Source organism: Neobacillus sp. NPDC093127 (genome assembly GCF_044754175.1).
Lineage (GTDB): Bacteria > Bacillota > Bacilli > Bacillales > Cytobacillaceae > Neobacillus.
The window spans coordinates 1-57,671 of record NZ_JBIVOP010000021.1; the positions used below are offsets into that span (position 1 = coordinate 1).

The window sequence follows — 57,671 nt, forward strand, 5'->3', positions numbered from 1 at the left end:
CACCCGTTCCCATACCGAACACGGAAGTTAAGCTTCTCAGCGCCGATGGTAGTTGGGGCAGGCGCCCCTGTGAGAGTAGGACGCTGCCAGGCAAACAAAAGACAACCTTAAATGGTTGTCTTTTTTTCATGCTTCCTTGCCGTTGTATAAACTAAATACCTCCTCCCAGCTCCACTTTGAATAATACGCACTTGCTACTGTAAGATTTTTTATCCACGCTATTTCCTTCATATTATCTGTTCGAGAAACGAATATATTGGCAGTCTGTGTATCCGTTCTAACCCAAAGAAGCTGACCCTGAAAAAATTGCGGTGCAAAGTCACCTTCATGTTTTGCTGGATGGGTTATTTGCTTATTCGTAAACGTGGAGATATCACTCTCATAAAGGCTTGGTAAAGGTCTTTTATCCAGGGCGGCTTGTTTGATTTCCTTAGAACGGGAAACGAAGATTGTCCTGTCATTTTTCCAAAATAAATCTCGGTCGACGTATCCTTTTGGTGTGAAAAGTTCATTGTGAAAGGAAGGAACTCGAACCAGCTTTACTTGTTTATTTATATTTGCTTCCCTCCCAAATCCACGGATATATCCGAGAAAGCTTTTGGTTGGCGCCCATTGAAGCCATTCCTGATAATCTAACATTTCATCCACGTGTTGAAAATTTTGTCCATCAGCTGAGACCAAACAAAGTGTATTGCTATCAGCAGATAATGATGCAGATGGGTTTAAAATAAAACTAATCCACTGTTGATCGTGGGACCATTTAAACTGGCTGGTGCCTACTACGATTTCATTTTCACCGACTGGAACTGTGTAAAAATGCTTAAAAACTGGTTTTTGCCGATCCGATCTTAGCAGTATTTTTGATAAAATGATATCGGAATTTAGTTGTTTATTTTCCTTTGCAGAAGTTAAAAAGCCGCTGCCATTGGGAAGCCAGGAAAAATTAGCGATATTTTTTGTTAATTGCGTTACAAGGAAATGCTTAGATGGCTCGGTATTTAAGATAAATAATTCTTGATTAACAAGGAAACCCATTTTATTTTGCCCGGGTGCCCATTGAAAATTGTTATTTACCCCTTCTTTTACCATGAAATGTTTCTCCATATTCAAATTGTAAAGCCAGAGTTCGCCATTGTGAAAACTACTATTTCTACTTTTAAGGTAAGCAATCCAATTTCCATCATGAGACCATTTAGGATACCTTATATATTCTCCATTTGTAATTCTGTGTTCTTTATTGCCAGTTTTGATCCACAAGTCATCGTTTCTAATAAAAGCTGCCTTCATTTTTGGTAGTGGATCTGCTTGAGCGACTGATTGAACGGGTATAAATAGTATGATAAGGGAAATGGAAAGGAATATTTTTTTAAACAAATAAAGCACCTCACTTATTTACGTCTTTATATTATTTTGTACAAATAAAAAAAATTTAGGGGTTTTAAAATAATAATGTGCTAAAGTGTAGGAAGCTAAATCAATTAGGGGGATCATTATGTTAGAAAATAGTTTTATCATGGTTGCAATTATCCTGATCATTAATATCGTCTATGTTTCTTTTTTTACAATACGAATGATTTTGACTTTAAAGGGTCAGCGCTATCTGGCAGCGTCCCTTAGTATGATTGAAGTGGTTATTTATGTTCTTGGCCTCGGGCTTGTCTTAAATAACCTTAATCAAATTCAAAATTTAGTTGCTTATGCGGTTGGCTATGGCATCGGGGTCATTGTCGGAATGAAAATTGAGGAAAAGCTGGCATTAGGGTATATTACGGTCAATGTGATTACATCAGAAAACGATAAGGATCTGCCAAAATTATTGAGGGAGAAAGGCTATGGTGTTACCGATTGGTCTGCACATGGGCTGGAAGGGAATCGAATGGCGATGCAAATCCTTACACCGCGGAAATTTGAGTTAAAACTATACGAAACGATTAAAACGTTAGACCCGAAGGCATTCATTATTTCCTATGAACCAAAATCGATTCACGGTGGCTTCTGGGTGAAATCAGTGAAAAGAGGGAAGTTATTTTCATGAGTAAAAAGAAAATGCAGTTTGAGGTTGCGGAAAATGAAAGTATTGAGGAATGCCTGAATAGAATGAAGCAAGAAGGTTATCTCCCTGTCCGCCGGATAGAAAAGCCGATTTTTCAAGAAGTAAAAAAGGGCAATGAAACTATTTACGAGCCAGTTGGCCGCCAAATTGTCTTTGAAGCCAAGCTAATTGAGTAAAACACGAACATTACTTATTTTTCTCTAGTTAATGTTCGATTTATTTGTTGACAGTTTACTGAATTGATTGGTATGATAAGGCTAGTTGATAAAACAATTTACCTTTACCCTTGTATATCCATGGGAATATGGCCCATAAGTTTCTACCCAATAACCGTAAATTATTGGACTATGAGGGAAAGTCAATATGTTCGGCACAATAAGGGGCATTCCCTTATTTCATGTTGGAATAATCATCATTATGCCCGGACAAATGGCTTTCTCTTCGCGGAGATGCTGTTTGTTACGGGTATTTTTGGTTTTTTAAGGGGGATATGAGATGCCAGCTATTGTTGGAGTTATTATGGGAAGTAAATCGGATTGGGAAACGATGAAGCATACTTGCGCTGTTTTGGAGCAATTAGAAATAGCGTATGAGAAAAAAGTTATTTCGGCCCATCGTACACCCGAGTTGATGTTTACATATGCAGAGGAAGCCAGAGGCAATGGGATAAAGGTGATTATTGCCGGTGCGGGCGGCGCCGCCCATCTTCCTGGGATGGTTGCAGCGGAAACAATCTTACCGGTGATTGGCGTTCCTGTTCAATCTCAGGCCTTAAATGGATTAGACTCGTTGCTGTCAATTGTGCAAATGCCTGGCGGAGTGCCGGTGGCGACCGTGGCAATTGGAAAAGCAGGGGCGATAAATGCCGGTCTTTTGGCTGCGCAAATTTTAGCAACAGAGGATGCTGAGTTAGCGGGAAAACTGGAAGTAAGAAGAGAAACGACTAGAGCAGAGGTTCTGGAAAGTAGTGATGAACTTGTTTAACAAGACGATTTTACCTGGTGCAACCATCGGCATTATCGGCGGCGGCCAGCTTGGACGGATGATGGCTTTGGCGGCCAAGGCAATGGGTTTTCGGATTGCGGTGTTAGAACCGGCAGCTGATTCCCCATGCGGCCAGGTGGCTGATGTGGAAGTGATAGGTGCCTATCATGACCGCGTGGCCATTAGCCGCTTAGCTGAGATAAGTGATGTCATTACCTATGAGTTCGAAAACATTGATGCCGAGACATTAGGATGGATTTGCGAACAGGCCTATGTGCCTCAAGGGAAAGAGTTGTTGACGATCACACAGGATCGGATTAAAGAAAAAAAAGCGATTCAGCAGGCAGGTATTGAGGTCGCCCCATATGAAGTCGTCGGCAGCTGTGAGGAATTATTTTTAAAAATAGAGGCGATTGGGTTTCCGGCCGTGTTGAAAACGTCAAGAGGCGGTTATGATGGAAAAGGTCAGCTTGTCGTTAAAAGTAAGGAGGATTTAGGGAAAGCAGAGGAGCTTCTAAACCACGGAATGTGTGTATTGGAAAAATGGATTCCATTTGAAAAGGAAATTTCCGTTATTGTGACTCGAGGGCTGAATGGGGAGACTGCTATTTTTCCAGTAGCCGAAAATATTCATGAAGAAAACATTTTACATAAAACAATTGTTCCGGCGCGGATTTCGGAAGATTTACAGGCAAAGGCCATTCAAAAGTCGGAGCAGCTGGCTGATTCGCTTGGAGTAGTCGGGACATTGGCGGTGGAGATGTTTGTAACCAGTGATGGGACGATTTATATCAATGAATTAGCGCCAAGACCGCATAATTCGGGGCATTTTTCGATTGAAGCCTGTATGACATCACAGTTCGAACAGCATATCCGCGCTATTTGCAATTGGCCATTAGGAAGGACGGAGCTATTAAAACCGGCTGTTATGGTCAACCTATTAGGAGAGCATCTTGAGAATCTATATACGGAAATTCCGACGGTGAAAGACTGGAAGATTCATTTATATGGGAAGAATGTGCCGAAAACGAAGCGGAAAATGGGCCATGTCACGATATTGCGTGATAATGTAGAAGAGGCACTAGGCGAGATTGAAGGGTGCAGCATTTGGAAGACAGTGAAGGAAAAGATCGGAGGATAAAACATGATTGATCGTTATACAAGACCTGAAATGGGAGCCATTTGGACGGAGGAGAACCGCTTTAATGCCTGGCTTGAGGTGGAAATCCTTGCTTGTGAAGCATGGGCTGAATTAGGGGAAATCCCTAAAGAGGATGTTCGCAAGCTTCGTGAAAATGCTTCTTTTAACATTGAGCGGATTAAAGAAATAGAGGAAGAAACAAGGCATGATGTCGTTGCTTTTACCCGTGCGGTTTCAGAGACATTGGGCGAGGAGCGGAAGTGGGTACATTACGGCTTAACTTCAACAGATGTGGTTGACACAGCGCTTTCATATGTTTTAAAGCAGGCAAATGTGATTTTATTGAAGGACTTAGAAAATTTTATTGAGATTTTAAAAAATAAAGCAATTGAACACAAATTTACCGTGATGATGGGGCGGACACATGGGGTACATGCGGAACCGACGACTTTCGGCTTGAAGCTTGCTCTTTGGTATGAAGAAATGAAACGCAACTTGGAGCGTTTTAAGCAGGCCGCAGCAGGTGTAGAATTTGGGAAAATATCAGGAGCGGTTGGAACCTACGCCAATATTGACCCATTCGTGGAACAGTATGTTTGTGAAAAATTAGGCCTTGGCCGAGCGCCAATTTCCACCCAGACATTACAGCGCGATCGCCATGCACACTATTTGTCCGTGCTTGCATTAGTTGCCACTTCGATTGAAAAATTTGCCGTTGAAGTCCGTGGGCTGCAAAAGAGCGAAACACGTGAAGTAGAGGAGTTTTTTGCCAAAGGACAAAAGGGTTCGTCGGCGATGCCGCATAAACGCAATCCAATTGGATCGGAAAATATGACGGGGCTTGCCCGCGTAATCCGCGGCTATATGATGACCGCTTATGAAAATGTGCCGCTTTGGCACGAACGCGATATTTCCCATTCCTCAGCGGAACGAATTATTTTGCCGGATGCGACGATTGCTTTGAATTATATGTTAAATCGCTTCGGTGGAATTGTGAAAAAGTTAACTGTCTATCCGGAGAATATGAAGCGCAACATGGACCGTACGCTTGGGTTAATTTACTCCCAGCGCGTGCTGCTGGCGCTGATTGATAAGGGGTTGTCCCGGGAAGAGGCCTATGACACGGTACAGCCAAAAGCGATGGAGGCATGGGAGCAGCAAGTTCAATTCCGCGGCTTAATCGAGGCAGAAGGGAAAATTACCTCATTGCTCTCTGACGAGGAAATTGCCGATTGTTTTGATTATCATTACCATCTGCAGCATGTGGATACCATTTTTGATCGATTAGGGTTGAATGGTTAAGTGGGGGTTCCCGAGTCATAAAAACAATTAATTGTGCCCGTTGACCGGGAAAAAGAGGGTTCACGGTCGCAAAAAGAAATAATTGTGCCCGTTGACCGGGAAAAAGAAGGTTGAGGGTCACAAAAAAAGGTAATTGTGCCCGTTGACCGGGAAAAAGAGGGTTGGCGGTCACAAAAAGAAATAATTGTGCCCGTTGAGCGAAAAATAGAGAGTTCACAGTCACAAAAATCGTTTTAGAGCTTGGAATAAGAACGAAACCAGAGAAGCAAGGCTACATATTGAACGTGTAGCCACTTCTATCCTGAAAATTCCCAATATTGCAAATTAAGGAGTGTCCCACGATGAAGGAACTGCTTTATGAAGGAAAAGCTAAGCGGATTTACAAGACAGATGAGGAGAACACCGTTTTAGTTGAATACAAAGATTCAGCGACCGCATTCAACGGCCAAAAAAAGGAAATAATCACGGGTAAAGGCCGTTTAAATAACGAGATTACTAGTTTGTTATTTTTAAAGCTACAAGAACACGGAATCCCTTCACACTTTATCAAAAAAATTTCCGCCACCGAGCAGCTGGTTAAGAAAGTTACCATTATTCCGCTTGAAGTAGTCGTTCGCAATGTCGCGGCGGGAAGCCTCTCCAAGCGATTGGGAATCGTAGAGGGTAAACGGCTAGCAGCCCCTCTCGTTGAATTTTATCTAAAAAATGACGAGCTTGGAGATCCGCTCGTAACAGTTGATCACATCCTTGAGCTCAACGTAGCAACCGTCCAAGAAACAGCAGTTTTACGAGAAAAAGCACTCGAAATCAATACAGCTTTATCAAGCTTTTTCAATGAACTTGGTATTCGTCTGATCGACTTTAAGCTCGAGTTTGGCAAAGACGAAAAAGGGCAAATTTTACTGGCAGACGAAATATCCCCTGATACCTGCCGGCTGTGGGATCAACAGACAAATGAAAAGCTTGATAAGGATGTATTCCGCCGCGATTTAGGAAGCTTAACCGAAGCCTACGAAACGATTTTAACAAGACTTGGAGGTCATCAGCATGTATAAGGTAAAGGTATTTGTCACGTTAAGGGAAAGTGTATTAGACCCGCAAGGAAAGGCCGTAACTCATTCCCTACATGCTTTAAACTACAAAGAAGTAACCGATGTCCGCATCGGCAAATATATGGAATTAACCGTGGAAAAATCAGAGCGCAACATCGATGAGGTCATTAATGAAATTTGCACGGGCCTCCTCGCAAATCCAGTGATTGAGGACTACCGTTACGAAGTAGAGGAGTGTGTCTTCCTGTGAAGTTTGCGGTAATTGTTTTTCCAGGCTCGAACTGTGATGTCGATATGTTTCATGCGATTGGCGATGAACTTGGTGAAGAAGTTGAATATGTCTGGCACGATACGGAAAGCTTAGCTGAATATGACGGAATTCTTCTGCCTGGCGGGTTTTCTTATGGAGATTACCTCCGGACAGGTGCCATTGCCCGCTTTAGCAAAGTGATGAAAGAAGTAGTCAAAGCGGCCGAAGCCGGCAGGCCAGTCCTTGGCGTGTGCAACGGATTTCAAATCCTCTTAGAAGCAGGCCTGCTGCCGGGTGCGATGAGACGGAATGAGACTCTTTCCTTTATTTGCAAACCTGTCCAACTAAAGGTGGAAAACAACAGAACGATCTTTACCGCTGAATACGAACAAGGGAAAACCATCACAATCCCTGTCGCCCATGGTGAAGGAAATTATTATTGCGACGAGGAAACACTTGCACAATTAAAAGCGAATAATCAAATCGTGTTTACCTATCAGCATAATCCAAACGGGAGCTTGGAAGATATCGCGGGCATTACGAATGAAAAGGGCAATGTCCTCGGGATGATGCCTCACCCAGAAAGAGCTGTCGATGAGCTGCTCGGCAGCGCCGATGGACTTAAATTGTTTCAATCGATTGTGAAAACTTGGAGGGAAGCACATGTTGTTAACGCTTGAACCAAATCCGACTCAAATTAAAGCAGACAAACTATATCAGCAAATGGGTTTGTCAGATGATGAATTTACAATGGTTGAAACCATCCTTGGCCGCACGCCGAATTATACCGAAACAGGCCTTTTTTCCGTGATGTGGTCAGAACACTGCAGCTATAAGAATTCAAAACCAGTCCTTAAAAAATTCCCGACGACCGGCGAAAGAGTCCTGCAAGGTCCTGGTGAGGGCGCGGGGATTGTCGATATCGGCGATGGCCAGGCGGTTGTTTTTAAAATAGAAAGCCACAACCATCCATCGGCGATTGAACCATACCAAGGTGCGGCAACCGGTGTCGGCGGCATAATCCGCGATGTCTTTTCGATGGGAGCCCGTCCTATTGCTCTATTAAACTCGCTTCGCTTTGGCGAGCTTGATTCCGCGAGGGTGCGCTATTTATTTAAAGAAGTCGTTGCCGGCATCGCAGGGTACGGCAATTGTATTGGCATCCCGACTGTTGGCGGCGAAATTCAATTTGACCCTTGCTACGAGGGGAATCCGCTTGTGAATGCGATGTGCGTCGGCCTTATCGATCATAAGGATATTCAAAAAGGCCAAGCGCACGGCTTAGGCAATACGGTTATGTATGTAGGGGCGAAGACAGGCCGCGATGGGATTCATGGCGCCACCTTTGCCTCAGAAGAATTAACCGAGCAATCCGATGAGAAACGGCCGGCTGTTCAAGTGGGTGACCCATTCATGGAGAAATTACTCCTCGAGGCCTGCTTAGAGCTGATTCAATCTGATGCGCTTGTCGGAATCCAGGACATGGGCGCTGCCGGCCTGACAAGCTCCTCCGCGGAAATGGCAAGCAAGGCAGGAATGGGCATCGAGATGAATTTGGACCTTGTCCCGCAGCGGGAAACCGGAATGACCGCCTATGAAATGATGCTGTCAGAATCGCAGGAGCGGATGCTGATTGTGGTTAAGAAGGGCCGCGAACCGGAAATCGCCGAGCTTTTTGAAAAATACGATTTAGAAGCAGTGGCCATTGGAACGGTAACCGATGATAAAAACCTGCGTTTAATCCATAAAGGCGAAACGGTAGCAGATGTACCGGTGGATGCCTTAGCAGAGGATGCACCTGTATACCTTAAGCCTTCACAAGAGCCATCCTATTTTCAAGAATTCCAAGCAATGGAACAGGAAATCCCGCAAGTCGATGATTTAAAAGAAACTTTAGTACAACTATTAAGCCAGCCGACCGTGGCGAGCAAGGAATGGGTATATGAGCAATATGACCATATGGTCCGCACCAATACCGTTGTCTCTCCAGGTTCAGATGCGGCGGTCCTCCGGATTCGCGGCACCCGGAAAGCACTCGCGATGACCACAGACTGTAACTCCCGCTATGTATATTTGGATCCGGAAACCGGCGGAAAAATTGCCGTCGCTGAGGCAGCCCGCAACATTATCTGTTCGGGTGCCGAGCCGTTAGCGATTACCGATAACCTGAACTTCGGAAATCCCGAAAAGCCAGAGGTATTCTGGCAAATTGAAAAAGCAGCCGACGGGATTAGTGAAGCATGCCGAGTACTCGAGACACCTGTCATCGGCGGTAACGTGTCATTGTATAACGAAACAAGCGGCACAGCGATTTATCCAACACCTGTCATTGGCATGGTTGGCCTTGTAACTGACATCGACCATATTACAACACAATATTTTAAAAATAGCGGTGACCTGATTTATCTGGTTGGAGAAACAAAACCGGAATTTGGCGGCAGCGAGCTGCAAAAGCTGTTAAACGGCAGCATTTCCGGAAAAGCACCGGAATTAACGATTGAATTGGAAAAAGAAACGCAAGAACAGGTTCTAGCTGCGATTCGTTCAGGCGTAGTTCAATCTGCTCATGACCTGTCAGAAGGCGGCTTAGCAGTAGCCTTGGCAGAATGCCTATTCGGCAGTGAAACATTAGGTGCGAAAGTGACGATTACGGGAAATCATGTAACGGCATTATTCAGTGAAAGCCAATCTCGTTTTCTTTTATCCGTAAAGAAAGAACACCAAGCGGAGTTTGAAAGCTTAGTAGAAGCAGCCCTTATCGGTGAAGTGAATAATTCGGCAACATTACGAGTTCTAACAAAAAGTGAACCTATACTTGAGGGTTCAATAAATGAATTAAAAGCTGCCTGGAAAGGGGCGATCCCATGCTTGCTGAAATCAAAGGATTAAACGAAGAGTGCGGCATCTTTGGTGTCTTTGGACATCCGGATGCCGCGCAATTAACCTATTACGGGCTCCATAGCCTGCAGCACCGCGGCCAGGAAGGAACTGGTATCGTCGTTTCTGATGGAAAAACGCTTAAAGGCGTTAAAGGTGAAGGGCTAGTGGCGGAGATTTTTACGGCAGAAGCGGTGGCGGAATTAACCGGATCTGCCGCTATCGGCCATGTTCGTTATGCAACGGCAGGGGGCGGCGGCTATGAGAACGTCCAGCCGCTCTTGTTCCATTCGCAAAGCGGCAGCCTGGCACTTGCTCATAATGGCAACCTTGTTAATGCGAATTCCTTAAAGCATCAGCTTGAAACGCAGGGGAGTATTTTTCAAACAAGCTCTGATACAGAGGTTTTGGCCCATTTAATTAGAAGAAGCGGCTTTCCTCATATGAACGACCGCGTGAAAAATGCCCTTTCAATGTTAAAAGGGGCCTATGCCTATTTAATCATGACCGAAACGGAGTTAATGGTGGCACTCGATCCCCATGGATTAAGGCCGCTTTCACTTGGCTGCCTCGGTGATGCGTATGTTGTCGCATCGGAAACATGTGCCTTTGATGTCATCGGAGCGGAATATATCCGTGATATTCAGCCAGGTGAGCTGTTAATCATTAACGAAAATGGCCTAACGTCAGAGCGATTTGCAATGAGTACGACAAAAGCAATCTGCATGATGGAGTATGTTTATTTTTCAAGACCTGATAGTAATATCCAAGGCATTAATGTTCATACTGCCCGCAAAAACTTAGGAAAAAGATTGGCTGTTGAAGCTCCAATTGATGCGGATGTCGTGACCGGAGTGCCGGATTCCAGTATTTCGGCAGCGATTGGTTATGCTGAGGCAGCGGGGATTCCTTATGAAATGGGCTTAATTAAAAACAAATATGTCGGCAGAACGTTTATCCAGCCGTCACAATCCCTCAGGGAGCAAGGGGTAAAAATGAAGCTGTCACCTGTTCGTGGTGTTGTGGAAGGAAAACGCGTCATCATGGTTGATGATTCGATTGTCCGCGGCACGACGAGCAGAAGAATTGTCAAAATGCTGAAAGATGCAGGAGCGACAGAGGTGCATGTGGTCATCAGTTCTCCTCCGATTAAAAATCCGTGTTTTTACGGGATTGATACATCTTCGAAGGAAGAATTGATTGCTTCTGATAAATCAGTAGAGGAAATCCGCGACCTCATTGGTGCCGATTCATTAACGTTTTTAAGCGCAGGCGGCATGGTCGAAGCGCTTGGGCAGGACAGCGGCTACTGCCTTGGCTGCTTTACCGGAAATTATCCAACAGAAATTTATCCCGATACACTTCAATACTATTATCAAAGGGGTTGATGACCGTGGCGAATGCGTATAAACAAGCAGGTGTGAACATTGAGGCGGGTTATGAAGCGGTTGAGAGAATGGAAAAGCATGTACAGCGAACAGCGAGGACCGGCGTCTTAGGTAGCCTCGGCGGCTTTGGCGGCATGTTTGACCTATCTGTGCTCGGGTTAAAAGAGCCGGTTTTGGTGTCAGGCACCGATGGCGTGGGCACGAAGCTAATGATCGCCTTCATGATGGACCGCCATGACACGATTGGCATTGATGCGGTCGCGATGTGTGTCAATGATATCGTTGTACAAGGTGCAGAGCCGCTTTACTTTTTAGATTATATTGCATGCGGCAAGGCGGTTCCTGAAAAAATCGAGGCGATTGTCAAGGGGATTGCTGATGGCTGCGAGCAGGCTGGCTGCGCCTTAATTGGCGGCGAAACAGCAGAGATGCCGGGGCTTTATCGGGAGGATGAGTACGATCTTGCCGGATTTTCGGTAGGTGCGTGTGAAAAGCCGGCGTTAATTACCGGCGAAACCATCGCACCAGGTGACGTACTAATCGGCCTCGCCTCAAGCGGTATTCACAGCAATGGCTACTCGCTTGTCAGAAAAGTGTTTAATAACTGGTCGTTAATCGAGTTTGTTGATGTACTCGGCTGTACATTAGGCGAAGAATTACTTAAGCCCACAAAAATCTATGTGAAGCCGATTCTGTCTGCATTAAAAAAATTCCAAATTAAAGGCATGGCCCATATTACTGGCGGCGGTTTTATTGAAAATATACCGCGGATGCTGCCTGCTGGACTCGGGGCAGAATTAAATGAGAAAAACTGGCATATTCCGTCCGTGTTTAAGTTGATTTCTGAAGTGGGACAAATCGATTATCGAGAAATGTATAATATTTTTAACATGGGTATCGGTATGGTCATTGCCGTTAACAAGGAAGATGCGCCTGACTTGCTTGAGCATTTCCACCAGGTTGGTGAAACGGCGTATGAACTGGGCATCGTGACGGATCAAGCGGGATTGAACATCAAAGGCTTTGGTGGGCGGCGATGAAAAATATTGCTGTGTTTGCATCAGGAAGCGGTAGTAATTTTCAGGCGATCCTCGAAGTGGTTCAAGAGGGAAAGCTTGAGGCGAATATTTCATTGCTGGTTTGCGACAAACCAGGGGCGTACGTCATTGAACGAGCCAATGTGGCAAGCATCCCTGCTTTTGTTTTTTTTCCGAAAGACTATCCAAGTAAAACAGACTACGAAACGGAAATTGCTTTGCTGCTGAAGGAAAAGAACGTTGATTTAATTGTGCTGGCCGGGTATATGCGCTTAATTGGGTCAACACTGCTTAAGGAGTATGAAGGGCGAATCGTGAATATTCATCCTTCGTTGCTTCCGGCGTTTCCAGGCAAAGATGCGATTGGCCAAGCGCTCGCGGCAAAAGCAAATTGGAGTGGTGTCACCATCCATTTTGTCGACGAAGGCATGGACACGGGGCCGATTATTGTCCAGGAGCGGGTCCGGATTGCTGAAAATGAGACCCATGAAAGCCTGCAACGGAAAATACAGGTGATTGAACACAAACTGTATCCTGAGATACTACAAATGCTGATGACAAGAGAAGAGGTTGAAACAAGATGAAAAAACGTGCGCTTATTAGTGTTTCTGATAAAAGTGGAGTGAGCGAGTTTGCGAAAGAGCTCGTCAGCCTTGGCTTTGAAATCATCTCTACCGGAGGAACGAAAAAAATGCTGCAAGAGCAGGGATTACCGGTGCTGGGGGTTAGTGATGTTACTGGCTTTCCGGAAATTCTCGAAGGGCGGGTTAAGACGTTAAACCCATTGATTCATGGCGGCTTACTGGCAAAACAGGACGACGAGGAACATCAAAAACAGCTAGAAGAACACGGAATCGAGCCGATTCAGCTTGTTTGTGTCAATTTGTACCCTTTCCAGCAAACCATTGAAAATCCGGATGTAAGTGTTGCTGAGGCAATTGAAAATATCGATATCGGTGGTCCAACGATGCTCCGTGCCTCTGCTAAGAATCATCAATATGTAACTGTTGTGGTTGACTCGTCCGATTATGAAACGGTAGTAGCAGAGTTGAAAGCTGAAGGTAAAACAAAGCTGGAAACGAGGGTAAGGCTTGCCGCTAAAGTGTTCCGCCATACTGCAGCTTATGACGCACTCATTGCGGATTACATGACAAATCTTGCCGAGGAAGCAACTCCGGAAAAATTAACGGTTACATATGAATTAAAGCAGACACTCCGTTACGGGGAAAATCCGCATCAGCAGGCAGCCTTTTATCAAAAGCCATTGGGCTCATCGTTCTCGATTGCCTATGCTGAGCAGCTTCACGGCAAAGAACTTTCTTACAATAATATTAATGATGCCGATGCGGCACTGCAAATTGTTAAGGAGTTTACGGAACCAGCGGCAGTGGCAGTAAAACATATGAACCCATGTGGTGTCGGTACTGGTAAAACAGGGTTTGAAGCATTTACAAAGGCGTTTGCAGCCGATCCTGTTTCCATTTTTGGCGGCATCATTGCCTTTAACCGTGAAGTGGATGCAGAAACGGCAGCAAAGCTCCATGAAATATTCCTTGAGATTATTATTGCACCATCGTACTCAGAAGAGGCGTTAGCGATTTTAACAGGCAAAAAGAATCTTCGACTGTTAACGATTCCGTTTTCTGGTGTGAAAAAATCTGAGCTGAAATTGACCTCAATTAAGGGAGGATTACTTGTTCAGGAGCAAGACCTGTTCACATTGGATGATGCCGAAATCAAGGTTCCGACGAAAAGACAGCCGACTCCTGCCGAGTGGGACGCATTAAAGTTGGGCTGGAAGGTTGTAAAACATGTGAAGTCGAATGCAATTGTTGTCGCTAATGGAGACATGACGATTGGAATTGGCGCCGGGCAAATGAACCGCGTTGGCTCCGCTGAAATTGCTCTAAAGCAGGCCGGTAAAAAAGCAGAAGGTGCTGCACTCGCTTCCGATGCCTTTTTTCCAATGGATGATACCGTCGAAGCGGCGGCAAAGGCTGGAATTACCGCGATTATTCAGCCGGGTGGTTCGATTCGTGACGAAGATTCTATTAAAAAAGCAGATGAATATGGGATCGCAATGGTATTTACGGGGGTAAGGCATTTTAAACATTAGGCTGTTTTAGGAAAGCCGGCTCCAACTGTCGTGAACCGGGGACCAACTGTCGAAAAACGTGCTACAACTGTCATAAACCAGGGTCCAACTGTCGTAAAACTGTCTTCAACTGTCGTAAAACGTGCTCTAACTGTCGAAAAGGTAGTTTTTACCTTAACTTACCCCTTAAAAAGTTAAAATGGTGTAAAATTACACCTTTTCATTGGATTTTTGGATGCTTTTAGCGAGATCAAATCATATATCGGCGATTTTTATAGGTTTATCAGCGATTCTGACCTATTTATCAGCGAATTTTTAGATTTATCAGCGAATCTGGGCTATTTATCAGCGAATCATAAAAGTATCAATCTTTTAGAAAAGAGCGAAACATTATAAAGAGGTGAGTTGGGTGAACATACTAATCATTGGCCGCGGCGGAAGAGAGCATGTCATCTGTCAAAAGGTAAGCGAGAGCTCGCTTGTAGAAAAGGTATTTGTTGCACCAGGTAATGACGGGATGACAGATGTCGCGGAGCTGGTTCCAATCGAGGAGTCACAGCACAAACTGCTCATTCAATTTGCCCAAGACCAAGCAGTTGGCCTAACGATTATCGGTCCGGAAGTCCCTCTCCTAGAAGGTCTTGCCGACAAATTCGAAGCGGCGGGCTTGAAGGTATTCGGACCGCGAAAAGCAGCGGCAGAGATTGAAGGAAGCAAGTCTTTTGCCAAAGAAATAATGAAGAAATACCAAATTCCCACTGGCGATTATGCTGTTTTTACTTCTTATGAAGAAGCACGTAAATATGTCGAAGAAAAAGGGGCACCGATTGTCATTAAAGCTGACGGATTGGCGGCGGGCAAAGGTGTTACAGTTGCCTTAACAAAAGAGGAAGCGCTCGAAAGCCTTGAAGAAATGCTAATCGAGGCGAAGTTTGGCGGGGCCTCTTCACGGGTCGTGATTGAGGAATTTTTAAGTGGCGAGGAATTTTCTCTCATGGCATTTGTAAATGGGGAAATCGTTGTGCCGCTGGAAATTGCTCAGGATCATAAACGGGCATATGATGGCGACCTAGGACCGAATACCGGTGGGATGGGGGCTTATTCACCGGTTCCTCAAATTGGCGCGGTTACGGTGCAGACCGCCATCGACACCGTCCTAAAACCCGCTGCAAAAGCAATGGTGCAAGAAAACCGCAGCTTTTGCGGGATTTTATATGCAGGGTTGATTGATACTGCCGATGGACCAAAAGTCATCGAGTTTAACGCCCGCTTTGGCGATCCGGAAACACAGGTAGTTTTACCAAGACTGAAATCTGATTTGGTTCAAGTGATTTTAGAGCTACTGGATGGAAAGCACCCTGAATTAATCTGGGATGACCAAATGATGGTCGGCGTTGTGGTGGCAGCAAAAGGGTATCCGGAGGTTTATCAAAAGGGTGCCGTGCTTTCAGGATTAGCTGACATTAATAATGTAAAAGTAGTCACTTTTCATGCTGGAACGGTTAAAAATGAATTGGGTGAATTTGTTACCGCCGGGGGCAGGGTGCTGCTAGTTGGGGCAAAGGCAGAATCCTTGGTTGAGGCACAGGAAAGAGTTTATCGCGAACTAGGGAAATTAACTTGTGATGAAGTTTTTTATCGAAAAGACATTGGTATTAAAGCGATTCAACCTGTTATAGGCTAAGTAAGCACATAGGAATTATTGTAAAACCATTGCAAAAGGTAGGTATTACTTTTCAAGAATACATCATATGCTTAATTTAGAAATGAAGGTGTATTGAAGGGAGTCATACCGTTATGCAGTGGATAAAATTTATGATTAAACAATTCCTAAAAGAGCCTTTGTGGTTTAAAATACTAATTTCTACAACTTTGCTTACTTCAATTATTTTTAGCAGCTCTTTTTTTTCGAATAATGCTTATTTTCAAAGCTCTTCCAAATTAGCTGCGGCAATCTTTTTTTGTGCATATGCTATTAAATTTAGGAGAAATCTTGTAACTTCTGTTATCTTATTTACTTCAGCAATTATATGTATTTTTCTATCCATCCTGGCAATATATAAGTGATTAACGTGGTGTTAGTTCAATGAGAAAATTTTTCAGTAGTAATGTCCTCATGAGCCAATCATGAGGACATTTTTTAAATATTATCTTCATGGAATCTAATCTTGAGTATTTACCCTCAAGTCGGATTGTAAGGCACACCCTGATCCCCATCCAAATTCGTCAATCCCTCCATACCATCCATCGAATCGACAACCGCTGATTTTTCCGGCATCATTTCCTGGCATCTTTCATATAATGCCGTTATTGGGCAATAGCGGACGATTCCCTCTGCTACCTTCATCGCGCCGCATAGGGCTACAAACAGATAGGAATCCCGCCAAGGGTGTTTTACAAGTTTTGCCGTACACCAGGATAACATGGTTAGTCCAATTGTAATCCGGATTAATGCGTTTAATAGGCCAATATTGGGTTTGATATTCATTTTGCTCACTCCTTCACAAATTCTTTACAATATTTATCAATTCTTTACTGCGTTAAACGGTAAAATATGATAGTATAATAATAAAAGAAGTTTTGTAAGGGCTTTCTTTGTTATTAAATCAAGATTTTATTATATAGATAGTATAAATAAAGGGAGGGGATATCATATGCTGGAACAACGTTACCGTTGGAAAAACAAACACCTGCGTATGCACATATCCGTGTTGGATGGGAAAACGTCTCCCACCATATTATTGAAAAACGCCTTATATTTAAATCAGTCATTTCGAAAGTGGATGAGGGCAAATATTTGGATTTATGAAGATCGGATTGTTTATGTTGGCGAGAATCTGCCAACACATATCGAAAACTGTGAAGTCATTGACTGCACAAATGAAATTCTTGTACCAGGATACATCGAGCCGCATGCTCATCCCTTTCAATTATATAATCCCCAAACGCTTGCAGCCTATGCATCCCAGTTTGGGACGACAACATTAATAAATGACAACATGGCATTAATGTTAAATTTGAAAAAAAGGGAAGCCTTTTCATTATTAAAAGACCTGCGTTCAATTCCGACGACGATGTATTGGTGGAGCCGCTTTGATTCACAAACGGAAATTCTTCATGAAGAAGAGATATTTTCGAACAGTAATATTAAGTCATGGCTTGAACATGATGCAGTCCTCCAGGGCGGAGAGCTAACAGGCTGGCCCAGACTGCTTAATGGTGATGATATGATGCTTCACTGGATTCAAGAAGCAAAACGGATGCGTAAGAAAATTGAGGGTCATTTTCCTGGAGCATCTGAAAAAACTTTAGCAAAAATGATGCTCCTCGGGACGGACTGTGACCATGAAGCGATGACAGGTGAAGAGGTTTATAAGCGTTTAATGCAAGGGTATATGGTGTCATTAAGATATTCTTCCATCCGGCCCGATTTGCCGCAAATTTTGGACGATATGAAGAGACTTGGCATCGAGGCATATGATCGATTAATCTTTAATACCGACGGATCATCCTCCGCCTTTTACGAACAAGGGATGAACGACTTGATGATCCGAATTGCCATTGAAAAAGGGGTTCCGATTATCGATGCCTATAATATGGCAACTGTCAATATCGCTAGATACTACAATATCGACCATTTACATGGGCAAATTGCCACTGGACGCATCGCCAATATTAACTTTTTATCGAGTATTGAAAACCCTGCACCTGTTTCGGTCCTGGCGAAAGGAAAATGGGTAAAACGGGACGGAGTGAAAACAGAAGTTACTTATCCGCCATTGAAATGGAAGGAATATGGCTTGAAAGAGATGGAACTGGATTGGGAATTAACGATGGATGATTTACAATTCTCAATGCCTTTTGGGATCAAAATGGAAAACTCGGTAATCACCAAGCCCTACTCGATTGCGATTGATGTATCAGGGGATGAATTGTCGCACGATCATGATGAATGTTATTTTACCTTAATTGATCGTAACGGGAAATGGCGGATTAATACGCTGTTAAAAGGCTTCGCATCAAAGTTGTCGGCGTTAGCCAGCTCGTTTTCCAATACCGGTGATATTATTTTAATCGGGAAAAATAAACAAGATTTGCTTCTGGCTTTTAATAGAATGAAAGAATTAGGCGGCGGGATTGTCATGGTCGAGGATGATCAGGTGGTTTGCGAGCTGCCGCTTCATTTAAATGGAATTATGTCAGACCTTCCTATGGAAGACTTAATGGTCCAAGAAAAAAGGTTGTCTGAAGAGCTGCGAGCTAGGGGCTATTCTTTTTCAGACCCAATTTATAGTCTGCTGTTCTTTTCATCAACCCATTTACCTTATATTCGGATTACCCAGCAGGGGATGTATGATGTGATGAATAAAACAGTACTCTTTCCGTCAATAATGCGTTAAACTGTAAATAATTAATGAGTTAAAGCGTGAAAGTGATTTTGAGCCTTGGAGGAAATAGGGGTGTTCGTTGAATGAAGAAATGGGCTGCCGCCTTTGCAGCAATCTTGTTATTACTTTCTGGATGTAGTCATAAGGAGAAAGTAAAAGAACCAGTAAAGAAGGAAAAAACAGTCAATAAGGCTGAGGAAAAAGCGGAAGAGAAACAGGGTGCCCCGTATTTTTATCCGTTAACAGGCATAGGCTCTGAGACACAAACAAAGGGAAGGGCTGTTGCCGTCATGATTAATAATCATCCAAAGGCAAGGCCGCAATCGGGCTTGAACAAGGCTGACATTGTTTATGAGGTATTGGCAGAGGGTGATATTACCCGCTTTCTAGCTGTGTTTCAAAGTGAAAAACCGGCGAATATCGGTCCAGTCCGCAGTGCCCGCGATTATTATATCGACCTGGCTAAAGGACTAAATGCGCTTTATATTGCTCATGGCTGGAGTGAAGAAGCTAAGAAAATGCTCGAGGGCAATTATATCGACAATCTTAATGGCATGGTTTATGATGGTACACTATTTAAACGGTCCAGTACCCGGAAGGCACCACATAATTCCTATATAACGTATGATAATATTTTAAAGGGTTCCGAACAAAAGAAGTATTCGCTGGAAAAAAGTCCGCCGGCCTTCAAGTTTTTATCGGAGGAAGACAGTAAAAACGTGACCGGTGACGAGGCACAGTCAGTGAAAATTACCTATTCATCAGGCGGGATCTCTGATTCCAGCTTCGAATTTGATGCTGCCCTTGGTAAATTTAAACGGTTTTCTGGCGGCGAGCAATCAGTCGATTTAGATACAAATGAACCCGTTTTACTTAATAATATTTTTATAATTGAAACAAACCATCAAGTAATCGATTCAGTTGGACGACGCGATATTGATTTCAAGTCAGGCGGCAAGGCTTATTTGCTGCAAATGGGCAAGGTTAACGAAGTGGAATGGGCAAACAAGGACGGCCAGATTGTGGCTGTTAAAGATGGTAAAGAAGTGCCATTCGTTCCAGGCAAAACATGGGTGAATGTGGTACCGACTAATCCTGGACTGGAAAAAAGCGTTTCATTTAACGCAAAATAAACATTTCATCAATTAAGGGGTAAACAATATGCAAATTAATAAATTACGCGGTAAAGAATTAGATCAATTATTTCAAGCCGTTCTCTCACTAAAGGATCTCGAAGAATGTTATCGCTTTTTTGACGATTTGTGCACGATTAATGAAATTCAATCATTATCACAGCGTCTTGACGTAGCACGTATGCTTCGGGACGGAAACACGTACCATAAAATTGAAACAGAAACAGGGGCCAGCACCGCAACGATTTCCCGTGTCAAACGCTGTTTAAACTTTGGCAACGATACGTATGAAATGGTCCTTGAGCGAATTAAAGATGAAAACAGCAAGCCTGAAGAAGAATAACTAAGCCGAAGAGAATGCCTCTTCGGCTTTTCTTTTTACGTTGGTTAACATTTCTATAAATAGAATCAGTGTTTTCTTTTTTTATCGAATCGTCAAATGCTATAATGGTGTAATGGAATGATGAATGGGGGATCTTTGGATGTATGACTATCGCGAGTGGAGGCATGTGTTTAAACTCGACCCAAATAAAGAAATATCCGATGATAAATTAGAAAAAATCTGCGAATCGGGCACAGATGCCGTGATTGTTGGCGGAACTGACGGAGTGACACTTGAAAACGTCCTCGACTTAATGGCGCGAGTTCGCCGCTTTACGGTTCCATGTGTCCTTGAAGTTTCAAGTATTGAGACCGTTACACCGGGCTTTGACTTATACTTTATTCCGACCATTTTAAATAGCCGTGATCCGAAATGGATTACCGGGCTGCACCATCAAGCGGTTAAGGAATTTGGAGAAATCATTAATTGGGAAGAATTCGCGATGGAAGGCTACTGTATCTTGAATGAGGATTGCAAGGCCGCGAAACTGACGAACGCCAATACAAACATCACCATTGATGATGTGAAGGCCTATGCGATGATGGCTGAAAAGATGTTTCAACTCCCAATCTTCTACTTGGAATATAGCGGAAAATACGGGGACCCCACAGTGGTAGCCGAAGTGAAAAAGGTGCTTGAAAACACAACCCTCTTTTATGGCGGCGGGATTTCTACCCTCGAACAAGCCGCGGAAATGGCCAAGCATGCCGATGTCATTGTTATCGGAAACGCTATTTATGATGAGTTTGATCAAGCATTAGAAACGGTAAAAAGTGTCAACTAGAATTTGCTTAAAAGTGAAAATCACGTTAAAATAAAAACAAGAACAAATGTTTGTAAAATGGTGGTGGAAGAAGTGCAATTTTTAACAGATAAGCTTTTAAATGGCCTGAATCCGGAGCAGCAAAGTGCCGTAAAAGCAACTGACGGCCCGCTTCTCTTGATGGCAGGTGCCGGCAGTGGAAAAACAAGAGTATTAACACATCGAATTGGTTATTTAATCGTCGAAAAACGAGTGAATCCCTATAATATTTTAGCGATTACGTTTACAAATAAAGCCGCACGCGAGATGAGAGAAAGAATCGGGAAAATGATGGGCGGTGTGGCTGAGGAAATTTGGATATCTACCTTTCACTCGATGTGTGTAAGAATTTTACGCCGCGATATCGACCGAATGGGCTTTAACCGCAATTTTACGATTTTGGACACAACCGACCAGCAATCCGTCGTTAAAGGGATCCTCAAAGACAAAAATCTCGATCCGAAGAAGTTTGATCCGCGCGCTATCCTAGGCTCCATCAGCTCAGCTAAAAACGAACTGATTGACCCAGAGGAATATGCGAAAACGGCCGGAGGTTATTTTGAACAAACCGTAAGTGATGTTTATACGGAATACCAGAAGCGATTACGGAAAAATCAGGCACTCGACTTCGATGATCTAATCATGATGACGATTCAATTATTTCAGCGGGTACCGGATGTACTCGAGTATTATCAGCGTAAATTTCAATATATTCACGTCGATGAGTACCAGGATACGAACAGAGCCCAGTATATGTTAGTCAAAATGCTTGCGAATCGCTTCCAAAACCTTTGTGTGGTCGGGGATTCTGATCAGTCGATTTACAGGTGGCGCGGTGCCGATATTGCTAATATCCTATCATTCGAAAAAGACTACCCGAACGCAACCGTTATTCTCCTTGAGCAAAACTATCGCTCGACAAAAAGGATTTTGCTTGCCGCAAATAAGGTCATCGAAAACAATATGAACCGGAAGGCAAAGAATCTGTGGACAGAGAACCCTGAGGGGAACAAACTGGTTTATTACCGTGCCGACAGTGAGCAGGGCGAAGCCCAATTCGTTGCTGGGAAAATCAAAGAATTAACCCGAGATGGAAAAAAACTTTCCGACATTGCGATTCTTTATCGCACCAATGCACAGTCACGTGTCATGGAGGAAGTGTTACTGAAATCAAATATTGAATATGCCATCGTTGGCGGTACTAAGTTCTATGACAGGAAAGAAATTAAGGATATGCTTGCTTATTTACGCTTGATTTCAAATCCAGATGATGACATTAGTTTACGGCGCGTGATCAATGTTCCAAAACGCGGAATTGGGTCTACCTCTGTCGATAAAATGGCTGATTTTGCTGCAATAAACGATATTTCAATATATCAGGCGTTGGATTCTGTCGAATTAATCGGCCTTAGCCCGAAAATCACAAAAGCAGCCCGTGAATTCCATGATTTAATTCGTAATTACACGAACATGCAGGAGTTCCTCTCGGTTACAGAATTAGTGGAAGAGGTTCTTGAAAAGACTGGCTATCGTGAAATGCTTAAAGCGGAAAAATCGCTGGAAGCACAAAGCCGTCTAGAAAACCTCGAGGAATTATTATCGGTAACGAAAAACTTTGAAGACACCAGTGAAGATAGAAGCCTTGTTGCGTTTTTAACGGATTTAGCACTTGTTGCCGATATTGATTCATTGGATGATGATGGAGAAAAGGCCGATTCGATTACACTGATGACCTTACACTCTGCAAAAGGATTGGAATTTCCGGTTGTCTTCTTGATTGGTCTCGAAGAAGGGGTATTCCCGCATAGCCGTTCACTTATGGAAGAGATGGAGATGGAAGAGGAACGCCGCTTGGCCTATGTCGGTATTACTAGGGCAGAGCAAAGCTTATTTATCACCAATGCCCAAATGAGAACCTTGTTTGGGAGAACGAATATGAATCCGGCTTCAAGGTTTATCAGTGAGATACCGGAAGATTTGATTGAAGGTGTGGAACCTGCGAATCGGATGAATACACCATTTGGCTCTAATGGAAGAACTTTTGGGTCATCAGGAACTTCTTATGGTTCATCTGGAAATTCCTCATTTGGAGCATCAAGATCATTCGCTACCCCGGCAGCCAAACGAAAACCGGTGACAAGGCCTGTTTCCGCGGCATCCAGTGGCGAAGAAACCGGCTGGAAGGTTGGCGATAAAGCGGAGCATGGTAAATGGGGAACCGGTACAGTCGTTAGTGTAAAAGGCCAAGGCGAAGGAACTGAGCTTGATATTGCTTTTCCGAGTCCAGTTGGAATCAAACGCCTCTTGGCAAAATTTGCACCAATAAAAAAAGCGTAACAATTACTCCACAGGCTGCGTCAAATACTTAGGGAATTATTACGAAAGGGCTGGATATATGGACCTTCAAATCGCTGAACAGACAATCAATGAAATTAGAAGCCTATTGAATCAATATGGCTATGAATATTATGTGCTAGACAAACCATCTGTACCAGATGCAGAATATGACAAGCTCATGCAGGAACTGCTGAAGCTGGAAGAAAAGTTCCCGGAGTTAAAAACGCCAGATTCTCCTTCAGTCCGTGTTGGAGGAGCCATTCTCGCACTTTTTGAAAAGGTTGAGCACCGCACCCCGATGTTAAGCCTTGGGAATGCCTTTAATGAACAGGATTTAAGAGACTTTGACCGCCGCATCCGCCAGGCGGTCGGCGATAACTTTTCCTATGTATGTGAGCTGAAAATTGACGGGCTTGCTGTTTCCTTACGGTATGAAGACGGTCTATTTGTCCAAGGCGCTACCCGCGGTGATGGAACGATCGGTGAAGATATTACCGCTAATCTAAAAACCATCAAATCGATTCCCCTGCGTTTACGGGAACCTGTTTCGTTAGAGGTCCGCGGCGAAGCCTTTATGCCGAAGCGCTCGTTTGAAGCATTGAATCAGGCACGAACGGAACGCGGCGAAGAGCTGTTTGCCAATCCGAGGAACGCCGCTGCGGGATCACTGAGACAGCTTGACCCGAAGATTGCTGCTTCGAGAAAATTGGATGTCTTCCTATATGGAATTGGCAATCCAGAAGCAATTGGGGCAGTGTCTCACAGTGATGGCCTGGATTACTTGGATCATCTTGGTTTTAAAACGAATAAAGAACGGCAGAAATGTGCATCTATTGATGAAGTGGTCCAGTTTGTAAATGACTGGGTCGAAAAGCGCCCAAATCTCCCTTACGAAATTGATGGTATTGTCATCAAAGTCGATTCCTTAGAGCAACAGGATGAGCTTGGCACGACAGCAAAAAGTCCGCGCTGGGCAATTGCTTTTAAATTCCCGGCTGAAGAAGTGGTGACCACACTAATAGATATCGAGTTAAGTGTCGGCAGGACAGGGGTGATTACTCCGACGGCTATTTTAGAGCCTGTTAAGGTAGCGGGAACAACGGTACAGCGGGCTTCCCTGCACAATGAGGATTTAATCCGCGAGAAGGATATTAAGATTGGCGATAAAGTCGTCGTTAAAAAAGCAGGCGATATTATTCCGGAAGTGGTCAATGTGCTGGCAGATCTCCGAACAGGCAGCGAAGTGGATTTCAAGATGCCAACCCATTGTCCCGAGTGTGAGAGTGAGCTTGTACGCCTTGAGGGTGAAGTGGCACTGCGCTGTATCAACCCTAAATGCCCAGCACAAATTCGCGAAGGCTTGATCCACTTTGTCTCAAGGAACGCGATGAATATCGACGGCCTTGGCGAAAGGGTCATCAGTCAGCTGTTTGCCGAAAAATTAATCAGCGATGTTGCTGATATTTATAAACTGACAAGTGAACAGCTTTTAGCCCTTGAAAGAATGGGCGAAAAGTCAGTTTCTAATCTAATAAAAGCGATTGAAGCCTCCAAAAGCAATTCGCTTGAAAAACTGTTATTTGGTCTTGGTATCCGTCATGTCGGTGCGAAAGCAGCAAAAACGCTGGCGCTCCACTTTGATTCAATGGATAAACTTGCGATTGCTTCTAAGGACGAATTAATCGCGATTAACGAAATCGGCGATAAGATGGCTGATTCCATTGTTGCCTTCTTTGAACAAGACGAAGCAAAGGAACTCATCAATGAATTAGTTACTGCCGGGGTAAATATGGAATATAAAGGAGCTAAACCGGTATCGGCCGCAGAATCAGATTCGGTTTTTTCCGGAAAAACAGTCGTCCTTACAGGAAAGCTCGAGCAATTAGCGCGAAATGATGCCAAGGAAAAGATTGAAGCACTTGGCGGAAATGTCGCAGGCAGTGTGAGCAAAAAAACACATCTCGTCATTGCCGGTGCTGACGCTGGTTCGAAGTTAAAGAAAGCAGAAGAGCTGGGCATTGAAGTCTGGGATGAGGAGAAGCTTTTAGAAGAATTAAATAAATAAGAGGTGTTTCGAAATGAGAAAGGTCTCATTGCTCGCCCTCTCCCTTGTCTTTTTGCTGAGTGCCTGTGCACCCAACTTTCAGAAGCAAAATGAGGTTGTCCAAACAAAGGAGAAGGAAAAAGGGAAGGCGATTATTCCTAAATATAATATTTCAGATAAGTATTATCGTACGATTTTACCATTTGAGCCTGGGGAAGCACGCGGGCTGGTCGTCAGTAATATCAACACAAGATATGATTTAAATGAATTTGAAATGGGCCTAATGAGAATCGCCCAAAATAGCTTTGATACAGACAAATATTATTTCCGCGAAGGCCGGGAAATCAAAGGAACGACTGTAAGGCAATGGTTGAACCGTCAATACACGGATGCGCAGCTGAAAGAAAAGAAAATGAAGGCTGAAGAGAATATCGGCTTAAATCCGGTTAATTCAGGAACGGTCGAAGAACCTAGCAGTCCCATCTATTTAGCCCATATTTTAGAGCACGATTATTTAACAAAAGACGATAAAGGAACTGTAGCACTCGGTGGAGTGACGATTGGGCTGGCGTTAAATTCGTACTACTATTATAAAGTGCCGCAGGGCAATGGGACGATTGAAAAGGAAATGAAAATTTCCGCCGCTGAAATGGAAAAGGAAGGCAAGAAAATCGCCGAAGAAGTGGTCAAACGACTGCGTGCGATGAAGGATGTATCAGATGTGCCAATCACAATCGCCCTATTTGAACAACAAACTAAATCTTCGGTTGTACCTGGAAGATTCATTAGTTATACAACGGTTGATAAGGGCAAATCGAGTTTAAATGGCTGGGAAAATGTAGATGAAAAACACTATTTATTCCCTTCAGCTGATGCCCAAAATGATCATCGTGATGATCAACTTGCCTTTCTAAACTTTAAGCAGGATGTAGAAGAGTATTTTCCGAATTTTAATGGTGTCATCGGCAGAGGATTTTATGTTGGCGACCAGATGCAGGAATTGAATATCACCATTCCAATCCAATTTTATGGAAAAACAGAAGGGATAGGATTTGCCCAATACGTGACCGGCTTAGTGATGGAGCATTTTCCTAAGTATCTTTCTGTTTCGGTAAGTGTTACCTCTGTAGACGGTCCTGAAGCTCTCATCGTCAAAAAGGCAGATGCAGCCGAACCATTCGTTTATATTTACCAATAAGACCCGGCCATAGTGTCTGGTCTTTTTTTCATTGCTCAAATCATTGCGGCTCAGAAAAGAATCATGATAGAATGGACAGTGGATGTAAACGTTTTATTACATAGGAGGGTTTAAGAATGGTACAACCTTATAAGCACGAACCATTTACAGATTTTTCGATTGAAGAAAACCGCCAAGCCTATCTAAAGGCGTTAGAAACCGTTGAAGGCTATTTAGGTCAGGACTACGATCTAGTCATCGGCGGCGAAAAGATTACAACAGAAGATAAAATTGTTTCCTATAATCCTGCTAATACAGAACAAGTTATTGGCCGTGTTTCTAAAGCGAGTAAAGAACTTGCTGAAAAAGCAATGCAGGCAGCTGTTGAAGCATTTAAAACATGGAAAAAGACAAAGCCCGAAGTTCGCGCGGATGTGCTATTTAAAGCAGCAACGATGATTCGTCGCCGTAAAGATGAGTTCTCTGCCCTTTTAACAAAAGAAGCAGGTAAATCATGGAGAGAAGCAGATGTGGAAGTGGCAGAAGGAATCGACTTCCTTGAGTATTATGGACGCCAAATGTTGAGTTTGAAAAATGGTGTACCTGTTAATAGCCGTCCAGACGAATATAACCGTTATGACTATATTCCACTTGGAGTGGGGATTATCATTTCACCATGGAACTTCCCGTTTGCTATCATGGCAGGTACAACGGTAGCTGCCATTGTTTCTGGTAATACGGTTCTACTAAAGCCAGCTTCAACTACACCGATTGTTGCGGCTAAATTTGTTGAAGTAATGGAAGCAGCGGGACTTCCAAAAGGCGTATTAAACTTCGTTCCAGGAAACGGCTCCGAAGTGGGCGACTATTTAGTTGACCACAAAGATACCCGTTTCGTTAGCTTCACAGGTTCACGAGAAGTCGGACTTCGCATTTTCGAACGTTCTTCTAAATTGAACGAAGGTCAAATTTGGATGAAGCGTTTAATTGCGGAAATGGGCGGTAAAGATACCATCGTTGTTGATAGTGAAGCAGACCTTGAGCTTGCAGCACAATCCATCATGGCATCGGCATTTGGATTCTCTGGACAAAAATGTTCAGCATGTTCTCGTGCGGTAATCGTTGAAGATGTTTACGACCAAGTATTGAACCGTGTTGTTGAATTAACGAACCAATTAACGATTGGGGATCCCGTAGATAATTCCAATTACACAGGTCCAGTTATTGATAACAACGCCTTCAAAAAAATCATGGAATACATTGAAATTGGTAAGCAAGAAGGTAAGCTAATGGCTGGTGGTGAAGGTGATAACTCTAAAGGTTATTTCATCAAACCAACAATCATTGCGGATCTTGATCCAAAAGCGCGTATTATGCAGGAAGAAATTTTTGGCCCAGTGGTTGGTTTTACAAAAGCGAAAGATTTTGATGAAGCCATCGAAATTGCTAACAATACCGAGTATGGTCTGACAGGTGCCGTTATCACCACAAATCGTGCCCACATGGAACAAGCTCGTGAAGACTTCCATGTTGGTAACCTTTACTTCAACCGTGGCTGTACTGGCGCGATTGTTGGTTATCAGCCATTTGGCGGATTCAACATGTCCGGAACCGACTCCAAAGCGGGCGGACCAGACTACTTGCTACTTCACATGCAGGCAAAAACAACTTCAGAAATGTACTAAAATAAAGAAAACACCTCTTCTCAATCGTTACAGGGAAGAGGTGTTTTTTCGATAAAATTCTGGGCGTGACAGGCACCCATTATGGTACATTTACAACAAACGGTACGGTCAATATTTTTCCTTCGTGTTTAAATTGCCCCCAGATTTTATAGACGCCTTTTTCAGGGAAAATCGTCATAAAGATTACACTCGGCCCATTTCCTGAAGTGGTCATTGGGTGAATGTGCAAGTATTTTTCAGCATCCGCACTGATGGCAACCGTATGACCCATGGCCCCTAAATATGGCTGCAGATTTTTTATCGGTTTGTTGGTTTTTGCATCAGTGATAGTAAATGTCAAATGCAGCGTCTTACCGGCTGCAAGTTGACTAAATGTGAGCGTTACTTTTTTTCCATCAACCACTTTGGTAAACGCCTCATCCGGAATAAGTGGTTCTTCCTTCGCAGGCTCTCCTTCAATATGAACCCAGTGAGTTTCTACGCTGCTATCACCACCGCCTTTTGGTGTAGACTCAGCAATAATCTTGTAGTCTCCTCCGGCAGGGAAACTGGTCGTAATATCGAATTCGCCATTGCCTTCATACTTTGGGTGGATGTGGGAAAAATAAGCTAAATCTTTACTAACGATAAATAAATGCATCTTTTTCTCGTGAACCGTTTCAAATGTTTTAATCGGTTTACCAGCCTTATCCATTATTAAAATGGAAATCGGAATTTTCACGTTAGCTTGCGGGTGGTCTGTTAATGTCCATTCGGATTTAGTTGGAACCACATTAGTAGGGGTGGCACTCATTTTATGATCCATTGTCGATTTAGGGACTTTTATTGAATTGCAGGCAGTTAGAAATACAACTGAAAATAGTAAAATGCTAATAGCAATTTGTTTCACCGAACATTCTCCTTTCCAATCATCGTCCATTACTCTAATGTACATTACCTGATTCAGCCAGTGCAAGAATTTACTGTAAATAAATAGCCAATTGCGCTGAAATTAATGATAGAATAAGGAATAAAGTTAGAAATGAAACATTTTAGCTGGAAAATTCGTCTTCTAAAAGAAAGGCAGGCAGCTAAGAAATTCTGAAATTATCTTAATAATATACAGGTTTTGGAGGAAAGCAATTGATACCGTTATATTTATTGCATGTCACAACCGTCGCGCATAGTGAGAGTATGCTTTGGACATTTTTAACCTGTAACGTCTTTGTCGTCACAGCAGGAATTGTATTTATGTATAAATTATTCACCCAAAAAAAAGTCCGAAATGCCGGAATCGTGTTCGGTATCGCCATAGCAATTAATTATATCCTAATCGCCATTTTGGGAGATCCATTTGACTTATTAGGCTGAAGACAAGAGAGGGGATGATGAAATTGAAATATTATCGATTATGGGTAATCGCCTTTTTATTAAAATTTATTGGTTCCGCCTGGGATGCATCGTATCACTTTAAGTATTTGTTTGAGGAATATTCCATTCCCCATATTGTTAATACACTTGGATTTGCCCTAGGAGCGTATTTGTTATTTCAAGAGTGGCGGCGCTCCCAGTTTATGGACCGATTTTCACGAAATCTGATTACGATTGGCTATGTATTATTCCTAATCGGCATTCCTTTAGATTTTACCTATCATATTGCTTATGGAATTGATCTAACAACGTGGAGCCCGACCCACTTTATTTATTACATTGCCACGGATATTATGATTTTTGGGGTTTGGCGTGGCTACTACTTGTATTCGAGGGATGTAAAGCCGACCTGGAAGTCGATGCATACTTGGTTCGCAATGTTTTTACTTGAATGTTTGATGTTCCCGAATATGCAGCAGGAAAATGGGGCGATTTCCTATGATCAATACATGCAGGGAAAATCGATTGCCTCACCAGAAATTCTCGACCTTATCTCTGACCCGGCGTCCCAAATTTTTGGCGGTATTCCGGAGTGGGTCTACCCGATTTATTCTGTGTTAATGGTTGCACTGCTGACGGTCATTATCATTCGAATTTTTCGAGATTTTAATATACCTGTCATGGCCGCGGCGCTCTATATTTTATTAAGATTTGTTGGCAAAGGAATTTTTGCAGCCGTTCATTACCCGACTTCGTATGTACCGATTACATTACTATTGATTCCGTTGTGCTATTTATTGTTTAGAAAAATAAACTGGCTAGCCGGGCTGACAGGCAGTCTAAGTTATTTCCTTGTACTTTACGTCATCCATCAATCGGGTTGGCTGATTACACCGCCGCTGGAATTATGGGAGCTTGTCCCGGTTGTGTTAGTGGGTGTCCTAGTTCCGGTTATAAATGCTCTTGTCAAACCGATTCAGCTGGTGAAAAAGAATAGGCAGCCGGCCTAATAACAAGAAGGTGTCTCCAATGTTAACAAGGAGATGCCTTCTATTTTTTTGTTTATGACAATAATGTGAAACTATTCACATATGGTGGTTAAATGTGACGTACCTCACAATTTTTTAGTGCCGTGGGGTTTACAATTTAACTATAAAGAAAACATTAATTAACTTAAATATATAGGGAGCGATCCAAAATGAAAAAATTAGTGATGATTGGGAACGGAATGGCTGGAGTCAGAACCATTGAAGAAATCCTCAAACTATCTCCAGAGCAATTTGAAATAACTATTTTTGGACAAGAGCCATACCCAAACTATAATCGAATTAAATTATCGAATATTCTTCAGGGTGATACAAATTTTGATGAGATCATTATCAATCCACTAGATTGGTATAAGGAAAACAGTATTCAATTATTTACAGGTGAAACGGTTGAAAAAATTGATGTGGAGGCCAAGCGTGTCATCAGCGATCAAGGACGTGAAGTTGAGTATGATGAGTTGATTATTGCGACTGGATCAAATTCGTTCATCCTGCCGATTCCAGGTGCAGATAAAAAAGGCGTGACTGGATTTCGTGATATCCAAGATTGTGAAATGATGATCAAGTCAGCTGAACAATATAAAAAGGCGGTGGTCATCGGCGGCGGCCTGCTCGGTCTTGAAGCTGCAAGAGGGCTACTGAATCTCGGAATGAAAGTCGATGTTGTCCATTTAATGCCGCACCTAATGGAACGCCAGCTCGATCCGATTGCTTCGTCACTACTAAGAGCAGAGCTTGAAGCCCAAGGCATGAACTTCTTAATGGAAAAAGAAACCGTCGAAATCCTTGGTGACGAACGTGTCACAGGCCTGCGCTTTAAAGACGGCTCGGAGATCGAAGCTGATTTAGTGGTGATGGCGATTGGGATTAAATCCAATACAGCAGTTGCAAAAAACAGCGGCATTTATGTAAACCGCGGCATTGTCGTCAATGACTTCATGGAAACCAGCGTACCGAATGTTTACGCAGTCGGTGAGTGCGCAGAGCATCGTGAAATTGTTTATGGGTTGGTTGCACCATTATATGAACAAGGAAAAGTCCTTGCAGAACGGATTTGCGGGGTTGAAGCGAAACCATATGCAGGATCTGTTACCGGGACGCAGTTAAAGGTGGCAGGTGTTGACCTTTTCTCTGCAGGAGAAATTTTTGAAGACGGATCAACGAAGTCCATCATGATTTACAACGAATATGAAGGTATCTATAAACGGGTGTTAACGAGAAATAACTTGATTGTCGGGATCGTCCTTTACGGCGACACAAAGGACAGTACAAAGCTGTTCCGCATGCTGACGAAAAAAGAAGATATCAGCGGGGTTTCCATTTTTCAAACAGAATGTTCGGGAAGCGGAGCTAGTGATGATATTGCTTCCATGCCAAATGATGAACTTGTTTGCGGCTGTAATGGGGTGACAAAAGGGGCAATTGTTGAAGCGATTCAAACACAAGGCCTCACGACACTTGACCAGGTCAGCCATTGCACAAACGCCGGACGTTCTTGCGGACGCTGCAAACCAATGGTCAGCAGCATTCTTGCCTATACACTGGGCGACCAATTCGATAGTACTGCGGCACAAAAAACAAGCATTTGCGGCTGTACGACTTTGAGTCGTGAGGAATTGGTGGCAGAAATCAAGACGAAGGGCTTAACAAGTGTGAAGGAAGTCATGAACGTACTGGAGTGGAACAATGAGGAAGGCTGCACGAAATGCCGTCCGGCCATCAACTATTATCTTGGCATGATTCACATGGATGAATACAAGGATGACCGTGATTCTCGCCTCGTCAATGAAAAGATGCACGCCAATATTCAGAAGGACGGAACCTACTCCGTTGTCCCACGAATGTACGGCGGGGTTACAACAGCAGCGGATTTGAAAAAAATCGCTGAGGTCGCGGAAAAGTACAACGTGCCACTAGTAAAATTAACCGGCGGACAGCGGATTGGCTTGTTCGGTGTGAAAAAGGAAGACCTGCCAGCGATGTGGGAAGAGCTTGATATGCCATCCGGCTATGCTTACGGAAAAACACTTCGCACCGTAAAAACCTGTGTCGGCGCACAATTCTGCCGCTACGGTACGCAGGATTCAATGGCACTTGGTATTGAACTTGAAAAGAAATTTGAGCGTCTGGACACACCACATAAAGTAAAAATGGGCGTATCAGCGTGCCCGCGTAACTGTTCTGAAGCTGGAATTAAAGACATCGGCTTCGTCGGTATCGATGGCGGCTGGGAGATTTATGTTGCTGGTAACGGCGGTGTTGACCTTCGCCCTGGCGACTTGCTATGCACCGTGAAAACGCAAGAAGAAGTTATGGAAATGACCGGCGCCTACCTCCAATACTACAGGGAAACAGCGAATTATTTAGAGCGTACCTCAAAGTGGGTCGAACGCGTAGGTCTGGATCATGTGAAGGAAGTCTTGGCAGATGAGGAAACACGCAGGGCTTTAAACGAGCGGATGGATCAAACATTGAAAAAGTACATCGAGCCTTGGAACGAAGCCATTCAAAATGAAGAAATTCAAGATAAATATTACACACAGCATACTATCAAGGTTGGGGAGTGAGTCCAAATGATTACAACATTAACGCGCATTCCAGTAGCACACTTTTCAAATCTAAAGGCTAGAGCAGGTTACTCTATTAAAATTGATAACACAGAAATTGCGCTATTTAAGGTCACAACTGGCGAGGTGTTTGCGCTAGAAAATCGCAGTCCCCATCCGAAGGGCGGTGTCCTTTCGGAAGGACTTGTCAGCGGTGGATATGTTTACTGCCCCGTCTATGATTGGAAGATTTCATTAATGGATGGTAAGGTTCAGGCACCGGATGAGGGTCAGGTTAGGACATTTAAGGTAGAAAGAGAAGAAGATATTATTTTTATCGTATTATAAGGGCTGTTTTTCGTAGAATTTGAAAAAAAACAATACCGAAAACGGTGTTTAGCACCCAAAGAAAATTTTTATCAGCGGTTTTAATGATTTTATCGGCGAAATTGGATGATTTATCAGCGAATATTTCGTTTTATCGGCGAATCTAGCATGTTTATCGGCGAATCGGAAAAAAGCAACAATCTTACTAGCACGGCAACAGGGAAGGAAGGCTGCAGGATGAAAACAGGAAAAGTATTTTTAGTAGGAGCGGGACCAGGGGACGTTGGATTAATTACCGTCAAAGGAATGGAAGCCATTAAGCAGGCCGAAGTCATATTATATGACCGGCTTGCTAATACAAAACTATTAGAATTTGCCACAAGCGATTGTGAGTTAATTTACTGCGGTAAATTGCCTGACCGCCATATTTTGCGCCAGGAAAACATTAACGAACTTTTGATTGAGAAGGCGTTAGCAGGCAAAATAGTCGTCCGTTTAAAAGGCGGCGACCCCGGCGTTTTTGGCCGAGTTGGCGAAGAAGCAGCTGCCCTCGCCCAATACGAAATTCCTTTTGAAATCGTGCCTGGCATTTCATCGGGGATTGCAGCCCCCCTTTATGCCGGAATTCCTGTCACCCACCGTGAGCATGCTGAATCGTTTGCCGTCGTCACCGCCCATGACAAATCGAAGGACGGCAAACCGCTGCTAGATTGGGAAGGCCTTGCCCGTGGTGTCGACACAATTGCTTTTTACATGGGTGTCGGGAATTTACCGTTTATCTGTGAGAATCTTGTAACACACGGCAAGCCCGCTTCCACACCGGTCATTTTGATTCAATGGGGTACATTTGGCCGCCAGAAAACCTTGCAGGGGACCCTAGATGATATTTCTGAAAAGGTGATTGCGGCTAAGTTCACCAATCCCGCAATCATTCTAGTCGGTGAAGTTATTTCACTTCGGGAAAAAATTAGCTGGTTTGAGCGTAAGCCGTTGTATGGCCGCCAAATCCTGCTTGCGCGTACAGGTGAGGGTGAAAGTGGATTAGCGAAGGAATTGATGGAGCATGGTGCGGATGTGATTGAATTCCCAAAATGGAAAAGGATATCCTTACCTATTCATTCAGATCTACTAGCAAACATTTCGAGCTATAAAGGAATTCTTTTCACATCACCTAAAAGTGTCGGCGACTTTTTCAAAACAATGATCGAAAATCGAGTGGATATCAGAAGAGTGACAGCAGATGTTTTTGGTGTTTCCATCAAAACAATTAATGCCTTGCAGGAACGCGGCTTGACTCCCCATTTAATCGACGAGATGTCTGAGACAGGTAAACTACTTATTGTCGGGGATAATAGCATTTTAAAACATAATCACCCTAAAGCCGACAGCTGGATAACAAGTAGGAAAGAGCTCGACCTCCAATTCCTGCCTATTTTTAAAAGAATGCTAGAGGAAGCAGATGTGAACACCATGGTTTTCCCTTGCCGGGCATCAGTGGAGCCTTTTATTGAAGGGATAAAGGAATGTGGAATAGATGTACAGGAGTTTATGAAGGATTTGAAGGTTGTCAGTATGGGAAAACAAACGATGGCTGCTGTGGAGATGGCTGGACTTCCATCACATGGAATGCCAAGGAGAGCAACAAAAGAAGCCCTGGTTGAATACCTAGCAGGACAACCGCTGAAGGAAGTGTAGGAGTTATGGAGGCTGTAATTTATCTTGCCCATGGAAGCCGGCGGGCAGCGGCAAACGCGAAGTTTATTTCTTTTATTAAAAAAGTGATGCACCAGTCTGCGGCAGCCATTCAGGCCTATGGGTATCTTGAACATGCTGAGCCATCCATCTCGCAGGCGATTGAAACGTGTATGAAACAAGGGGCAAGTGTAATCACGGTTGTCCCTGTTTTCTTATTGCCTGGGGTTCATGCGGCGGTGGATATTCCAGCAGAACTGGACCGCTATCCAGACGTTGTTTTCCACTATGGAAGGCCGCTCGGTGTTGATGACATTATCGTGGAAATTCTCGCTGACAGACTGGTTGAGGCAGGTTATGAAGGCAAAATGGACGAAGCAGTGCTGCTGGTGGGACACGGCAGCCGAGAGCCTGCAGCAGCCGTTGAATTTGCAAAACTAGCAATCGGTTTGGCTGAGAAAATGGGTAGTAAGGTTCACACGGCCTTCGTCACAACGCCAGTTTTCTATCATGATGTGGCGGCAAAACTAGCAGATAAGAAGATTTATATACTTCCTCACTTCTTGTTTTCTGGAGGCTATACCGTCAAAATGAAGAGAGAACTAGATAAGTCGGGCGGAGATATTATTTTTTGTGAACCGATTGGTTTTGCTGAAAAGTTAATTCCGCTGATTGAAAAACGGGTTGCGGAGGTTACGCATGAGCTCAAATTATCCGATTATGTTACGGCTTGAAGGAAAAAGAGTAGTGGTTGTTGGCGGAGGCAAGGTGGCCGAGCGGAAGGTAAGCGGCTTACTTGGATCCGGGGCTCGTGTTGTGGTGGTTAGCCCGGAAGCAACGGAAGATATACAAAGGCTCTTTCATGCTGGAAAAATTGAATGGGTGCAGCGGCATTTTTCTGGTGGGGATTTGCAGGGCGCGTTTATGGTTTTTGCAGCAACAAACGATAAGGGTTTGAACCAACTGATAAAAGATTCGGCGGAGGTCTGCCAGCTTGTTATGGTGGTCGATGATCCAGAGGAATCTGATTTTCATCTTCCATCAACTTTTCACCGAGGTCGTTTGTCGATCGCCGTTTCAACCGGGGGTGCGAGCCCAACTCTTGCCAGGAAAATTCGTGAGCAGCTGGAGAAGGAGTTTGATGAAAGGTACGAAGAATACCTTGATTTTCTTTTTCTGAAGCGAAAGTGGATTATTAAGGAAGTGGCAGATACCGCTATAAAAAGCAAACTGTTAACAGCAATTACAAGCGATGAGTTCTTAAACAGCCATGATCGCGAGGGAGATTATCGGCGGTTGTATCAAGAATTGACAGAATAAACAACCGCAAGCCCCTGCATTCATGTATGGGGTGAGGTTGTTTTTTAATAAATGTTTTAGAACTAATGTTCCCTTATTGTTGGAATTAGTTTGAAATTTTTGATATAATTAATATATGAAAAGTCTAATACAATATAAAAGCAATAATAACGTAGTATATTCTTGTAAATATCATGTGGTTTGGTGCCCCAAATATAGAAGAAGTGTCTTAATAAATGGAGTAGATGAAAGACTTAAATCTATTATTTTGGAAGTTGCAGAAGAAACTCGTTCTGATGTGATTGAAATGGAGATTATGCCTGATCATGTTCATCTCCTTGTTGAATGCGACCCCCAATTTGGAATTAATAAACTCATAAGAATGATGAAAGGAAGAAGTTCTCGATATTTACGAAGTGAATTTCCTTGGTTAAAAAGTAGAATCCCTTCCCTTTGGACGAATAGCTATTTTGTATCCACTGTAGGCGGCACAACACTTGAAGTGGTGAAACAATACATAGAAAACCAAAAAGGAGTGTAATACCATGGCAACATCAAAAGAAAGAACGCCCTCTTTTGTAGCGACGATTCGATTGAAAACGAATTTGAAGGAAGAGAAACAGCTTTTGGTGTTGTCTGATTGTGCAAGGCAGCTATATAACGCATGTCTTGGTGAATGTTTGAAAAGACTTAAGGCGATTCAAGGAACGGATCTATACAAGGAAAGCATTCAATTATCAAAAACGTCGAAAGCAGATGTAGAGTTACGCAGGGCTAATTTTAAAGATCTCAATGAGACGTACGGATTTAAGAACGCTTCCATTCAATCATTTGGGACAAAAACGAAAAATGATTCCAAATTTATTGCCGAACATTTGGGAACTCACGTATGTCAAAAAATCTCTACCCGTGCTTTTAAAGCTAATCAAAAATTTGCATTTAAACTAGCTAAAAAAGTGAAGTTTAAACATAAGGGTGAGTTTGTATCATTAGAAGGGAAAAATAATAAAACATTTCTTACGTATTCGAACGGATATGTTTTCGTCGGGAAAAACCTTACATTGAAATGCTTATTTGATACGAAAGATAAATGGATGCAGTATGCCTTAAAACAGAAAATAAAGTATTGCAGGATTATAAAAAAGGAAGTAAAAGGGGAAAATCGTTTTTATGTTCAATTAATCCTAGAAGGAAATCCTTATCGTAAATATGAATTAGGAAAGGAAGAAATAGGATTAGACATAGGTCCTTCTACGATTGCGACAGTAGGGGAATCGAAAGCAGAATTAAAAGAGTTTTGTGAAGAAGTGGTTTTACTGGCTAAAGAAAAAAGGCGAATAAATCGCAAAATGGACAGGCAGCGAAGAGCCAATAACCCAAACAACTTTCAAAACAATGGAGTAGTGAAAAAAGGGAAAAAGGAATGGATTTACTCCAATCGATATATCCATACTCGTTCAAAGCATCGAGAAATGGAACGGAAAATAAAAGACGTTAGAAAGCAGCTGCATGGACGAGATTCGAACCAAATCTTACAACGCGCTTCTTCTATTCAAACAGAAAAACTATCGTATAAAGCTTTTCAAAAAGTGTTCGGAAAAAGTATTGGTAGAAAGGCACCAAGTATGTTTTTAACCATGTTAAAACGAAAAGTGAAATCTAGAGGCGGGGAATTCCGGGAGTTTCCTACCTACAGCACGAAGTTATCCCAAACCTGTCACTGTGGAATCATAAAGAAAAAGCCACTTAAAGAGAGATGGCATAAATGTGAGTGTGGGGTAGTAGCTCAACGTGATTTATACAGTGCGTTTTTGGCTAGGTATGTAACGAAATCCAATCATGTAGATATTAAAAAGGCTAAAGGGGATTGGGTTCAATTATCAATTATATTGGGTGAGTGTGTTTCGAATTTAGAGAAAATGAAATTGGAAAGAAAGTTAATATCAACATTTGGGATTTGAGATGGCAGGTTACATCTCTTGGTGCAGACGTACCCCGAAACAGTCAATAAGTTGTGAGTGGTGAGGGAATCCAAGCCCATGTAAATAGTCCTGTTTCGATTATTTGCATTAGAACGATTTCGGCTGTAAAAGCCTTTTAGACCAAAGTGAAGTTCATTTTCTAGATTCGTTCTAGAGATTGGAAGAGCCAAGGTTGTTTAAAGGTGGAACCCCCTCCATTTATGGATGGGAGAGCGTCAGATTTTGGGTGCAGTCAAATGGTTAAAGGAACTAAGCTCCTTTAACCATCGTCATAAATTTAATATCCCCACGACAGAACCCCTTTTCCTTCACAAACCCAAGCTTTTCATAAAGATGGACAGCCCGGCTATTAAACGCCGCTACGGTAAGTCGGACCGGCACAACACCGTGCACCTCGTTAATTTGCTGAAGAATAAATGTAAAAAATGAAAGCCCCTTTCCCCGGCCGGTAAACTTCGGGTTCATTCCAAGCCCAACATCAATGTAACCATGTGGATAGGCCTCAAAATCAGCGCCAATCGGTACCTGAGCCGATTCACCAATGCAGAAAAATCCAAATACCTCATCTTGATTATCCAAAATTGCTGTGTAGGAGTGATTCAGCATTTCCTGAACAGCTTCAACACTATACTCATTATTATAAAAATCATAAGGTGCCTCGTACTTCCAACTTAATATCTTCTCTGCATAAATTTCATCCATTTCCTTAAGATAAAGCAACTCTCAAGTCCCTCCAAACAACAAATAGGTAATTATACCCAACTGATACAAAACCAGATATATCAACTATTTTATTAGTTTAATAAAATCATAACAGGGTATTTTTACCTATTTATTTAAAATTTTCAGAAAAGCAGTTCCAATTTTGAAAGTTGTGTTATATAATACAAAACGTAGATAGTTACTGTATTATAACAAAGGGGTGATCAAGTTCATGTCGACGCAAACGACTGGTATTGAAGTGGTTGGGGGAATGAAAGCCCAGTATGATGAGATTTTAACTCCGGAGGCTTTAAATTTTATTGAGGAGTTAGAGCAAAAGTTCGGTGCAAGAAGAGTGGAACTGTTACAGTACAGACAAAAACGCCAACAGGAAATTGATAACGGCAAACTGCCGGATTTCCTCCCTGAAACAAAGCATATTCGCACTGGGGAATGGACAATTGCACCACTGCCAAAAGACCTTCAAGACCGCCGCGTAGAAATTACCGGCCCGACAGACCGTAAAATGGTCATTAACGCCTTGAATTCCGGAGCGAAATTGTTTATGGCTGATTTTGAAGATGCCACTTCACCAACATGGGAAAATGCAATTGAAGGACAAATCAACTTACGAGATGCAGTGAAACGGACGATTAGTTTTGAAAACCCGAACGGGAAGAAATATGTGTTAAAGGAAGAAACAGCGGTGCTGATTCCAAGACCACGTGGATTACATCTGGATGAAAAACATGTGCTTTTAGATGGCAAGCCGATCTCAGGAAGCTTTTTCGACTTCGGCATGTACTTTTTTCACAATGTAATGGCACTGCTTGCTAAAGGTTCAGGTCCTTATTTTTACCTGCCAAAGCTTGAAAGCCATTTAGAAGCACGGCTTTGGAATGATGTATTTGTTTTTGCACAGGAAAAGCTCGGGGTTGCTCAAGGAACAATTAAAGCAACGGTATTAATCGAAACCATCATGGCTGCATTTGAAATGGATGAAATTCTTTATGAATTAAAGGAGCATTCCGCCGGCTTAAACTGTGGCAGATGGGATTATATTTTCAGCTTCATAAAAAAACTGCGTAGCCAAAGGGATGTCATTTTGCCGGATCGCGCTCAAGTCACGATGACTTCGCCGTTTATGCGCTCCTATTCGCTGCTGACGATTCAAACCTGCCATCGCCGCAAGGCACCGGCAATGGGTGGAATGGCAGCACAAATTCCGGTAAAAAATAACCCGCAGGCAAATGAAGAAGCTTTTGCAAAAGTCCGTGCTGACAAAGAACGGGAAGCACGCGACGGACATGACGGTACATGGGTAGCACACCCAGGACTTGTCTCGGTAGCAATGGAAGCATTTAATCGTGAAATGCCGACGCCAAATCAAATTCACACGGCAAAACAGCAAAAAATAACAATTACAGCGCAAGACTTACTTGAGGTGCCTGGCGGAACAATCACAGAAGCAGGTGTCCGTACGAATATCAATGTTGGCATTCAATATGTCGCTTCCTGGCTTTGCGGAAGAGGTGCAGCGCCTATCTATAACTTAATGGAGGATGCGGCAACGGCAGAAATTTCACGGGCGCAGCTTTGGCAGTGGATTCGCCATCCAAAAGGGGTTCTAGATGACGGCAGGAAAGTAACAATCGAAATGTATGAACAATTAAAATGCGAGGAATTAGAAAGAATCAAGCAGGAAATCGGATTCCAAAACTTTGAGAATGGCCGGTTTGATGAAGCTATTCGCCTATTTGACCACTTAATTTTAAATGATGAGTTTGTTGATTTCTTAACATTGCCTGGATATGAGCAGTTATAAAGAGTGTTAATTTTTTGAAAAATATTCTAATAGATTGATAGGAGGAGTTTTTAAAATGACTGATTCAAGAGTAGCTAGGTTGCAGGAAAGCTGGGAATTAGATAAGCGTTGGCAAGGGATTACAAGACCGTACACGGCCGAGGATGTTATAAAGCTGCGCGGTTCGATTGATATCGAACATACTTTGGCTCTTAAAGGCGCTGAAAAGCTATGGAAACTGTTAAATGAAGAAGACTATATTAATGCCCTTGGTGCCTTAACAGGAAATCAGGCAGTGCAGCAGGTTAAAGCTGGGCTAAAAGCCATATACTTAAGCGGCTGGCAGGTAGCAGCCGATGCCAACCTTTCAGGACATATGTATCCAGACCAAAGCTTGTACCCGGCAAACAGCGTGCCAAGCGTGGTCAAACGAATTAACCAGGCACTTCAGCGCGCAGACCAAATCACCCATTCCGAAGGTGACGATTCGATTGATTGGTTCGCTCCGATTGTTGCCGATGCCGAGGCAGGCTTTGGCGGACAGTTAAACTGTTTCGAATTGATGAAGGGCATGATTGAAGCGGGTGCCTCAGGCGTCCACTTTGAAGACCAGCTTTCTTCAGAGAAAAAGTGCGGCCACTTAGGCGGTAAAGTATTGCTGCCGACACAAACAGCGGTTCGTAACTTGATTGCGGCACGGTTAGCTGCTGATGTAATGGGCGTTCCAACCGTATTAGTTGCCCGCACTGATGCCAACGCTGCTGATTTAATTACAAGTGATATCGATATGAATGATGCACCGTTTATTACCGGCGAGCGGACTGGCGAAGGATTCTTCAGGGTTAAGGCAGGGATTGAACAGGCGATTGCCCGCGGTTTGGCCTATGCCCCGTATGCGGATCTCATTTGGTGTGAAACTTCCGAGCCGAATATTGCCGAAGCAAAACAATTTGCTGAAGCCATTCATGAGCAGTTCCCTGGCAAATTGTTAGCTTACAACTGTTCCCCTTCCTTCAATTGGAAGAAGAAGCTTGACGAAGAAACGATTGCGAAATTCCAAGAGGAGCTTGGAAAAATGGGCTACAAGTTCCAATTCGTGACCCTTGCCGGCTTCCATGCACTAAACCACGGCATGTTCGAGCTTGCCCGCGGCTACAAAGAACGCGGCATGGCAGCCTATTCCGAATTGCAGCAAGCAGAGTTTGACAGCGAGCAATACGGCTACACAGCCACACGCCACCAGCGTGAGGTTGGAACAGGCTACTTTGACCAAGTATCAATGGTGATAACAGGCGGAACTTCATCAACAACGGCTTTGAAAGGGTCTACTGAAGAGGCGCAATTCACGGGTTCTACTCAAAAATAATGATGTGTGTCCTTCTCTCCAAGTGGAGGGGAGGATTTCTTTGAGGTTAGGGCGAGATTAATTATGGATCATGGCGGGGGATTGACTGATAAGTTGAGTTTGGTGACGGGAGGGGTATGTTTACTGGCGGGAGCGGTGGGATTACTGGCGGAAGGGGTGGGGTTACTGGCGGGAGCGGTGAGATTACTGGCGGAAGGGGTTAGTTAACTGTCGCAAAGTGCGGTTCAACTGTCGGGAAAGGTGCGTCAACTGTCGAAAAGGTTGGGTCAACTGTCGGGAAAGGTGCGTTAACTGTCGTAAAGGTATGGCCAACTGTCGCCAAGCCGAATTTTTTCTCGTGTACGCAATTTTTTCTTGCAATTAAGCATTTCCCCGAGCCAAAATGCTGCCTTTATAGCTTAATTTTGGAAAGTAACACTTTTTGAGGTATCATCATACATAATAATAGCCTTTATATGGAGTTGATTTGTTTGAAAAAGCCAACCGTTGACGAGGTCTTACAGCAAGGCATCTTTGGCCCCTTGCAAACAAAACCGAATGAGCGGCGAAAATACTTAGGAACGATAAGAGAACGGATCATTGTTGCCCTCTACAAAAGACAGGTGGCAGAGACCGAAGTTTATCCGCAAATTAAGCAGTCAATGAAGAAATACCCTGGGGCACAGCTTCTTCTCAATGGAAACATGAACTATGAAGTGTTATCGAAATATGTAAAAATGGCTACTAAAAATAAGGTTGAGCATACGATTGTCACTAACAAGGAGCACGACACGGAAATCGGGTTAGTTTTAGCAATGAGTCATGCAATTGATAAAGAAGAAATCTTTATTTCAAAAAACGATCCCATCCCTGAAAAAACTCAAGTTAAAAAAGGTTTGTTTTCGAAAATTTTCAAACGGTAAAACTCAGAAAAAAGGGTGTAATTCATTTAGAATTATACCCTTTTTACATTTCAAGAAAAATTAAATACAAAAGTTGTTAGATTTATCATAAAATTAAGGGAGTTATAGAAAAGAGAGCGGGGATTGACATGATGCCAATCAAGCAGCCAATCAAACGTAATCAGCTTAGGATTTATTTGGGAACAAAATATTATCGCCTGAAACGATATTGGGAGTGGTATACGGACGGAAAAAGCTATGCAAAACAAAAAGAAACTGCAAAATTAAAACACGTCATTTTTACCCACAAAACCGTGTTGCTGCGACAATTGAAGGACGTCGATATGTGGCTGCAGCATAATAAAGTCAAGAACTTAACAATTGCTGTTAAGTCGTTAAATGGGATCATCCTCAAACCGGGGGAGACATTTTCCTATTGGAAACTACTTGGCAATACGAGTAAAAGCAAAGGTTATGTGGACGGAATGATCCTCCACTATGGAAAGGTAACCACGGGAACTGGCGGGGGCCTATGCCAACTTTCGAATCTAATATATTGGATGACCCTCCATACACCGCTGTCGGTAACGGAACGGTATCGTCATAGCTACGATGTTTTCCCAGATTCAAAACGTAGCCAGCCGTTCGGAAGCGGGGCCACCTGTGCCTACAACTACCTTGATTTGCAAATTGAAAATGACACAAATGCCACCTATCAACTAGTTATCTATTTAACCGATACCCATCTCGTCGGGGAATGGCGGGCTAATGTGCCACTGACAAGAACCTACGAGGTTTATGAAAAAGAACACTCGATGACGCAGGAGTATTGGGGCGGCTATGCTAGACATAACAAGATTCATCGCAAGGTATATAACTTAAATCAGGAATTGATCGATGATGAATATATTACTGAAAACAATGCGATTATGATGTACGAGCCGTTTTTGCCAGATGGAAATTCTTAAAAAATCTGATTAAATGGAGGATGAAATTGTTGAGTCATAAACTTTGGATCCCATCTTTAATAATCTCTTTAGGAATCATTATTGGCTGTTATCTTATCGCTTCTAAGCCTCTATCCGCTTCTTCAGCCGAGCCAAAAAGTAAAAGCACAGCGGAAAGCGGTGTCTTGATTGATTTAGACGGTGCATCTAAATTCCTTGGGTTACCAGCAGAAGAAATCAAAATGATTATTTCTAATGAAAAAAAAGCTTTGGAAGCTTCCGGTGTTTACGAGGGCATGATGCTGCCATATATTACAGTTGATAATAATGTATATTTTGAAAAAACAAAGCTATTGCTTTGGGCTCAACAGAATGCCGAGCAGCATAAGGAATACAGTAGGTGATGAAGGGAAAGGTGATCGTAAATTGATAAAAGGAATAAACCATTTGCTATTTTCCGTTTCCAATTTAGATAGATCAATAGAATTTTATCAAGAAGTTTTTGAGGCGAAACTGTTGGTGAAGGGCAAGAGTACGGCCTATTTTGATTTAAATGGACTGTGGCTTGCACTTAATTTGGAAAAAGACATCCCCCGTAATGAAATAAACCAGTCCTACACCCATATTGCTTTTACAATCGAAGAAGCAGATTTTTTTAAAATGTATGAGAAACTTAAGCAGTTGAACGTCACTATTTTGCCTGGGCGGTCCAGGAACGAACGGGATAAAAGGTCGATTTATTTCACCGACCCGGATGGTCATAAATTTGAGTTTCATACAGGAACATTGAAGGATAGATTGGACTATTATAAACAGGAAAAGAGCCATATGGATTTTTTCATATAAAAGAGAGCTTGAGTGGGGGTATATTAATCAAAGCTTGCGCTCATGAGGACAAAAAGTAAACCAAATTGTCCTCATGAATCTCCTATTGACCCTATGCTTTCATCCAGTTGCCACTTCTACCTTCGCCTCCAGCTCAATCTCCACATTTCCTTGAACAGCGCGGCTGATCATGCAGGATGTTTCCGCTTTTTTGGCAAGCCGCAGAGCCAATTCAACGTCTTTTTCAGAAGCTTCCGGCTTCAAGATAATACGAGGGCGGTGGATAATCTTTTTATAGGTAATTACTCCCTTGGTTACATCAACAATGCCTTCAGATTCCATTGTCAAGGCCACCTTCTCCAGACCGCTGCGTTCCATCATCGCTGCAAGGGTAATGATATAGCAGGTTGCTGCAGCCCCAAGCAGCATCTCATCAGGATTGGTGCCAACACCAGGCCCATCCATTTCCGGCGGTATCGAGACCTTAGTTTTAAGGTTCCCGGTCTCAATCTCTCCGACGTCATTCCGTAATCTCGGCCAGTTAGCCTTTAAGTGAAATACATGTTCTGCCATGCTATATTTCCTCCCGCATAAATTGAAAAATATGGTATGTTAAATACGAATCAGTGAAAATTGAAAATTAGCCTAATACTAATTCTTTGTTTATCCAATAAAAAAGTCAAGAAAACGCATTTCTAGTAGGGGGATAATTGAATGGCAAAAGGATTCGTTAAACTGTTTGCAAAAAACATAAAGAAGTCATTCGGGCCTGGTCAGTATCAGGCAAATGGAATCGAAGTAACCTGTGTTCATTGTCAGCATGATCAATTTGAGCATGGTTATGCCCAATTGAATACAGCATTGGCCACTTTGTTTAATCTCGATTTCGCCAATCGCTCTGCAACGATATTGACCTGCCATCGCTGTGGGTATGTTCATTGGTTTAATAAGAAGGTTAGTAGAATAGATTAGCGAGGAATCATCATATTTCGACCGTTGATGGTATGAGAGGGATTACCGCATTTAATAATAACGCTACAACCATTTCGAACCGAATTAAAATAAGTCGTGATAAAAGACCATTTTAACAATTATATCCAAAAATATATTGACTGTTCATTCAAACAAGAATATACTTCAATTAAATTGATTGAACGAACAAACAGACAAATAAATTAACTTGGAGTGAAAAACATGAAAAAAACGGAACAAACGGATGGACGCAAGGAAGCAATAATGGAAGCAGCCTATAGCTTATTTGGCGCTGTTGGATATGCCCGCACTTCCATGAAGGATATAGCAGCGAAGGCCGGCGTTGCCCAAGGACTAATAGGTTATTACTTTGGCACAAAAGAAAACCTGCTTGTCCAAGTAGTAAGAGAGTGGATGATCAACAGGGGGATGGCAGAATCTTCATCTCAATTAAAAGGTATGACCGAAAACAAAGATATTATTTCAAACGCTATCCAGCATGTAGTAACTTTCAGAAGGAATAATCCTGAGTGGTTCACCTTGCTCGTGAGTTTATGGATGGAGAGTCGTAAGAATCCGGATTTAGAAAAAGAGTTTGAGGCGATTTATTCTGAAATGAAGCTAGGGGTGCTACAGGTCATTAATGGATTGGAGACAACACTTGAACAGGAAGAAAAGGAATCGCTTGCTTCTATTGTGCAGGCTGTTATTGATGGTCTTACATTACAAGCGATGTCAAAAGAGCAGGATATGCTTAGATTCCAGGAAAATTGTATAAACGGCATGGAATGGCTTTTTAAAGGGTCACAAAAAAAACTTTAATAGGGAAGAGTTGAATAAAATGAAAAAGGTCAGCCGTTCAAAAAAGATAATCCTTTCAGTTGTTCTATCCTTTTTTGTAATAATAATCAGTCTTAGCTTTGGAAGTAAAAAAATTTATACGGAAGTAGAAATTAATGCATCGGAAGAACAGGTGTGGGCGATCATCTCAGATTTAGAATCCTATTCTGAGTGGAATCCCTTTATGAAGGAAGCACAAGGAAAACTAAATGCTGGGGAAAAGCTGCTAATGAAATTGCAAAACGGAAGCCTTAAATTAGATCCCTTTGAGCCTACGTTACTGCAGGTTAAACCTGGAATGGAAATAAATTGGATTGGCCGTGTGGCGAACATCCCGAAAATTTTTGATGGTAATCATCATTTAGTCATCCAACGATTATCAGATGATCGTGTTAAATTTATTCAGTATGAAGATTTTGATGGCATAGTCGTGTCTTTGACGAACATGTTTTATATAACCCTTTTTAAGGATACACGTGAAGGATTTATTAAAATGAATGAGGCCTTAAAAGCAAAGGCGGAAGGAACAAAGACGGATTCAAATTAACGAATTGTTTCCAAATACAGCGGCATTTTGGGGGATTCAGCAGAAGTGGCAAAAAGTTTGCAGACATTTCAAAACACCCGATGGATTCCTAATAGGCTCCACCGGGTGTTTTTTCGCTGCTATTCACTGGAATACTATCCACTAACAATTCCATATTTTTCGCTACTTTTGTGCTGTAGGTAAAATCACCATAGCAATAGGGATAACGGAAATTATTTTTATCGCCGCCGCATGTGTAAATGTTTGGCTTCTCTTTTACCCGAAGTAGGGAGAATTCTTTCGCTAACGCCTCACTATGTTTGCCGCCGTGCTGCGCGACATAGTCAACATAGCCCCTGCCCATGTTATATGCCTGAATAATGGTGGGAAAATCGACCTTTTTTTGATTTCCATAAGTAAGTACGCTCTGAAAATGTTTGACCCCAGCTTGAATACTTTGTTTCGGATCGTTAATCGTGTTTGGTGCTAAACCAGCCGATTCAGAAGCCTGCATCGGATCTCCGCCTTTGCCGCGGCTTTCCTGCTGCATGAGGGCAATAAGGGTATCTGTATGACTTTCAAGCTGATATTTCGCTAATTCATCGTGTATTATAGGTGTATATTTTTTTACGTCAGTAAATGGATCGTTTTCTACTATATGAGGGGAACTTTGTTTTTGGAAATGATTTTGAAACATCGCCAACGCGCAAAAAATAATAAATAGCACGAAAAAGGTTTTGAATTTACTCCGTCTTCGTTTTTTCATTCAGTAACTCTCCTAAACTCAATTATCTCTGACTATTATAAGGGAATGTTTCAGCAAAGTCAGTGATAAACCTATTGATATTTATGGAAAAAGGAATTGTGTGAGATTCGTCATAATCTAAAAAGACGAACTATTGTCCATACTGAAGAAGGAATCATTGCGGTAACGCGGAAAAGTTTGGTATCATCAATATTAAAATAGCGTTGGGATTGGGGGTCAAAAATTATGTCACGAATTTCAAATGACCAGGTGAAACATGTTGCCAACTTAGCACGCTTGGCGATTACAGAAGAAGAAGCGGAAAAGTTCACAAAGCAGCTCGATGCGATTATTACCTTTGCAGAACAGTTAAATGAACTGGATACAGAAAATGTAGAACCTACATACCATGTGCTTGATATGAAAAATGTCTTGCGGGAGGATATTCCACAACAAGGATTACCGCTTGAAGAGGTACTGAAAAATGCACCGGAGCATCAAGACGGACAGATTAAAGTACCGAATATAATGGGGAAGGAGGATTAAAAAAGTGAGTTTATTTGATTATAAAGTTTCAGATCTTCATGAGCTATTACATAAGAAAGAACTAAAAGTGACTGACCTAGTGGAGGAATCGTATAAGCGGATTGGTCAAGTTGAAGATAAGGTCCAGGCGTTTTTAACGTTGGATGAAGAACAGGCACGGCAATCAGCAAAATTACTGGATGAAAAACTTGCAGCCGATTCTCAAAAAGGATTGCTATTTGGAATGCCGATTGGTGTGAAGGATAACATCGTGACAAAGGGCTTACGAACAACCTGCGCGAGTAAAATTCTCGAAAACTTCGATCCAATTTACGACGCAACCGTTGTTCAAAAACTGCAACAGGCAGAAACTGTGACCATTGGAAAGCTAAACATGGACGAGTTTGCCATGGGTTCGTCGAATGAAAACTCAGCTTTTAAAAAAACGCAGAATCCGTGGGATCTTAACAGGGTACCAGGAGGATCATCTGGCGGTTCGGCAGCATCGGTAGCCGCTGGAGAAGTTCTATTTTCATTAGGCTCTGATACAGGTGGTTCCATCCGCCAGCCTGCTTCTTTCTGTGGTGTCGTCGGCATGAAGCCAACCTATGGACGTGTGTCCCGCTTCGGTCTTGTTGCCTTTGCCTCCTCCCTTGATCAAATTGGGCCGATTACGAGAACCGTTGAGGATAATGCTTTTCTTTTACAAGCAATCTCTGGAATTGACCCGATGGACTCGACATCAGCAAATGTAGATGTTCCGAACTTTGCGGCTGCCTTAACAGGTGACGTGAAAGGTCTGAAAATTGCTGTACCAAAGGAATATCTTGGCGAAGGAGTTGGCGAAGCTGCACGTCAATCCGTGTTAGCTGCTTTAAAAGTCCTTGAAAGTTTAGGAGCAGTTTGGGAAGAGGTATCACTCCCACACTCCAAATACGCTCTAGCAGCCTACTACTTACTTTCTTCATCTGAAGCATCAGCGAACCTTGCCCGTTTTGACGGGGTGCGTTATGGGTACCGGACACCAGATGCAGAAAGCTTAATCGATTTATATAAAAAGACACGTGCAGAAGGTTTCGGCGATGAAGTGAAACGTCGCATCATGCTCGGTACGTTTGCGTTAAGCTCGGGCTACTATGATGCTTATTATAAAAAAGCACAACAGGTTCGTACCTTGATTAAGAAGGATTTTGAAGATGTGCTTGCCAAATATGATGTGATTGTCGGGCCGACAGCGCCAACTCCTGCTTTTAAAATTGGCGAAAATATAGAGGATCCATTAACAATGTACGCGAATGATATTTTAACGATTCCTTTGAACTTAGCGGGCTTGCCAGGAATTTCAGTTCCTTGCGGCTTTGATGGTGGTTTGCCGTTAGGCCTGCAAATCATCGGTAAGTATTTTGATGAAGCAACAGTTTATCGAGCAGCACATGCTTTCGAACAAGCGACAGACTTTCATAAACAAAAGCCGGAATTGTAGGGGGTGAAAACAATGGAATTTGAAACAGTGATCGGACTTGAAGTCCATGTCGAGTTAAAAACAGACTCTAAAATCTTCTCAGCCAGTCCAAACCAGTTTGGTGATGAGCCGAACACGAATACGAGTGTAATCGATCTAGGATATCCTGGGGTTTTACCTGTTCTTAATAAAAAGGCGGTTGAGTTCGGAATGAAGGCGGCGATGGCGTTAAACTGTGAGGTTGCGTCACATACGAAATTTGACCGTAAAAACTATTTTTACCCGGACAATCCAAAGGCTTATCAAATCTCGCAATTTGACAAGCCGATTGGCGAGCACGGATGGATTGAAATTGAGGTAAACGGCTATACGAAACGGATTGGAATCACGAGAATTCATCTGGAAGAGGATGCCGGAAAACTGAACCATGGAAAAGGGTACTCATTATGCGACTACAATCGTCAGGGTACTCCACTTGTTGAGATTGTTTCCGAGCCAGATATCCGTACTCCAGACGAGGCCTATGCATATCTTGAAAAATTAAAGTCAATTATTCAATATACAGGCGTTTCCGATTGTAAGATGGAAGAGGGATCGCTCCGTTGCGATGCTAATATTTCCATTCGTCCGGTGGGACAAGAGGAATTCGGTACGAAAACGGAATTGAAGAATTTGAACTCGTTCAACTTTGTTCGCAAAGGTCTTGAATATGAAGAAAAACGTCAAAAAGAAGTGATTTCGGCAGGCGGGGTCATTGAACAGGAAACTCGTCGTTTTGATGAGGCAACTGGCGCAACCTTGCTCATGAGGGTCAAAGAAGGTTCCGATGATTATCGCTACTTCCCTGAACCTGACTTATTGGATATATTCATTGATGAGGACTGGAAAGCACGGATTAGCGCGGAAATCCCTGAGCTTCCAGATGAGCGGCAAAAGCGTTATGTGGAAGAACTTGGCTTACCTGTATATGATGCCAAGGTGCTTACAATGACAAAAGAAATGGCCGATTTCTTTGAAGCAACTGTGGGTGGCGGTGCCGATGCGAAGCTGGCTTCGAACTGGATCATGGGCGATGTTTCCGCCTATTTAAACGCCGAGTCGAAAGAGCTTAATCAAGTTGCTTTAACTCCAGAAGGCTTAGCGGGAATGATTAAACTCATTGAAAATGGCACGATTTCATCGAAAATCGCGAAAACAGTATTTCAAGAGTTAATCGAAAATGGCGGCGATGCCGAGCAAATCGTGAAAGAAAAAGGTCTCGTGCAAATTTCGGATGAAGGAACACTTTTGAAAATTATCACAGAAGTCCTTGATGCCAACCCGAAATCGATTGAAGATTTTAAAGCTGGGAAAAACAAAGCGGTTGGTTTCCTTGTTGGTCAGCTAATGAAAGCCACCAAGGGACAAGCCAATCCGCAAATGGTTAATCAGCTATTACAACAGGAATTACAAAAACGATAAATCAGAAGCTGGCAGATTTTTTCTGCCGGCTTTTTGTGTAGGGGAAAAAGTCGAGCGTGGTTCGACAAGAATTTTTTCAATTTCCCGGGAAAAAGTCAAAGGTGGTAAGAGGTCGCCCCCTTTTCAAATAAACGTTTGATTAATATTGAAATATAGGAATGCTTGTCGAAGTCTGTAATATTAGCGGACAAGTGCCATTTTTCGCCAAGGTTAGTGGATGAAAATTGAAAATAGCTCCCAATTGTCGACACTTTTCTTGCTGATTTCTAGGGGAAAACCCTTTGTTTAAAGTCTCTAATTCTATTTCAATCAAACGTTTGATTAGTTTTTTTCTATCCAATCAAACGTTTGATTGAAACTGTGGTTTTCGTTGATATAAGGGAATTTTCGTCACAAATCTTGTGAAAAATTTGTAGAAAAAAAAGTATTTGGTTTTTCCGTTGAAAAGTATGTTAATATTCAAAATAAACTAGTAATCAAGAGGGGGAGAATCATGTTCAGCCATAAGATTGACGAAGAAGTATCTCTGAAGTTAATAGAATTAAAGGATGCTGAAAGAATATTTGAATTGACCAATCAAAATCGAGAACATTTGCGGGAGTGGCTCCCGTGGCTTGATATGACTACTAAAATTGAGGATACAAAAGGTTTTATTCAAATGTGTTTAAAGGGCTATGCCGAGAATAAAAGCTTGAATGCGGTAATTTTATTCAAAGGTGAAATCGTCGGAGCTGCGAGCTTTAACACAATTGATTGGTCGAATAAAAATGCTCACATTGGTTATTGGCTTGCCGCGGAATACCAAGGAAATGGGATCATGACTAAAACAGCTAGAGCACTGACCGATTATGCCATAAGCGAATTAAAGTTAAACCGAGTTGAAATTAGGGCAGCAGTGGAGAATAAGAAAAGCCGAAGTATTCCTGAAAGATTAGGTTTTGTAAACGAAGGCTGCATCAGACAAGCCGAATGGTTGTATGACCATTACGTTGACCATATGGTATACGGGATGCTGGCTGAGGATTGGATTGAGGAATAATAGATTTCTAGCTAATAGGGTAGGGATCTTTATTTGAATTTTTATCGATTCGCTGATAAAATCTCGTATTCGCTGATAAAGTGGGGTAATTCGCTGATAAACTGACGGAAATCGCTGATAAATTCCAGAAAACCGCTGATAAAAAATATCTGTATATTTTTAAAGCTTATTTTAAGAAATCACCGCCTTTTTAGGAGTTGAATATCAATAAAACTGCAAATTTACTTAAGAAATAAAAAAAGGTATCTAAAAATACTTGTTAGATACCTTTTTAAAATTAAAACGAGATCATCGTCCCGTGCTCATCAAAGACAGAGTTCGGATTCCAGGCCACTTCCCAGAGATTATTTTCAGGGTCGGCAAAATAGGCGGTGCGGCCGCCCCAAAAGGCGTCACTTGGTTCTCGTAATATTTTCCCGCCGGCTTCACGGATTTCTTCAATGGTAGTGTCTACTTGTTCTGGTTTCTCAACATTAATCGCAAAGGTCACTGCGTGAAAAGTTTCGGTTGACTGTGAAATTTCGATGCCGGCATCTTTGGCCAGCTCCGCAATTGGAAATAAGGAAAGCAATGTGCCTGCTGTTTTAAAGACAGCGTATTGATCCGAGCTAAAATCCGTTTCTTCCCAGCCTAACGATTGATAAAAAACACGTAGTGCAGGTAAATTTCGTGCACCTAATGTTAATAAACTTACTCTTTGTGGGACCATTCTTAATTCCTCCAATAATTATTTTTGTTTCTTTACCTTTCTTCAAGAAATGATAATTCTCCTCCTTCATGTAGGGAAATTCTAAATTTAAGTAAAAACTGACTAACTTGGAAATAAGCGCATTGAAAAAACGCTCGGGTAACCGAGCGTATTCTAAACACTATTCCTGTTTTAATAAACGGACACTCTCATCAAATTCCTTCTCAATTGCTTCATTTTTCTTATAAGTGATTAAGCTGACAATGACAGCGACAAGCAGGTTGAGAACAAATCCTGGCACGATTTCATAAAGTGATTCCCCGAAGAAAACCTTTCCAAGGTTGCCATTTTTCCAGACGATGACGGTAACGGCACCGACAATCATCCCGGACAGGGCGCCCCAGTTCGTAATCTTTTTCCAAAATAAACTTAATAAAACGATCGGACCAAAGGAAGCGCCGAAGCCTGCCCACGCATAGGCAACGAGATCTAATATGGTGTTATCTTGTTTGAAAGCTAGAAGAGCAGCGACGACTGCGACAAGCAGGACGGCCATTCTGCCTAAAAAGACAAGCTGTTGATCCTTCGCATTTTTATTCACGACCATTTTGTATAAGTCTTCGACAAGTGCACTGGAAGTCACGATTAACTGCGAAGAGATGGTGCTCATAATCGCCGCTAGGATTGCGGCCAAGACAAAGCCGGCGAAGATTGGATGGAATAAAATTTGCCCCAATTGAATGAATACTGCTTCAGGATCATCCAGCGTAAATTGCGGGTTTTGTTTAAAAAAAGCAATACCGATAAGGGCAGTGAAAACAGTCCCTATAAGCGAGAAAATCATCCAGCCCATGCCAATCCGGCGGGCGCTCTTTATTTCTTTGATCGAATTGATGGCCATAAAGCGGACGATGATATGCGGCTGTCCAAAGTAGCCAAGCCCCCATGCTAGTGCCGAAATAATTCCTAAAAAGGTTGTGCCTTTTAAGAAGTCAAGTTTAGTCGAATCGATTGCTCGAATCGTTTCAAACGTTTCAGCTAGACCACCAGTGTGGAAAATTCCAATCGCCGGAACCAGCAGCAGGGCAATCAGCATCATTAACCCCTGAATAAAATCGGTATAGCTTACCGCGAGGAACCCGCCAAATAAAGTGTAGGCAACGACAACACCGCCCACAATATAAAGGCCTGTATGGTAGCTCGTGCCAAACGAGCTTTTAAAGAATACAGCTCCCGAAACCATCCCCGATGAAACATAGAAAGTAAAGAATAGAAGAATTACAATTCCCGAAACAATCCGGAGCAGTTTTGTATTATCTTTAAAGCGGTTTTCAAGATAGCTTGGAATCGTGATCGAATCATTGGCAACCTGAGTATATGAGCGCAGGCGCGGTGCGACTAAGAGCCAGTTTAAATAAGCTCCGATTGTCAGACCGATAGCAATCCACGCGTCTGCTAAACCAGTTAAATAGATTCCCCCGGGCAAGCCCATTAACAGCCAGCCGCTCATGTCAGCTGCACCGGCACTTAAGGCGGTGACGGCAGGTCCTAACGACCTTCCCCCAAGCATGTAATCCGTCAAATTGCTCGTTTTTCGATAGGAATACCAGCCGATAAATAACATCATCGCAATGTAAATTCCAATAGAAACTAGTTGTAGTGATACAGCGGACATAAATTTACCCCCTTTATTATAGGTAGAAAATAATTTAAATAATATTCACCTTATATAAAATATTCTATCAATTGAAAATATCTATTGCTAGTGTCAAATAATTACTTTTGTAAAATAGTGATAAATACTTATAAAATAATGTTACAAAATAACTAAAAGCGGTTCTTTTGTAACATTTGGTTAAAACGCTTATCATAAAAGAAAATGAAAGGAGTGGATGGTAAGATGGATTTAAATGCATGGTTTCAAAAAGGATTGACGGCGGATGAGTACATAAAGTCGATGAAGCAAAATAAAGAGGAAATGCACACGATTTATGAGCATTTTTCCTTAACGTCAGAGGATAAGGATCAACTGGAAACGTTAAGAACACAAAATCTCCGTGCTATTGTGCTAACAGAGGATTGGTGTGGGGATGCGCTGCTGAACAACCCAATTTTGATGCGGATTGCCGAAGCAGCGGGTATGGAACTGCGTTTTGTCCTCCGTGATCAAAATCTCGAGTTGATGGATCAATATTTAACGAATGGCACGTCACGAGCGATTCCTATATATATTTTTCTAAATGAAGAAGGTCGTGAAGTGGGAGTTTGGGGGCCAAGAGCGCCTGAAGTGCAAGCACTTGTGATGGAGCGGCGGGCAGCATTGCCGGCTAAAGAAGCGGAGGATTTTCAGGAGAAGCAAATGGCGCTCTATAAAGGGCTGGCGGCTTCTTACCAGAAGGATACGGCTATTTGGCGAATGGTTGCCAATAGTATTATGACCACTTTAATAAAATAAGAAAAATCCCCGGATGAGTATTCACCGGGGATTTTCGGTTAGAATCCGCTGTTTTTCGGAGGAATTCTATCGTTAATTAAATTTTTATCATTGATTTTCGGTTCAATACCAAGGATGAAATTTCGGATGTTGGAGCGGTGCAGATAAATTAATAATAACGAGAAAAGTAAAAGGATAAGTTCTAATTCTAGTTTTGGGGAGATAAAAGCAAAGACGAGCATGCTCAGGCCAACTGAGATGGAACCCCAAAATACATACTTTGTTAAAAAAATGACCAAAAAGAAGGTGAGATATGAAACTATGAATAACGGAAGGTTAGCAACCAACAGTGCCCCTGCTGTTGTCGCAATCGCTTTTCCACCTCGAAAGCCTGCAAAAATTGGAAAGCAATGACCGACAACTGCGATTAGTCCGAAGTAGAGCGGTTCCACATCAATGTTAAAATAAATTGGCAGGTATGCAGCAGAGGCGCCTTTTGCAAGATCAATGAGGAGCACAAACACGGCGGATTTTTTCCCAAGCACCCTCAAGGTGTTGGTTGCACCGGGATTTTTGCTGCCATGCTCGCGGATATCCACACCAAAGATCAGCTTGCCCACAATCAAGGCAGTAGGAATACTTCCTATTAAGTAAGAAGAAAGAAGTAACAACCACAACATAAGTACCATCCCTCATTAAATAAATTTCCTATTCTAATAGCATTCTATCACAATTAAATGGTATTATTTTGTTAAATTATCACCATTCGGAAATAAAGGGAGCGCCCAACATGAAACAGATTGATTTTGGCCAGGTTGCTAATAGCTATGCCCGTTCAAGAGAAGATATTCCGGTCACGTTAATGGACAGCTTGCAGCTGCGCAATATTTTTTTTGATGGAAAAAAGGTTGCTGATATCGGCTCAGGAACCGGTGCGTTAACACGGAAAATTGCGATGAGGAAAGCGGAAATTGTTGGCATTGAGCCATCAGTAGAATTACTGAATCAGGCGAAAACATTGAATCAGATAAAAAATTTTACGATTCCGTATTGGCAAGGAACGGCAGAGGCTACCGATTTAGAAGATTCCAAGTATGATATTGTCACTGTTATGCGGGCCTGGCATTGGTTCGACCGTTCTAAGGCCATTCAAGAAATGAAACGGATTTTAAAAGCAAAAGGGACGTTAATTGTTATTGATTCTGGTTTTCTAGCAGATTCGGCTATTGTAGAAAAAACCTTAGAGATATTGACAGAATATGTAGATGGGGGATTAAAGCCAGCTGGTTCGAAGGCAACGTCCAAGCAGCGTATTAATGGCTTTCCCGTTGAATGGTTCGGAGAATGGCAATATGGCGGCTTTGAGCTGAGAGACTTTTATAAGTTAAATTACTCGGTAAGTTTTGCAAAAATGGAATGGGTTGAACGAGTAGAATCGATCTCGTGGCTGGCAGGACTAAGTGAGCCGGTCAGGAAACAAGCGCTTCAGAAATTAGTTGAATTATTACCAGACCAAGAGCCATTTGCCATTCCGCATGAGTGCAATGTTTGTATTTTGCGATTGGTTGAATAACATTTTTTCGTGCGAGGCAGGTTCTTGCACGTTTTTTTATTCATTTTATTTCCATTAAATATCTAATTAAACATAAGGCTTCGGAAAATAGACAAAACCATATAAAAAATAGACAAAACTCCATCAAAAATGGACAAAACTCTTTTGAAAATAGACAAAACTCTTTTAAATAAGGTTATTTCCTGTTTTTAGCATTGTTTAAACTCATAAAAGTTCAAAATAAGGTGTAAAATTACTCTTTATATTGAACCCTACCATATATATCAGCGAATAAACAATTCTATCGGCGAATTCACGCACTTTATCAGCAAATTTTCATCTTTTATCAGCGAATCTCAAAAAGGTGGATTCATCAAAGAACCGGCTAATCCGTGTCCTATTTTTTTCAAGGAAGCATGGTATGATAAAAATAAATTTTTAAAAAAGTGTAGGGGTTTATAAAAAACTTTTCGTCTATTCATGTGATAGACAAAAAAGAAAGGGGGAGAGAACGATTAGTGACACAGCTTTAA

The 57,671-nt window shown here is 42.5% G+C and carries 56 protein-coding genes, 1 rRNA gene and 1 riboswitch; of the genes, 47 read left to right on the top strand and 10 right to left on the bottom strand.

What is annotated here, in order from left to right; translation table 11 throughout:
• Nucleotides 1–92 (top strand): 5S ribosomal RNA (gene rrf / locus ACIQCO_RS22470); the annotation flags it as partial.
• 34 nt (nucleotides 93–126) lie between these two features.
• On the opposite strand, the gene ACIQCO_RS22475 is transcribed toward rrf, so the two are convergent.
• The gene (locus ACIQCO_RS22475) at nucleotides 127–1,374 is read right to left on the bottom strand and encodes a TolB family protein (protein ID WP_400432942.1); all 1,248 of its coding nucleotides are present in this window, start codon (nucleotides 1,372–1,374) and stop codon (nucleotides 127–129) included.
• A 118-nt stretch (nucleotides 1,375–1,492) separates the two neighbouring features.
• Between ACIQCO_RS22475 and ACIQCO_RS22480 the strand changes: the two genes are divergently transcribed.
• From ACIQCO_RS22480 to purD, 14 genes are all read left to right on the top strand, one after another.
• The gene (locus ACIQCO_RS22480; protein ID WP_400432945.1) at nucleotides 1,493–2,035 is read left to right on the top strand and encodes a DUF2179 domain-containing protein; all 543 of its coding nucleotides are present in this window, start codon (nucleotides 1,493–1,495) and stop codon (nucleotides 2,033–2,035) included.
• A complete protein-coding gene (locus ACIQCO_RS22485) occupies nucleotides 2,032–2,229 on the top strand; it encodes an NETI motif-containing protein (protein WP_400432948.1) in 198 nt (65 codons plus the stop codon). Before ACIQCO_RS22480 ends, ACIQCO_RS22485 begins: the two co-directional genes overlap by 4 nt.
• 90 nt (nucleotides 2,230–2,319) lie before the next feature.
• Nucleotides 2,320–2,421: riboswitch (purine riboswitch) on the top strand.
• Nucleotides 2,422–2,548: 127 nt separating this feature from the next.
• The gene (purE, locus tag ACIQCO_RS22490; RefSeq protein WP_400432951.1) at nucleotides 2,549–3,037 is read left to right on the top strand and encodes a 5-(carboxyamino)imidazole ribonucleotide mutase; all 489 of its coding nucleotides are present in this window, start codon (nucleotides 2,549–2,551) and stop codon (nucleotides 3,035–3,037) included.
• Nucleotides 3,024–4,178, top strand: coding sequence for a 5-(carboxyamino)imidazole ribonucleotide synthase (gene purK, locus ACIQCO_RS22495; RefSeq protein WP_400432954.1), 1,155 nt, complete (start codon nucleotides 3,024–3,026; stop codon nucleotides 4,176–4,178). Before purE ends, purK begins: the two co-directional genes overlap by 14 nt.
• A 3-nt stretch (nucleotides 4,179–4,181) precedes the next feature.
• The gene (gene purB / locus ACIQCO_RS22500) at nucleotides 4,182–5,480 is read left to right on the top strand and encodes an adenylosuccinate lyase (RefSeq protein ID WP_400432957.1); all 1,299 of its coding nucleotides are present in this window, start codon (nucleotides 4,182–4,184) and stop codon (nucleotides 5,478–5,480) included.
• Between the two features lie 341 nt (nucleotides 5,481–5,821).
• A complete protein-coding gene (purC, locus tag ACIQCO_RS22505) occupies nucleotides 5,822–6,535 on the top strand; it encodes a phosphoribosylaminoimidazolesuccinocarboxamide synthase (RefSeq protein WP_400432960.1) in 714 nt (237 codons plus the stop codon).
• Nucleotides 6,528–6,782, top strand: coding sequence for a phosphoribosylformylglycinamidine synthase subunit PurS (purS, locus tag ACIQCO_RS22510; protein WP_400432963.1), 255 nt, complete (start codon nucleotides 6,528–6,530; stop codon nucleotides 6,780–6,782). Before purC ends, purS begins: the two co-directional genes overlap by 8 nt.
• Nucleotides 6,779–7,462, top strand: a complete 684-nt coding sequence (gene purQ, locus ACIQCO_RS22515; protein WP_400432966.1) for a phosphoribosylformylglycinamidine synthase subunit PurQ — start codon at nucleotides 6,779–6,781, stop codon at nucleotides 7,460–7,462. Before purS ends, purQ begins: the two co-directional genes overlap by 4 nt.
• The gene (purL, locus tag ACIQCO_RS22520) at nucleotides 7,446–9,671 is read left to right on the top strand and encodes a phosphoribosylformylglycinamidine synthase subunit PurL (RefSeq protein ID WP_400432968.1); all 2,226 of its coding nucleotides are present in this window, start codon (nucleotides 7,446–7,448) and stop codon (nucleotides 9,669–9,671) included. The genes purQ and purL overlap by 17 nt, the downstream gene beginning before the upstream one ends.
• Nucleotides 9,647–11,047 (top strand): amidophosphoribosyltransferase, encoded by a 1,401-nt coding sequence (gene purF / locus ACIQCO_RS22525; protein ID WP_400432971.1) that lies wholly within the window; start codon nucleotides 9,647–9,649, stop codon nucleotides 11,045–11,047. The genes purL and purF overlap by 25 nt, the downstream gene beginning before the upstream one ends.
• A 5-nt stretch (nucleotides 11,048–11,052) precedes the next feature.
• Nucleotides 11,053–12,087: a phosphoribosylformylglycinamidine cyclo-ligase gene (purM, locus tag ACIQCO_RS22530; protein ID WP_400432974.1), complete on the top strand. Its 1,035-nt coding sequence runs from the start codon at nucleotides 11,053–11,055 to the stop codon at nucleotides 12,085–12,087.
• Nucleotides 12,084–12,668 carry a phosphoribosylglycinamide formyltransferase gene (gene purN, locus ACIQCO_RS22535; protein WP_400432977.1) on the top strand — a complete coding sequence of 195 codons (585 nt, stop codon included), beginning with the start codon at nucleotides 12,084–12,086 and terminating at the stop codon, nucleotides 12,666–12,668. The genes purM and purN overlap by 4 nt, the downstream gene beginning before the upstream one ends.
• Nucleotides 12,665–14,200, top strand: a complete 1,536-nt coding sequence (gene purH, locus ACIQCO_RS22540) for a bifunctional phosphoribosylaminoimidazolecarboxamide formyltransferase/IMP cyclohydrolase (RefSeq protein ID WP_400432980.1) — start codon at nucleotides 12,665–12,667, stop codon at nucleotides 14,198–14,200. The genes purN and purH overlap by 4 nt, the downstream gene beginning before the upstream one ends.
• Before the next feature lie 388 nt (nucleotides 14,201–14,588).
• On the top strand, nucleotides 14,589–15,863 hold the full coding sequence (purD, locus tag ACIQCO_RS22545; RefSeq protein ID WP_400432983.1) for a phosphoribosylamine--glycine ligase: 1,275 nt from the start codon (nucleotides 14,589–14,591) through the stop codon (nucleotides 15,861–15,863).
• Nucleotides 15,864–16,361: 498 nt separating this feature from the next.
• Here the strand turns inward: purD and ACIQCO_RS22550 are convergent, their stop codons facing one another.
• Nucleotides 16,362–16,667, bottom strand: a complete 306-nt coding sequence (locus tag ACIQCO_RS22550; RefSeq protein WP_400432986.1) for a YgaP family membrane protein — start codon at nucleotides 16,665–16,667, stop codon at nucleotides 16,362–16,364.
• Between the two features lie 166 nt (nucleotides 16,668–16,833).
• Between ACIQCO_RS22550 and ACIQCO_RS22555 the strand changes: the two genes are divergently transcribed.
• The 8 genes from ACIQCO_RS22555 (at nucleotide 16,834) to pruA (ending at nucleotide 28,127) form a co-directional block, all read left to right on the top strand.
• Entirely contained in the window at nucleotides 16,834–18,579 is a 1,746-nt protein-coding gene (locus ACIQCO_RS22555; RefSeq protein WP_400432989.1) for an adenine deaminase C-terminal domain-containing protein, read from the top strand.
• Nucleotides 18,580–18,650: 71 nt separating this feature from the next.
• On the top strand, nucleotides 18,651–19,700 hold the full coding sequence (locus ACIQCO_RS22560) for a DUF3048 domain-containing protein (protein WP_400432992.1): 1,050 nt from the start codon (nucleotides 18,651–18,653) through the stop codon (nucleotides 19,698–19,700).
• Between the two features lie 28 nt (nucleotides 19,701–19,728).
• Complete coding sequence (locus ACIQCO_RS22565; protein WP_024026477.1) at nucleotides 19,729–20,043, top strand: YerC/YecD family TrpR-related protein; 315 nt, start codon at nucleotides 19,729–19,731, stop codon at nucleotides 20,041–20,043.
• A 139-nt stretch (nucleotides 20,044–20,182) separates the two neighbouring features.
• Nucleotides 20,183–20,866, top strand: coding sequence for a heptaprenylglyceryl phosphate synthase (gene pcrB, locus ACIQCO_RS22570; RefSeq protein WP_400432996.1), 684 nt, complete (start codon nucleotides 20,183–20,185; stop codon nucleotides 20,864–20,866).
• A 72-nt stretch (nucleotides 20,867–20,938) separates the two neighbouring features.
• Nucleotides 20,939–23,221 carry a DNA helicase PcrA gene (gene pcrA, locus ACIQCO_RS22575; protein WP_400432999.1) on the top strand — a complete coding sequence of 761 codons (2,283 nt, stop codon included), beginning with the start codon at nucleotides 20,939–20,941 and terminating at the stop codon, nucleotides 23,219–23,221.
• A gap of 58 nt (nucleotides 23,222–23,279) precedes the next feature.
• Nucleotides 23,280–25,286, top strand: coding sequence for an NAD-dependent DNA ligase LigA (ligA, locus tag ACIQCO_RS22580; RefSeq protein WP_400433002.1), 2,007 nt, complete (start codon nucleotides 23,280–23,282; stop codon nucleotides 25,284–25,286).
• Nucleotides 25,287–25,299: 13 nt separating this feature from the next.
• On the top strand, nucleotides 25,300–26,463 hold the full coding sequence (locus tag ACIQCO_RS22585) for a CamS family sex pheromone protein (RefSeq protein ID WP_400433005.1): 1,164 nt from the start codon (nucleotides 25,300–25,302) through the stop codon (nucleotides 26,461–26,463).
• Between the two features lie 116 nt (nucleotides 26,464–26,579).
• Complete coding sequence (gene pruA / locus ACIQCO_RS22590; RefSeq protein ID WP_400433008.1) at nucleotides 26,580–28,127, top strand: L-glutamate gamma-semialdehyde dehydrogenase; 1,548 nt, start codon at nucleotides 26,580–26,582, stop codon at nucleotides 28,125–28,127.
• Between the two features lie 79 nt (nucleotides 28,128–28,206).
• On the opposite strand, the gene ACIQCO_RS22595 is transcribed toward pruA, so the two are convergent.
• Nucleotides 28,207–29,016 (bottom strand): hypothetical protein, encoded by an 810-nt coding sequence (locus ACIQCO_RS22595; protein ID WP_400433011.1) that lies wholly within the window; start codon nucleotides 29,014–29,016, stop codon nucleotides 28,207–28,209.
• 233 nt (nucleotides 29,017–29,249) lie between these two features.
• Between ACIQCO_RS22595 and ACIQCO_RS22600 the strand changes: the two genes are divergently transcribed.
• The 9 genes from ACIQCO_RS22600 to ACIQCO_RS22640 all read left to right on the top strand — a co-directional run bounded on the left by ACIQCO_RS22600 (nucleotide 29,250) and on the right by ACIQCO_RS22640 (nucleotide 38,348).
• Entirely contained in the window at nucleotides 29,250–29,477 is a 228-nt protein-coding gene (locus ACIQCO_RS22600; RefSeq protein ID WP_400433014.1) for a hypothetical protein, read from the top strand.
• Nucleotides 29,478–29,500: 23 nt separating this feature from the next.
• Entirely contained in the window at nucleotides 29,501–30,487 is a 987-nt protein-coding gene (locus ACIQCO_RS22605) for a hypothetical protein (protein ID WP_400433017.1), read from the top strand.
• 188 nt (nucleotides 30,488–30,675) lie between these two features.
• Nucleotides 30,676–33,090 carry a nitrite reductase large subunit NirB gene (gene nirB / locus ACIQCO_RS22610; RefSeq protein WP_400433020.1) on the top strand — a complete coding sequence of 805 codons (2,415 nt, stop codon included), beginning with the start codon at nucleotides 30,676–30,678 and terminating at the stop codon, nucleotides 33,088–33,090.
• 6 nt (nucleotides 33,091–33,096) lie between these two features.
• On the top strand, nucleotides 33,097–33,417 hold the full coding sequence (nirD, locus tag ACIQCO_RS22615; protein ID WP_400433023.1) for a nitrite reductase small subunit NirD: 321 nt from the start codon (nucleotides 33,097–33,099) through the stop codon (nucleotides 33,415–33,417).
• Between the two features lie 105 nt (nucleotides 33,418–33,522).
• Nucleotides 33,523–35,091, top strand: a complete 1,569-nt coding sequence (cobA, locus tag ACIQCO_RS22620) for a uroporphyrinogen-III C-methyltransferase (RefSeq protein WP_400433026.1) — start codon at nucleotides 33,523–33,525, stop codon at nucleotides 35,089–35,091.
• Nucleotides 35,092–35,096: 5 nt separating this feature from the next.
• Complete coding sequence (locus tag ACIQCO_RS22625) at nucleotides 35,097–35,822, top strand: sirohydrochlorin chelatase (protein WP_400433029.1); 726 nt, start codon at nucleotides 35,097–35,099, stop codon at nucleotides 35,820–35,822.
• The gene (locus ACIQCO_RS22630; RefSeq protein WP_400433032.1) at nucleotides 35,788–36,408 is read left to right on the top strand and encodes an NAD(P)-binding protein; all 621 of its coding nucleotides are present in this window, start codon (nucleotides 35,788–35,790) and stop codon (nucleotides 36,406–36,408) included. The genes ACIQCO_RS22625 and ACIQCO_RS22630 overlap by 35 nt, the downstream gene beginning before the upstream one ends.
• Before the next feature lie 115 nt (nucleotides 36,409–36,523).
• Complete coding sequence (tnpA, locus tag ACIQCO_RS22635; RefSeq protein ID WP_400433035.1) at nucleotides 36,524–36,928, top strand: IS200/IS605 family transposase; 405 nt, start codon at nucleotides 36,524–36,526, stop codon at nucleotides 36,926–36,928.
• Between the two features lie 4 nt (nucleotides 36,929–36,932).
• Nucleotides 36,933–38,348, top strand: coding sequence for an RNA-guided endonuclease TnpB family protein (locus ACIQCO_RS22640; protein WP_400433038.1), 1,416 nt, complete (start codon nucleotides 36,933–36,935; stop codon nucleotides 38,346–38,348).
• Between the two features lie 270 nt (nucleotides 38,349–38,618).
• On the opposite strand, the gene ACIQCO_RS22645 is transcribed toward ACIQCO_RS22640, so the two are convergent.
• Nucleotides 38,619–39,089 carry a GNAT family N-acetyltransferase gene (locus ACIQCO_RS22645; RefSeq protein WP_400433041.1) on the bottom strand — a complete coding sequence of 157 codons (471 nt, stop codon included), beginning with the start codon at nucleotides 39,087–39,089 and terminating at the stop codon, nucleotides 38,619–38,621.
• Nucleotides 39,090–39,303: 214 nt separating this feature from the next.
• Between ACIQCO_RS22645 and aceB the strand changes: the two genes are divergently transcribed.
• Both aceB and aceA read left to right on the top strand, forming a co-directional pair.
• Nucleotides 39,304–40,896 (top strand): malate synthase A, encoded by a 1,593-nt coding sequence (gene aceB / locus ACIQCO_RS22650; RefSeq protein WP_400433043.1) that lies wholly within the window; start codon nucleotides 39,304–39,306, stop codon nucleotides 40,894–40,896.
• A gap of 55 nt (nucleotides 40,897–40,951) precedes the next feature.
• The gene (gene aceA / locus ACIQCO_RS22655; protein ID WP_400433046.1) at nucleotides 40,952–42,241 is read left to right on the top strand and encodes an isocitrate lyase; all 1,290 of its coding nucleotides are present in this window, start codon (nucleotides 40,952–40,954) and stop codon (nucleotides 42,239–42,241) included.
• Nucleotides 42,242–42,440: 199 nt separating this feature from the next.
• On the opposite strand, the gene ACIQCO_RS22660 is transcribed toward aceA, so the two are convergent.
• Nucleotides 42,441–42,563, bottom strand: a complete 123-nt coding sequence (locus ACIQCO_RS22660) for a hypothetical protein (RefSeq protein ID WP_400433048.1) — start codon at nucleotides 42,561–42,563, stop codon at nucleotides 42,441–42,443.
• 148 nt (nucleotides 42,564–42,711) lie between these two features.
• Here ACIQCO_RS22660 and ACIQCO_RS22665 point away from each other — a divergent pair, with 148 nt between their 5' ends.
• The 4 genes from ACIQCO_RS22665 (at nucleotide 42,712) to fosM (ending at nucleotide 44,915) form a co-directional block, all read left to right on the top strand.
• Nucleotides 42,712–43,143 (top strand): YueI family protein, encoded by a 432-nt coding sequence (locus ACIQCO_RS22665; protein WP_400433050.1) that lies wholly within the window; start codon nucleotides 42,712–42,714, stop codon nucleotides 43,141–43,143.
• 128 nt (nucleotides 43,144–43,271) lie between these two features.
• Nucleotides 43,272–44,090 carry a VanW family protein gene (locus tag ACIQCO_RS22670; RefSeq protein WP_400433053.1) on the top strand — a complete coding sequence of 273 codons (819 nt, stop codon included), beginning with the start codon at nucleotides 43,272–43,274 and terminating at the stop codon, nucleotides 44,088–44,090.
• Between the two features lie 29 nt (nucleotides 44,091–44,119).
• Complete coding sequence (locus ACIQCO_RS22675) at nucleotides 44,120–44,473, top strand: hypothetical protein (RefSeq protein ID WP_400433056.1); 354 nt, start codon at nucleotides 44,120–44,122, stop codon at nucleotides 44,471–44,473.
• Between the two features lie 22 nt (nucleotides 44,474–44,495).
• The gene (fosM, locus tag ACIQCO_RS22680; RefSeq protein ID WP_400433059.1) at nucleotides 44,496–44,915 is read left to right on the top strand and encodes a FosM family fosfomycin resistance protein; all 420 of its coding nucleotides are present in this window, start codon (nucleotides 44,496–44,498) and stop codon (nucleotides 44,913–44,915) included.
• 99 nt (nucleotides 44,916–45,014) lie between these two features.
• Here fosM and ACIQCO_RS22685 read toward each other — a convergent pair whose 3' ends face one another.
• A complete protein-coding gene (locus ACIQCO_RS22685; RefSeq protein ID WP_400433062.1) occupies nucleotides 45,015–45,467 on the bottom strand; it encodes an OsmC family protein in 453 nt (150 codons plus the stop codon).
• Nucleotides 45,468–45,608: 141 nt separating this feature from the next.
• On the opposite strand from ACIQCO_RS22685, the gene ACIQCO_RS22690 reads away from it, so the two are divergent.
• From ACIQCO_RS22690 to ACIQCO_RS22700, 3 genes are all read left to right on the top strand, one after another.
• Nucleotides 45,609–45,866 carry a zinc ribbon domain-containing protein gene (locus tag ACIQCO_RS22690; RefSeq protein WP_400433065.1) on the top strand — a complete coding sequence of 86 codons (258 nt, stop codon included), beginning with the start codon at nucleotides 45,609–45,611 and terminating at the stop codon, nucleotides 45,864–45,866.
• A 222-nt stretch (nucleotides 45,867–46,088) separates the two neighbouring features.
• Nucleotides 46,089–46,688 carry a TetR/AcrR family transcriptional regulator gene (locus tag ACIQCO_RS22695; RefSeq protein ID WP_400433067.1) on the top strand — a complete coding sequence of 200 codons (600 nt, stop codon included), beginning with the start codon at nucleotides 46,089–46,091 and terminating at the stop codon, nucleotides 46,686–46,688.
• A 19-nt stretch (nucleotides 46,689–46,707) separates the two neighbouring features.
• Complete coding sequence (locus tag ACIQCO_RS22700; protein ID WP_400433070.1) at nucleotides 46,708–47,253, top strand: SRPBCC family protein; 546 nt, start codon at nucleotides 46,708–46,710, stop codon at nucleotides 47,251–47,253.
• Nucleotides 47,254–47,341: 88 nt separating this feature from the next.
• On the opposite strand, the gene ACIQCO_RS22705 is transcribed toward ACIQCO_RS22700, so the two are convergent.
• On the bottom strand, nucleotides 47,342–47,998 hold the full coding sequence (locus ACIQCO_RS22705) for a lysozyme family protein (RefSeq protein WP_400433072.1): 657 nt from the start codon (nucleotides 47,996–47,998) through the stop codon (nucleotides 47,342–47,344).
• Nucleotides 47,999–48,223: 225 nt separating this feature from the next.
• On the opposite strand from ACIQCO_RS22705, the gene gatC reads away from it, so the two are divergent.
• From gatC to ACIQCO_RS22725, 4 genes are all read left to right on the top strand, one after another.
• The gene (gene gatC / locus ACIQCO_RS22710) at nucleotides 48,224–48,523 is read left to right on the top strand and encodes an Asp-tRNA(Asn)/Glu-tRNA(Gln) amidotransferase subunit GatC (protein ID WP_387314485.1); all 300 of its coding nucleotides are present in this window, start codon (nucleotides 48,224–48,226) and stop codon (nucleotides 48,521–48,523) included.
• 4 nt (nucleotides 48,524–48,527) lie between these two features.
• On the top strand, nucleotides 48,528–49,985 hold the full coding sequence (gene gatA, locus ACIQCO_RS22715; RefSeq protein WP_400433075.1) for an Asp-tRNA(Asn)/Glu-tRNA(Gln) amidotransferase subunit GatA: 1,458 nt from the start codon (nucleotides 48,528–48,530) through the stop codon (nucleotides 49,983–49,985).
• Between the two features lie 12 nt (nucleotides 49,986–49,997).
• Nucleotides 49,998–51,425, top strand: coding sequence for an Asp-tRNA(Asn)/Glu-tRNA(Gln) amidotransferase subunit GatB (gatB, locus tag ACIQCO_RS22720; protein ID WP_400433077.1), 1,428 nt, complete (start codon nucleotides 49,998–50,000; stop codon nucleotides 51,423–51,425).
• Nucleotides 51,426–51,918: 493 nt separating this feature from the next.
• Nucleotides 51,919–52,464, top strand: coding sequence for a GNAT family N-acetyltransferase (locus ACIQCO_RS22725; protein WP_400433080.1), 546 nt, complete (start codon nucleotides 51,919–51,921; stop codon nucleotides 52,462–52,464).
• Nucleotides 52,465–52,741: 277 nt separating this feature from the next.
• On the opposite strand, the gene ACIQCO_RS22730 is transcribed toward ACIQCO_RS22725, so the two are convergent.
• Both ACIQCO_RS22730 and putP read right to left on the bottom strand, forming a co-directional pair.
• Nucleotides 52,742–53,173: a VOC family protein gene (locus ACIQCO_RS22730; RefSeq protein WP_400433083.1), complete on the bottom strand. Its 432-nt coding sequence runs from the start codon at nucleotides 53,171–53,173 to the stop codon at nucleotides 52,742–52,744.
• Nucleotides 53,174–53,333: 160 nt separating this feature from the next.
• On the bottom strand, nucleotides 53,334–54,827 hold the full coding sequence (putP, locus tag ACIQCO_RS22735) for a sodium/proline symporter PutP (RefSeq protein WP_400433086.1): 1,494 nt from the start codon (nucleotides 54,825–54,827) through the stop codon (nucleotides 53,334–53,336).
• 225 nt (nucleotides 54,828–55,052) lie between these two features.
• Between putP and ACIQCO_RS22740 the strand changes: the two genes are divergently transcribed.
• Nucleotides 55,053–55,607: a thioredoxin family protein gene (locus ACIQCO_RS22740; RefSeq protein WP_400433089.1), complete on the top strand. Its 555-nt coding sequence runs from the start codon at nucleotides 55,053–55,055 to the stop codon at nucleotides 55,605–55,607.
• A 38-nt stretch (nucleotides 55,608–55,645) separates the two neighbouring features.
• On the opposite strand, the gene plsY is transcribed toward ACIQCO_RS22740, so the two are convergent.
• The gene (gene plsY, locus ACIQCO_RS22745; protein ID WP_400433092.1) at nucleotides 55,646–56,266 is read right to left on the bottom strand and encodes a glycerol-3-phosphate 1-O-acyltransferase PlsY; all 621 of its coding nucleotides are present in this window, start codon (nucleotides 56,264–56,266) and stop codon (nucleotides 55,646–55,648) included.
• Between the two features lie 110 nt (nucleotides 56,267–56,376).
• On the opposite strand from plsY, the gene ACIQCO_RS22750 reads away from it, so the two are divergent.
• On the top strand, nucleotides 56,377–57,159 hold the full coding sequence (locus ACIQCO_RS22750) for a class I SAM-dependent methyltransferase (RefSeq protein ID WP_400433095.1): 783 nt from the start codon (nucleotides 56,377–56,379) through the stop codon (nucleotides 57,157–57,159).
• Nucleotides 57,160–57,671 lie beyond the last annotated feature (512 nt).

What these genes read in the sequence shown, in the direction of transcription:
- ACIQCO_RS22480 (WP_400432945.1), top strand. Translation starts at nt 1,493, where the DNA reads ATGTTAGAAAATAGTTTTATCATGGTTGCAATTATCCTGATCATTAAT.
- ACIQCO_RS22485 (WP_400432948.1), top strand. Translation starts at nt 2,032, where the DNA reads ATGAGTAAAAAGAAAATGCAGTTTGAGGTTGCGGAAAATGAAAGTATT.
- purE (WP_400432951.1), top strand. Translation starts at nt 2,549, where the DNA reads ATGCCAGCTATTGTTGGAGTTATTATGGGAAGTAAATCGGATTGGGAA.
- purK (WP_400432954.1), top strand. Translation starts at nt 3,024, where the DNA reads ATGAACTTGTTTAACAAGACGATTTTACCTGGTGCAACCATCGGCATT.
- purB (WP_400432957.1), top strand. Translation starts at nt 4,182, where the DNA reads ATGATTGATCGTTATACAAGACCTGAAATGGGAGCCATTTGGACGGAG.
- purC (WP_400432960.1), top strand. Translation starts at nt 5,822, where the DNA reads ATGAAGGAACTGCTTTATGAAGGAAAAGCTAAGCGGATTTACAAGACA.
- purS (WP_400432963.1), top strand. Translation starts at nt 6,528, where the DNA reads ATGTATAAGGTAAAGGTATTTGTCACGTTAAGGGAAAGTGTATTAGAC.
- purL (WP_400432968.1), top strand. Translation starts at nt 7,446, where the DNA reads ATGTTGTTAACGCTTGAACCAAATCCGACTCAAATTAAAGCAGACAAA.
- purF (WP_400432971.1), top strand. Translation starts at nt 9,647, where the DNA reads ATGCTTGCTGAAATCAAAGGATTAAACGAAGAGTGCGGCATCTTTGGT.
- purN (WP_400432977.1), top strand. Translation starts at nt 12,084, where the DNA reads ATGAAAAATATTGCTGTGTTTGCATCAGGAAGCGGTAGTAATTTTCAG.
- purH (WP_400432980.1), top strand. Translation starts at nt 12,665, where the DNA reads ATGAAAAAACGTGCGCTTATTAGTGTTTCTGATAAAAGTGGAGTGAGC.
- ACIQCO_RS22550 (WP_400432986.1), bottom strand. Translation starts at nt 16,667, where the DNA reads ATGAATATCAAACCCAATATTGGCCTATTAAACGCATTAATCCGGATT.
- ACIQCO_RS22555 (WP_400432989.1), top strand. Translation starts at nt 16,834, where the DNA reads ATGCTGGAACAACGTTACCGTTGGAAAAACAAACACCTGCGTATGCAC.
- ACIQCO_RS22560 (WP_400432992.1), top strand. Translation starts at nt 18,651, where the DNA reads ATGAAGAAATGGGCTGCCGCCTTTGCAGCAATCTTGTTATTACTTTCT.
- ACIQCO_RS22565 (WP_024026477.1), top strand. Translation starts at nt 19,729, where the DNA reads ATGCAAATTAATAAATTACGCGGTAAAGAATTAGATCAATTATTTCAA.
- pcrB (WP_400432996.1), top strand. Translation starts at nt 20,183, where the DNA reads ATGTATGACTATCGCGAGTGGAGGCATGTGTTTAAACTCGACCCAAAT.
- ligA (WP_400433002.1), top strand. Translation starts at nt 23,280, where the DNA reads ATGGACCTTCAAATCGCTGAACAGACAATCAATGAAATTAGAAGCCTA.
- ACIQCO_RS22585 (WP_400433005.1), top strand. Translation starts at nt 25,300, where the DNA reads ATGAGAAAGGTCTCATTGCTCGCCCTCTCCCTTGTCTTTTTGCTGAGT.
- pruA (WP_400433008.1), top strand. Translation starts at nt 26,580, where the DNA reads ATGGTACAACCTTATAAGCACGAACCATTTACAGATTTTTCGATTGAA.
- nirB (WP_400433020.1), top strand. Translation starts at nt 30,676, where the DNA reads ATGAAAAAATTAGTGATGATTGGGAACGGAATGGCTGGAGTCAGAACC.
- nirD (WP_400433023.1), top strand. Translation starts at nt 33,097, where the DNA reads ATGATTACAACATTAACGCGCATTCCAGTAGCACACTTTTCAAATCTA.
- cobA (WP_400433026.1), top strand. Translation starts at nt 33,523, where the DNA reads ATGATTTATCAGCGAATATTTCGTTTTATCGGCGAATCTAGCATGTTT.
- ACIQCO_RS22625 (WP_400433029.1), top strand. Translation starts at nt 35,097, where the DNA reads ATGGAGGCTGTAATTTATCTTGCCCATGGAAGCCGGCGGGCAGCGGCA.
- ACIQCO_RS22630 (WP_400433032.1), top strand. Translation starts at nt 35,788, where the DNA reads ATGAGCTCAAATTATCCGATTATGTTACGGCTTGAAGGAAAAAGAGTA.
- tnpA (WP_400433035.1), top strand. Translation starts at nt 36,524, where the DNA reads ATGAAAAGTCTAATACAATATAAAAGCAATAATAACGTAGTATATTCT.
- ACIQCO_RS22640 (WP_400433038.1), top strand. Translation starts at nt 36,933, where the DNA reads ATGGCAACATCAAAAGAAAGAACGCCCTCTTTTGTAGCGACGATTCGA.
- aceB (WP_400433043.1), top strand. Translation starts at nt 39,304, where the DNA reads ATGTCGACGCAAACGACTGGTATTGAAGTGGTTGGGGGAATGAAAGCC.
- aceA (WP_400433046.1), top strand. Translation starts at nt 40,952, where the DNA reads ATGACTGATTCAAGAGTAGCTAGGTTGCAGGAAAGCTGGGAATTAGAT.
- ACIQCO_RS22670 (WP_400433053.1), top strand. Translation starts at nt 43,272, where the DNA reads ATGATGCCAATCAAGCAGCCAATCAAACGTAATCAGCTTAGGATTTAT.
- ACIQCO_RS22685 (WP_400433062.1), bottom strand. Translation starts at nt 45,467, where the DNA reads ATGGCAGAACATGTATTTCACTTAAAGGCTAACTGGCCGAGATTACGG.
- ACIQCO_RS22690 (WP_400433065.1), top strand. Translation starts at nt 45,609, where the DNA reads ATGGCAAAAGGATTCGTTAAACTGTTTGCAAAAAACATAAAGAAGTCA.
- ACIQCO_RS22695 (WP_400433067.1), top strand. Translation starts at nt 46,089, where the DNA reads ATGAAAAAAACGGAACAAACGGATGGACGCAAGGAAGCAATAATGGAA.
- ACIQCO_RS22700 (WP_400433070.1), top strand. Translation starts at nt 46,708, where the DNA reads ATGAAAAAGGTCAGCCGTTCAAAAAAGATAATCCTTTCAGTTGTTCTA.
- ACIQCO_RS22705 (WP_400433072.1), bottom strand. Translation starts at nt 47,998, where the DNA reads ATGAAAAAACGAAGACGGAGTAAATTCAAAACCTTTTTCGTGCTATTT.
- gatC (WP_387314485.1), top strand. Translation starts at nt 48,224, where the DNA reads ATGTCACGAATTTCAAATGACCAGGTGAAACATGTTGCCAACTTAGCA.
- gatB (WP_400433077.1), top strand. Translation starts at nt 49,998, where the DNA reads ATGGAATTTGAAACAGTGATCGGACTTGAAGTCCATGTCGAGTTAAAA.
- ACIQCO_RS22725 (WP_400433080.1), top strand. Translation starts at nt 51,919, where the DNA reads ATGTTCAGCCATAAGATTGACGAAGAAGTATCTCTGAAGTTAATAGAA.
- ACIQCO_RS22730 (WP_400433083.1), bottom strand. Translation starts at nt 53,173, where the DNA reads ATGGTCCCACAAAGAGTAAGTTTATTAACATTAGGTGCACGAAATTTA.
- putP (WP_400433086.1), bottom strand. Translation starts at nt 54,827, where the DNA reads ATGTCCGCTGTATCACTACAACTAGTTTCTATTGGAATTTACATTGCG.
- ACIQCO_RS22740 (WP_400433089.1), top strand. Translation starts at nt 55,053, where the DNA reads ATGGATTTAAATGCATGGTTTCAAAAAGGATTGACGGCGGATGAGTAC.
- plsY (WP_400433092.1), bottom strand. Translation starts at nt 56,266, where the DNA reads ATGTTGTGGTTGTTACTTCTTTCTTCTTACTTAATAGGAAGTATTCCT.
- ACIQCO_RS22750 (WP_400433095.1), top strand. Translation starts at nt 56,377, where the DNA reads ATGAAACAGATTGATTTTGGCCAGGTTGCTAATAGCTATGCCCGTTCA.